Raw genomic sequence first — 41,561 nt, forward strand, 5'->3', positions numbered from 1 at the left:
AACGTCTTAAGTTTAACTCCAATTAGGTAACTTAATGTTTTGTTACATAGATATGTTTTTTCCCGCCTACCTACTTACTGACTAATTTATGATTCATATTTATACAAAAATTGAACAGGGGCAGCGGTGGCTCGATCGCTATCAGGGACAAAAACCGATATTTGCCTGCGTGTTAGGATTTACCGCGACAGGCTTAATTCCGGGGATTTCAGCAGCAGGAGCAACCCCGCACGATCGACAATTTACTTGTTTGGCAGATGCAGAATTTTTGTATAACGGCCCGCAACCGTCGCCCCAATATCCTTTGCCGCCCCTAGAAGCGGGTGCCTCGCCGGTACTAATATCTCGCGCTGTAGTCGAAGCTTTGGAAATTCCGCTTTACCTGTTTAATGCAGGTTTACCCCTCCCGCCTCCGGTACCTGCAATTGATTTGGGCGGCACTGCGGCAAAGTGTCTGATTTCTGGGAATGCTTTAGAACTCGAAACAGTCAAACATTTGCTCGAACAAGGATTAATTTGGGGAGCTAAATTGGCTGCTCAAACTAATGGCAGCTATTTAATTTTAGGGGAGTGCGTAGTTGGGGGAACGACTACTGCTTTGGGTGTGTTAATGGGTTTGGGTATTGCAGCGGCGGGCAAAGTTAATAGTTCTCATCCTCGCTGCAATCACGGTCAAAAATTGGCTGCGGTGACAGCGGGACTCAATAATGCTGAGTGGGAAATTGGCGGAGAAAATAGCACTCCCCTGGATTTGGTAGCGGCGGTGGGCGATCCGATGCAGGTAGCGGTGGCGGGAATGGCGATCGCCGCGAGTCGCACTTGCGGGGTGCTTCTGGCCGGGGGTACGCAAATGCTGGCAGTGTACGCTTTGATGCAAGCCTTAGCCCGTGAATATGCTCTCTTTTGGTGTCCGGAACAAGTCACGGTGGGGACTACGCGCTGGGTGGCTGAAGACCCTACAGGGGACACGGTAGGACTCGCTAAGGATATCGGCGGTGTGCCTTTGTTGGCTGCACAGTTAAGTTTTGCTGGATCTTGCTACGGGCAACTGCAAGCTTACGATCGCGGTTATGTTAAAGAAGGTGTCGGTGCGGGAGCGTGTGCGATCGCCAGTGGCTTGGCTGCAAATTGGACTCCAACTCAACTCCTCCAAGCTGTTGAAGCTTTAGCCTCGCGGTGTGAAATTAAACATTAGAGAGTCCTGGAGGCAAAAAACCTGGTTTTTATTGAAAATATTGGGGTTTTGCAGCGACGAATACTCTCGCAAACCGGGTTTTTAGTTTTCTGTGCGTCCAGGAATGTTAGGAATTAAACATTAAAAATTCAGAGGCGGCGATCGAGCTGCGAACATGGTTGTGCTGCTCACCCAGCTTTGTTTGGGCTGAATAATTATATCACTTTCTGTAGCATTTCTGCTCTCAGATTTACAGAATTTTCTACACAATATCTGACTTTGATGTAGTATTCCCCCTGCTAATTGCGGGAGATAAAAAACTCTATGCAATGAATCTATAAGTAGACGAGCATACATCAACGCAACTTATATTTTTTTTTGATTAGTACCCGATCCCCGCTAGCAATATTTAATTATGCCCGCCTAGATGTTGGGAGTGCATTCTTTTGGAGAGCAACTGTTCTTCCAAGGCGGCAATTCGATTGTAAGCTGCTGTTAGCTGAGCTGTTAAGCGCTGGATTTGAATTTCTGCGCTCAGCTCTTTTTCCAAGCTTTGAGAATTCTTGTCGAAGTAGCTGTCATCTAACAGTATGTCTTTGTGTTCGAGGAGGCCGTCGAGACTGCTGTAGCTTTGATAGGGCGAGGTTTTGTCATTTCCTACCGTTCCAGAGCGATTGTTTCTCTGTTGCTGGGCTAGCTTCGTCTCCTGGGAGGACTCCAATAACTTTTCATTGAGATTTTCTATGAGTTTGTAGATGGCTTCTACTTGTTGCGTCAATACTGTAACTTGCTGGCGGAGCGCTTCCATACAATCATCCTTTGGCTCGTAACTTATATCTTTTCATTTTAGGTAAATCTTTACATAACTTGGATTTATCACTAAATTATTTAATTTTTGACGTAATTGTTGTGTTCCCAATCCTGACGGTAGATTTAGGGAGCCAGCTTGAAGATAATCGATCGGCATTTGTGAGTCGATTGTAGATTTTAGATTTTAGGTTTTACATAGTCTTGGACACAGGAACCGGGTTGGTTAACCCCCATACTTCGTTCAAACCTTCAATCAGAGTTAAAACGTCGGGTTCCTGAGAGTCGGATTGCAGAGCGTCCTATTAGATTGACTTCGCTCTCGCCAGTGCTTTCAGGATTCAAATGAATGGATTTTTAGTTTTTTTTAGTTATTAAGCTGTCGCGGATTTAAAAAGGATTTTTCACTTCGGTTGTGTAAAAAACCTCATCCAGCGGCAGAGGGCAGCGCTCTCGTTGTTTCGTTATATTAAAAAATGTAACACATATCCAGTCGATCGACCCGGCTGGCGAGCAAAACTGGCTCAAAGGAACTTGGGGCAGAGAAATTAGGCGTTAAGTTGACGGAGTTTTCCGCATCGGAAAGCTTGATCGATAAGGTAGAAGGTAAAATCAGGGCAAGAGTCCAACAGACTCTCTTGGCAGCAGAACCGAGTACAATGGCTCTGTGTTTGAAAAAGAAATAAGACAAATCGGCGCCAACTACCGGACTCGACAAACAATTATTTCCCGGGCTGTAGAACACAAAACGATCGCTTAATATTTAGATAAAACGGGTTCACAGGTGAAACGAAGGTCTTTGCTATTGGGTGCAGCCACCCTAACTTTAAGTCAATTGGCGGCAGGGTGCGACTCGAAGCCCATTCTCAAAATTCGATCGCTCAAAAACGGTATTCCGGCCCAACTGGTAAGCAAATTTAGCCGCGATTTACAACCGTCTCCGCTTTTGCAGGTAACGCAAGAAGCACAATTAAAAGAATTATTCGCTTTGTTGCAGCAGTGGAAACGGACACCCGCAGCCAAAAATCAAGCTGACTTGGTGATGTTGGGAGATTACTGGCTGACTTTGGCAATTAGGCAAAAATTGATTCAGCCGATCGATCCTGCTAAGCTTGCTAATTGGTCACAATTGCCCGAAAGATGGCAAAAACTCGTCCGGCGCAACGATGACGGTAAATTAGATCCTCAAGGTAAAGTGTGGGCAGCACCTTACCGCTGGGGAAGTACGGTAATTGCCTATCGAACCGACAAATTTAAGGCTTTGGGGTGGACTCCGACAGATTGGAGTGACTTGTGGAAGCCAGAATTGCGCGATCGAATTTCTCTGCCCGACAGCGCCAGAGAAGTTATCGGTTTAACCTTAAAAAAACTAGGAAAATCTTACAATACGCAGCAATTAGATCGAGTTCCAAACCTCAAAAAAGAACTCACAAATCTGCACGCACAAGTTAAACTTTACAGTTCCGACGCTTACCTGCAACCGCTAGTTTTAGGCGATACTTGGTTAGCTGTCGGTTCCTCTGGAGACTTGCTGCCACTGCTACAAACTCAAAAGGATCTTGCTTTAGTAATTCCGGTTTCTGGAACTGCTCTTTGGACGGATTTGTGGGTAGAACCCGCATCGAAAAAAGCAGTTTCGTTAGCATCAAAATGGATTGATTTTTGCTTGCAGCCTCAAATTGCGCCTCAGTTATCTTTGCTGGCCAAAGCTAGTTCGCCGATAATTATTGGCATGAAACCCGAGGATTTGCCTGCGGATATTCGCGCTAATCCCGTGTTGTTGCCGCCTGCTAAAATTCTGGCTGCTAGCGACTTTATGCTGCCTTTGGGGGAGGCGGGGATTCAGCAATATCGATCGCTCTGGCAAGAAACTAGGCAAGTAGTGAAAAGTTAAAATGTAGAGTGCGTCAGCTCTTGATTTATCGATGATCCAGAAAATAACTCGCTGCTGACGAACCCTACTAAAATCCTTTGATTTTGCCTCGAAGCCCCGGATTTGACAGAGATTCTAAATCTATTTTACAGTTAAGCCGATCGCCCTTGCACGAATAAACCGCCAAAGCCTTCCCTTGACGGTTGCAAACTCGCAGATTGTAACCGTATTCGCTCGAAACCGTGCCGAAGCGGTTGACAAACTGATAGCGTTCGATATAGTCTAGCAAACTCCACAGTTGGCGGTTGACGATGATGATTACCAAAGCGTTATCGCGATCGACAAACCAGCGATCGAGCAATTTGCCGCCAAACAGTTTTTCAGCTAACCACAGACTCGGCACGCTTGGTTCGGCTTGCGAAAGCGGCGGCGGCGGCAAATTCGCAATGTTACCAGTCGGACAAACCTGCTGCTGGGAATACGCCGCAGATTGTCCCCACAGCAAGGCTGTGATGCAGGTAGAACTGGCAATTAGGAACAAAAATAAACTTTTTGTCAAAATGCTATGTCTGCGGGGACAAAATTGATTTTCGGGGCTAAATTTGTGGTAATTCATAATATTTTATTTCTGCAAAATTGTTAAAATTCCGATCGCCTAAACAACGAAGCAGGCAGACAAGCAGTAAAAGTAGAACCGCAATCTAACTCGCTAGTAACTTCAATATCGCCGCCCATCATCTGACAAAAACGCTGACTGATAGTCAGTCCCAAACCAGTACCGCCGTACTTGCGAGTAGTTGAATTGTCGGCTTGAGTAAAAGGTTGGAACAGTCGCTCTTGCTGTTCTTGTGTCATGCCGATGCCCCTGTCCGTCACTCGGAAAATTAAAAATTCTGCATCCAAAATTAACAGTTGAGCAACTCTCGGTTGATATTTATTTTTTAATTCTTCACTGGTAATTCTTTCGACAGTAAGCACGATCGTCCCATTAGCAGAAAATTTAGCAGCATTGCTGAGCAAATTCAGCATTACCTGCCGCACTTTCATCAAATCGCCGTGCATCGCGCCGATATTGTCAGAACTCAATACTTGCAAAGTATTGCCGTTTTTATCCATTAGCGGTTTGATAGTTGTGATCACCTCCTCGATTAAGCCTCCAACATCGAAGCTTTCGAGGTAAATCTCCATCTTGTCAGCTTCAATTTTGGAAATGTCGAGAATGTCGTCAATTAGGCGTAGCAAGTGTTTGCCAGCAGTGCGAATTTTGTCTAAATCCGAGACTACCTGTAAGTTGCCTAACTCTTCGGCATCTTCCGCCAGCATATCGCTGTAGCCGATAATCGCGTTGAGGGGAGTGCGTAACTCGTGGCTCATGTTTGCCAGAAAAGCACTCTTGGCGCGGTTGGCGAGTTCTGCGGCTTCTTTGGCCAACTGCCATGCTTCCTCAGCGTCTTTGCGTTCAGTGATATCTCGCAGTGTCGCCACCACCGCTTCGACGCTGCCGTCTGTCGCACAAAGCGGGCTGAGAATGTACTCGTAGTCGCGGGTTCCCCAGCTTGCCGTGGGGACAATTACTTCGCCTTTCACGGGTTCGGCTGTGGCAAATATGCCGTGGCATTCGTGGTGAACCCGCTGCATAATTGTTGGCGACCAGCCTAATTCCTGCCAGGTTTTGCCAATCATTTCTCTGGGGTTCATGCCAGCAGCTTGAGCGGCGGTGCGGCTGACATAGGTGTATTTTCCCGATCGATCTACTAGAAAAATTAGGTCAAGGGAAGCGCCGAGAATACCGTCAACTGTTCTGGCGTGTCGGGCTACCTGGGCGGTCATTTGTCTGACTGTGATGGCGCCGCGGACTCTGGCGGCGAGTTCAAACTGCAAGAGTTCGTTGGCTTGTTTGAGGAATAGAGTGCGCTGTTCGACTTCTATTTCTAGTTCGGCTTTGGCTTTTTCTAGGGTGAGTTCGGCTTTTTTGCGATCGCTCACATCTGTAGAAATTGTACCGACTGCATAAGCTTTACCTTCAGAGTTGCAGAGGGGAAATTTCAGAGAAATATAAGTGTGCGGGCCGTCGTCTTGAGGGATGATTTCTTCGAGGGTTAGAGGCGAGGAGGATTCGAGAACTTTCAGGTCATTTTCTCGCAAGGCTGCTGCTTTGTCTTGGGGAAAAATATCGCCGTCGGTTTTGCCTGTTATTTGCTCTTTGGCGATGTCGAACAAATTGTCAAAATGGCGGTTGGTGAGTAGGTATTTTCCCTCAACATCTTTGATGTAAATTACTGCTGTTGAGTTGTCTAAAATCGCTTGCAGCAGTGCTTCGCTCTTTCGCAGGGCTTTTTGAGTGTTTTGGCGATCGAGTATTTCTGGCTGCAATTCCCAGTTGAGGCGATTTAAGTCTTGCCAAGCTTGCTGGACTAGATTTAAGGCGATCGTGCTTTTTTCTACTTCTGTATTTGCCGGCCGCGAATGGTTTGAGACGGAGTTGGCGGGCAATTCTAGGGGTTGGAAAGCGAGCGGGATGTGGGGATTTGCGATCCTCTTCGAGGGCTGCGCTAACGGGCGAGCGGCCGCCAATTTTTTATTATATCGAAAATCTACGGCTAATTGACCATCTAAACTCGATTTTTTAGGGAATAAATCGGGGAATTCGCAGAAATTTAAATTGTCATAAATTAGATCAAACTTCCGGGATCGCTGCGGCGTTTCAGCGCTGGAGTTAGAGGGCCAATTCCCGTCTACTGTTGACAAATCTGAGTTAGCGGGTTTGGCAATCCGGCGGGTGACTGCAATTGCCAAGGCGATTGGCACCGCTAGAACTCCTCCACACAGTGCCAACAGCAGCCAATTGTTACCCAGATAGGTTTGGGGGATTCCCCGGACTAAAACTACTGCGGGTTTTCCGGCTAAATTGTTTAGAGATTTTGCTGCTACGGTATAAGTTTGATTGCCTATTTTTATTGGCTGAGCAACTGGTTTTCCACGAGCGGCGAGTGCCGATTTTAGTAGCGATTTGTCGATCGACTGTAAATCTGGCAACAGTTGATTTTTCGTAACGTTTTGTGTACTTACCAAGACATATTTGCCTTGATTAAGTGGTGCATAAATAGCGTAAAATCCCCCTTCGAGTGAATTGACAGTTTCACTGCTAGCAACCATCGGGATTTGGCTCAGATTTTTCCCTAGAAATAAAGTACCAATAACTGTCTGATTTTTGGGATTTTTTACGGGAATTTCAGTGTAACTAACCAGGACACGTTCGCTCAATCCAGACGCCAAAGCGGGCAATTGTTTCTGAATTTTCGATTTAACCAGAGTTTTGCTGGCTGTAATTGGCTCTTTTTTTGCTAATACTGGATAGGCTAGGTTACGAGGATTAAAACTTTGTCCTTCCTGGTTGAGATTAACGCTCAAAATTATCTTCCCATCTTTACCCACTAAAACAGCACTGTGTATTTCCCCTGTTTTGACTTGATTTTCCAGAATTTGCTTGACAGAATTTGGCAAATATGGTAATTTTTTGCCACTGTTATAAGCTATGGCTGTTTGGGCGATCGCAAGTCGATCGGAAGAGTTTTGCAAACGGTCAGCAGCGCGATCGAGTTTGAGATTATAGTTAATTTCACTAACAATTAATTCTGATTTAGCTTGATTTTGCCCTTGGATAATTCGCGCTGTCAATATCATCCAAAGCGCCGCTCCTGCAAGTCCGAGTGGCAAGATTATTGGTACAACTAGGAGTCCAATTAGTTGTTTGCGGGTGAGAGAAAAATTGTAAGTGCAAGGCATGACAACTGCTGCAAATCTGTCGGAACTTACTGCTGTAGTTGGCTGCGGACAATCTGACTGGAGGTTGTTTAAGTGAGTCTGAGCCATAGGAGTAGATGCTAAATCGGTAGTAGATGCGGGCTGCCAATTCATATAAACGATCAGAATGTTACTGTTTGAATTCTGCTGACCCAGATTTGGTTATTTAGTTATTAGTATGCTGTCGGATGTTCTTGAAAGCCTGTTGGCAGTATTGATCCCCAAAAACCGAGGTACTTTTTCGCTCAATTTTAGGTTTTCACCCAGGCTCAAAAACCCGGATTTTTGCTTGCAGTATGTAAATTCACTTAAAAACGAGTTTAACCTAATTGTTGCAGGAGTTAAAGACAAGACTTAGGCAGGGGAAGCCAAAAACCAAGTTTCTGTGCGGTATTTGGTGGCAGGTGCGATCGCCCTTTTCCCTGCTTCAGCTTTTTTTCAATCCCACAACCGCCTGCCTGCTTTGCCGCCCAGTCGCTGGTGAGTATCTTTGAGCAAGTTTGGGATGTCCAACTCTTCGGGACACCGGGGCAAACATTCGCCACAATCGGTGCAGCGGTTGCCTTTGTTGCCGGGGAACCAGTGGCCGGCATTTTCAAACATGGCGTAGCGGTATTTGCCAAAGTCAGTCATGTCGCACCCGACGGCGAGATTGCGGAGTCGCAATACTTCGGGAATGTTGATGTTTTCTGGGCAAGGCAAACAGGCATAGCACTGGCTGCATTTGTCGGTTTTCAAAGTGGCTGCAATCACCGATTCTAGCCGATCGAACGCAGCGATTTCGGCGTTGGTGAGGGGAAAGTCGCGATCGCAATATTTCAGGGGTTGCTCTAATTCTGTCGCATTTGCAGCCCCCACACTCAAAGTCCCAATCCTAGTATCGCTAAGTAAAAACCGATAGTTTAACTCTAAAGGCGAGAAAGGCGAGCACAATTGTGCGAGAGTTTCCGGGGGCGTGTAGAGTTGCCCTCCTTTATCGGCTGGGGAAATGATGAAAACGCCCATATCTTTGTGATTGGCGAGTTCAATTGCCGGGGCGTTGCGCTGAAAAAAATAGTAATAATGCAGATTGACAAATTCAAACAAATCTGTATTAATTGCCGCCAAAATCAGATCCAGAGGCCCGTGAGTCGAAAAGCCGACGTGCCGAATTCTGCCATCAGCGGTGGCTTTTTGTACAGCTTTTATGCAGCCTGTGGGCGATCGCACAATCGCCAAATGTTCCCAAGTATTCAAACCGTGAATTGCCAGACAGTCGATATAGTCTAAATTCAGGCGTTTGAGGGATGCGTCGATGCAGCGTTCCATGGCTGCTGCATCCTCGGTTGGGGAAATTTTTGTAGTGACGTGGAGGCGCGATCGATCGACAGACAAACCGGCCGAAAGGGCCGCGCCAAGATATTCCTCGCTGCAACCGTAACCTGCAGCCGTTTCCAGGTGATTGATTCCCATAGACACCGCCTGTTGTACAGTCTGACAGGCAGTTTCCTCAGAAGCCAAATAGCGCATGGTTCCCAAGGAAAATACAGACAGGTGCAACTCCGTTTTGCCAAACCGTCGATAGCGCATAAATGTTAGGAAGTTTCGCCGGGGCTAAAGCCGCTTCTCTTGATCAAATCCTCTGGGCGGAGGTTTGAGATAAATTCCCGGAAGGCGCGGCGTTCGGCTTCATCAGCATCTCGATCGACAGGTATCGAAGCATCGGCGACGACTTCTTCCATCACCCAGATGGGGCAGTTCGTACGCAGGGCTAGGGCGATCGCGTCGCTAGGTCGGGCATCGATCTCTTTTTTAACTTCTCCCTGACGGACGATCAGCACGGCATAGAACGTGTTATCTTGCAGCGAGTGAATAACTATGCGCTCCAAGGTAAGACTCCATGCCTCTAAGAAATTGACCATCAGATCGTGAGTTAAGGGTCGAGGAGGCTTGTGACCTTCGATCGCGCTAATAATAGCCTTTGCTTGCTCCTGACCGATATAAATAGGCAAAGCCCGTCGCTCAGTAGCGTCTCTCAATAGGACAATAGGACTGCGCGTGGCTGCATCTAAGGCAATTCCAGCGACTTTCATTTCAATCATTCGATCGGCCTCATAGAATTAAGAAACTGTAAGGCAGTAGAGAACTTGGACATAAAGATCACCTAAATCCAGTATGACTTGATCTTCGCCTGAATCTGCAACAGATCTGGGACTGTCGATTTGAGATTTTAGATTGACTCCGGGGGACAGGGGGACGGCAAAACCTCCTGTCTCTGGTTTGTCCCTATGGTTTGATGTAAATAAGCGATCGACTACGGAAAAATACTTATGTTTACAGGACTAATTCAATCTCTCGGAAAGCTGAAGTCGCTAGGCAACGATTATTTCCAAATTTCCTGCACCTCCAACAACTCCTACCAGATTTTACAAGATTTAGCCATTGGGGACAGCGTAGCCGTGGATGGAGTCTGTTTGACGGTAGTGGAAGTTCTGCCGCAAGGTTTTGTCGCCGTCGCTTCCCCAGAAACCCTCCGCCGCACTACTCTGGGTTCATTCCCCGATGCTTCGGTGAACCTAGAAACCTCCCTGCGCGCCGGTAGCAAATTGGGGGGACATTTTGTGACGGGGCACGTAGATGCGATCGGCACTTTAGCAACATCCACCCAAACCGCCAACGCTTGGGAGATGAGGTTTACAGCCCCACCGACAGCAAATTCGGGATGGCAACGTCAAATAGCACCTTACATCGTTTCCAAGGGCAGTATCGCCGTCAACGGCATCAGCTTAACCGTGGCAGATTGCGATGCTGACGGAAATTGGTTTGAAGTTGCGGTAATTCCCCACAGTTTTGGTGAGACAAACCTCAGCTATTTGCAACCAGGAAGTTTAGTTAATTTAGAAGCAGATATTCTCGGCAAATATGTCGCCAAATTTCTCCGCAGTGGCTCAAAATCGCATCCAGAACCTTGGGAAGAAACCCCCGCCATCAACAGTTCGGGAACAATTACACCAGAATTCTTAGCAGAACACGGATTTATTTAATCATCTTGATTTATAAGTTTTTTAGGGAGGTAAGAAAGTTTATGTAGTAGCGGTTTAAACCCCCGACTCTCAAAGCTAATTTAGTGTTACTTATCTGAAAAATTGTTCTTTTCCCAGAACAATCCCGCTGCAATTGCTGCCTGTGACACTAAAAACAATGCTGCAATTAATAGCTTTTTAATACCCGGTGTGTGCGCCAATGGATAAGTGAGCAAATTGAAATAAAAGGATGGATGTTGCAGTCGGGAATTCTCAGCGCTTTTAGAAATATTTTGCTGAAACAAAAAAGCACCTTTACCGTAATTGAATTGCTGTTGCAAAAATTTGTGCAGTGTCATTTTGTGGGCATGATAGACTATAACTTCGGGAGCGTAAACCGCGCCACAGCCGGAATTGAGCCACCGATGGCAAAATTCCCGATCTTCTCCAGCGAAGGAAAAAGTTGTGCCAAAGCCGCCGATTTTTTGGAAGGAGTCAGCGGGAAGGGCAAAATTGTTGGAAGTGAAATATTTTGCGCGATCGGGAATAGCATTATAGTAACTGTAAAGGTAATCGATCAATTGCTGGCTTGCCGTAGAATATATGTTATCAGGAAGTGCGTTAATAATTCGACCTCCAATTAAGCAGTCTGGTGTTTTGGCCAATCTAGTTTCTAGAGTTTGCAGCCAGTCTGTGGCAACAGTACAGTCATCGTCTGTAAATACTAAAAATTTGCCTGTGGCTGCAAAAGAGCCAGTATTTCTTGCTATTGCTGGTCCTGAATTCGGTTGTGTTAAAAGTATGAGATTGAGCTGATTTTGAAAGGGAAAAATTGTAGATTCTAGAGATATTTCGGTGCTGTCGTTGACGACAATGACTTGAAAATTATCGCGCGGATATTCCAGTTCCACAAAAGACTGGAGACACGCCGCTAATTTATCGGGGCGATTGTAAGTCGGAACAATAATTGAAAATAGAATTTTAGCTTGGTTCATGATTAGGGCTTACGCACTCCGAACAAATAAACCAGGTTTTTTAACCGATATTGACGGTTCTAAGCAAGTATTTGGGTGGAAAAACCCGGTTTCTGAACACCCGTTCGTAACTCCTAATTATAACTGATATATTTTAATTTTTCAAGCGATATAAGACCGACTCAGTATTAAAATTTTTACCGAAAACTGGTTGCAGCGGGCCCTGGGCACTTGTCAGCCAAGATAAAGCTTTTCTGGTAGCTGCGTTTGTCTCAGTCAGCGGCCCGAATCCCACAGTCCTAATTTTATTTTGCCGCAGGTTGTCAATCCATGCCGAAAGTCGATCGGCTCTAAACGGCACATATAAAACTTGTCTGTCCAAATTTCTCCCGTAAAACAGGTAGCTGCGCGAACTTAAAAAGAAGCCTATTCTTTCATCTGGTACTGTATTTTTATCAATATACTCGTAAATACCACGATACAGCTCTGTGCGTGCAAAATCTCGCTTTTCCCTCCAATGACCAATTACTATCAATCCTATACACACACCAATTATTACTATATAAATTGATTTTCTTCGGGTGGGAAATAGATTATTCAGCCATCCGAAGCCAGGATTGATTTTCCACAATATCGCAGCCAGCGCTAGTGACACAAGATAAAATATCGTATAGGGTAATATATCTTGCCAAATGGGGCGTAATATTTTTACGATACTATTAATAGCTTCTACTGGATTAGACTTAAAATTGTCAATCAACAAACTCCCCCAAACAATGCTATCTCCGGTGAAAGAAGCATTTTTAATATAATCAAAAATTGTGTTGCTAGTAATTCCGAACAAACCACTAACCAACACCACTGCCAGAACAACTAGATTTGGAGTTTTCAAGAGAGTTGCTGTAGCTGCTGCGGCGATGGCGAGTACGCTTAAAAAGGGAAATCCGTATCTGAGGTTAAAACCGAGTATAGGGCTGAGTTGACCGATCGACTCTCCGGCCGTCCCGGAGGTGTAAGGTGTAATAAAATAGAGAATTCCGGTGCTGGCGAGAACTACGGTTAAGATGATATTATTTTGATTGATTATTCTAGTTTTATGTTTGATCAAGGCTAGAGGTGCTGCTAAGACCTGAAGTGCGATCGCCAGAAAGGGCAGTTGCAATCTAATGATAATTTGTAAGCCGACAGTTTGCCAGTGGGAAATATTGCTGGGATTAAATTGAGCTGCTAAAGTGCTTTGCCAAGCATTGAAAGACGGCGAAGCGGGCGGCTGCTGTACCGGAGGTGTTGGCCCAGGTACGGGAGACGGTAAGGAAAAAGGCTGTAAGGGAATTTTAAGAACGCCGACTTCGCCGACAGGATAATTGATTTGCAGCAAGTTTCTCGTATACCAAAAACCTCCTAAAAGCAAGCAACAAGCTATGCCGCACAGTAACACTGGTTTGAGAAAATGGCGAATTGTAAAATTAGCTGGTGTGGAATTTTTATTAACCGCAAATCTTTTACTTTCTAATATTGCTAATCCTCCTAAAAGTGAGGCTGCATATACTATCCCAGTGATTTTTATTCCGGCTAGCATTCCTGCGGCTGCCAAAAAGAGGGATAGTTCGGATTGCGAGCGGCTGCTATGATAAGATAAACCTAAATACAAACCCGCTGTAAATATTGCAGCTAGCGGTAAATCTGGGTGAATAGTGTTAACTTGGTTGAGCACCATCGGTACTGTCAATACTAAAGATGCTGCTGCCATACCGTGAATTCGGGTGGCTCCAAATTTTACGCTCAATAGATAAACGGCAATTCCCTCAAGTACCCACGCAATTAGCAGGGGAAAAGCTGTGAGAAAATCTTCTCGGAAGGGGAGCAAACACAAAGCAGACAAAACGTGCCAATTGTAGGGATATACTCGTGCTTGCTCGTGATCGAAAATCCAATTTCCGGCGGCATCTAATAATGTCAATGAATTGGTTTGATCCCATCGGGCGATCGCAGGCAGGTGAAACCACAATGAGTCATAATTGGTTGTGGGTTTGCTTGCTAGAGTTTCCAACAGCAAAACTCCTGCAACAGCGGTAGCAACAATAATTAGGGATTCTGATTTACCCAAAGGTTGCTTGAGTTGGGGAATCTGCCACTGCGAGAAGGTAAAAGTTTTGTGGTTTTTTGTATAAATCAGGATGAAACCGATCGCACAAATCAGAATTTCTACTATAATGACCGCAGAAATATTTAGTCGCTCGGCACTTCCTAAAATCAAGCCGATACAAACTTGTACAATGCTCCATCCCGTCAGGAGTACGAGGAGAAAATGGGGAAATGAATAGTTCTTGTTTTCGTTCTGATTCTCGAAGGCCAGAGACAAGCTTAAGGGAATCGGGCAGACTACAATAATCAGAAATAAAATTAATTCCCACAAATGCTGCGCTATTAGCATAAGCTGCAAGTTACCCATTTTTATTGGTTTTTCTTGGTTTTGAGTTTTTTTTTGGTAAAGAGAAATCCATCGGATCTGATATCAACACATCTTGCACCATGCTCAGCCACAGGCTAGGAGTGCCGATTTTACAAAACATCAATTTTCTTGCGGGGTGGGCGAATAGCCCGCCCCTAAAAAAATTAATGTATCCAAGCCGCCATTTTTACCTGTTAGCTTGCTTCTGAGGTTTGGGTTTGACTGCTTCAGTATCTTTGGGCTTCTTAGAAGTGTCAGCTTTTAACAGTTCCGGGAATGGCGGCTGGAGGTTGTGAACTTCGATGTCCATTCCCAGCGGCAGAGGTGGAAGCAGGGGCAGATCGTTTTCCAAATCCTTGAGTCCGTTAGCGGTTTGTATTTCCACCATTTTCGGCATTTGCGGTACTTTGGCGGTTTCCAAAGTGCCGATCATTCTTCCCAGAGCGAATTCTAGCTGAGAACCCGGGTCGATCGCCACCCAACCCTGGTCAGTCATTTGCCGAACCTCGAAGTGAAGGTGAGGCCCTGTAGACATTCCCGTACTCCCGACGCGGCCGATAGTATCTCCCTGTTTCACCACCTCTCCTGGTTTCACAAACAGTTCCGAAAGGTGAGCGTAGAGAGTTTCCTGAGACTGTTTGTTGTGGTTGAGAACCACCGTCAAACCGTAGCCACCCAACCAATCGGCGATCGCCACTTGACCCGCATAGGCTGCCAGGACGGGTGTTCCCATCGGGGCCCCCAAGTCAGTTCCGGTGTGAAACCTGCCGTAGCCCATAACCGGATGAGTCCGCCACCCAAACGGCGAAGTAATTGCCGAAGCAATAGATAGCGGAAACAGCAAGCTTTTGTTGCCATTTCCGGGGAGGCCTGGGGGACGCGGCGTGAGATTGTAGTAAGCAAAACCGGTATTGCTGCCGCTGCTGACACTAACGGCACCGACTTGAACCGGCCCGAGTCCCATGCTGGGCGCTGGAGGGCCGCCACCGTAAGATGCAGATCCGGCATAATACCCAGCGTCTGCGGAGTATCCAGTGTCTGCGGAGTAGCCGACGTTAGCCGAGTATCCAGTGTCTGCGGAGTATCCTGCGTCTGCGGAGTATCCTGCGTCTGCGGAGTAGCGCGGGGGTACGTAAGCAGATTCCGGTTGGTTTGAACCCCTCCAAACCTGGCTGCCTATTTGTTGAACGGCTTGACCGAGTTTACTGACAGGATTTCCGCTACTATTTCCGGCCACAGTTTCCCGAACATTGCCCGGAATGCTTTCTGGCAGATTTCGAGGAGGAGGGGCTGCAATATAGCCGTCGTCTGCGATCGGAGTTTCCTGTCTGTAGTTGGGTTCTCCTGCATCTGCCGTCACTGGCTCGGAAACAGCAGGAGGCGCACAACCGCCAACTCCTTCGCAGCCGGTTGATCGTTCTGCAAACTCTATTCTGGTTGGCGCTGCGTACTCTTCGTACTCGCTGGTAGCGCCAATGCTGTAGTCTGTTTGGTCGATTTCAGCGTGGGCTGGGTTAACTGGCGCTTCAAAAGGCGGCTCCTGGGCCGTCGCTTCTGGTAGGGGAATCAGCGCGGGCTCCGGCAGATAATATTGGGTGGGAGGTGGTTCGCTGGCGTACTCCGGCTCCCAGGCAGGTTCAGGATCGAAAGGCTCGGAGGGCGGAACTTCTGCCTGCGGTTCAGGGTAGGGTTCTGGTTCCACTTGGCTGAATTCGGGTTCCGGGGGCGGGAGAGGAGCTTCAAATAATGGTTGGAGCTCTGCTGCGCCGGGGACGGCTTGTTCTGCTGGCGGAGTTTCGGCTTGAGCCCAAACTAAGCCTTTGCTGAGTAGTCCCAGACTGGCAAGGCAACCCAGTCCCACCAGCAGTGAGCGATCGGACAAAAGGCGCGATCGAGTCCGAGCGCCTGTAGGGTTCTTTTTTTGCTGTTTGGTGTTCAAATGGGCTGTTATTTGCTTGTCTGGAACTGGTTTCACGATTTTTTTTCCCAACTCAACAGGGGGGACAAGGATCTCGAAGTCAGGATCGAATGTATGGCAATCCTTGTATTTATATACAGGCCTAACTGATTTTACCGGGCTTGAGGCAATTTTTTTTGCACATAGAACAAGCTCAAATGCCTTACGCATTCACTCGCGAGCGAGAGCCGGGTTTTGTTGATCCCGATTGCACTTGCTTAGGAACCTGTGACGGCCACACTGATGATAGCGCTTTGGCGTTCGTCTATGTTAATTTGTTGCCTATATTTATCGGGTCATGCAAAATTTCGGCGCAGTCGGTCGTCCTGAGATATTGCACCATTCTCAATAATCTTTTCAGGGCGGGCAGGATGCCCACCCCACAAGAAAATCTACTCTTTGCGGAACAGGCATCTTGCCTGTTCTTGAGAATGCTGCAAGATGTGAGTTGTCCTAAAACCGCCTCCTTCATCGCGATTTTTTCCTTAAAGCTGGCGCTGCCTTTAAACTTCGCGGACAAAATTGTTGATTGTTTAGAATACAAGCTAAATGATTCGCTTGGGGATGGATGGGTTTCATGACTGTAGCTGGCGATCGCTTGACAAATTTTCCTGACTCTGAGTGCGCCGGACAACCTGACGGTATCAGTTGGGACTGGCAGAGCTGGCAAGGCTTGCCTTATCTGACTTGTAGCTTGCTTTCTCGCTGGTCTCACGGCTTTTTTACGCGCGATTTCTCGCCGCAGGGGCCGATCGATCTGACGGAAGTTCTCGAACCTGGAGCTAAGGTTTACCGACTCCAACAGGTACACGGCAATGCGGTACTCAAAACCACTGAGTTGTCCCCGGTTGTGGCTCAGAACCCGGAAACCGCTGCCCCAAGCTATGCTGAGGCTGATGGCTTGGTGGCCGAGCGAGCATTGGAGGCGCTGTGGGTTTGCTCCGCTGACTGCGTGCCGGTGCTGATTGCTGACGATCGCACGGGACTGGTTGCCGCAGTTCACGCGGGTTGGCGCGGGACTGCTGCTAAGATATTACCAGAGGCGATCGCTCAACTTGTGGCACAAGGCAGTAAATTAGAAAATCTGAAGATTGCTATGGGGCCGGCGATCGCTGGAGAGGTTTACCAGGTATCTGTGGAAGTAGCAGCGGAACTGGGAGCCACCATTGCTCCTAAGAGTGCCGTTAGTGCGACAGCCGACGGCATCTGCGAGTTTTTGCACCAACTGCCGGAAACGCCTGTCTTGGCCGATCCAGAACCGGGAAAGGTACGCTTGGATGTTCGCCTCTGCAATGCTCTGCAATTGCAGCAGTTGGGAATCGATGTTTCTCAAGTGGCGATCGCTCCTTTCTGTACTTATTCTGACTCGGCTCGCTTTTTTTCGTACCGCCGCGATCGACTTAAAAAAGTCCAGTGGTCGGGAATTGTGAGCGCCTGCGGGACAAGTCCCTTCTGAGGGCATTTGGCAGAAGGTAAAATTTTAGACGGCCAAGATAAAAATAACAATCTTTGGATTCATTATTTTTTATTTACGAATGCCAAATGCCTTCTAGTTTCTATTTTCGTAAGGTTTGCTGGTTCCTGTTTTAAAGCACCAAAAACTAGCAGCAAAACTTTTGGGAAAGCGGCAGAGCCCCCGCCCCGCTTTCCTCTCTTGTTAAGATTGCTCTATAACGAGAGTCTTCAGCGGGTTATTACCATGAGTGAGCCAACTCCCTATCAACTGCTTGAAGTCGATGAAGATGCTTCCTTTGATGAAGTGCAAGAGGCCCGCACGCGCCTAGGTGAGCAGTACAGCGGTGACAAGAAACGTTTGGAATTGATCGAAGCAGCTTACGACGCGATCCTCATGGATCGCCTGCGGCAGCGACAGGAAGGTAAAATTAAAGTGCCCGAACGCATCCGCTTTCCTGAGCGGCTGACTCCCGCACCCGCAAGCTTTACTCCCTCTCCTCCTAGTGGCAGCCCTGCTTGGTTGAAGCGGCTAATCGATACTCCTAGTCGATCGGACATTTTGTGGCCGGCTGGGGTGTATGTGGGGTTAGGCGGACTGAGTATTTATCCGGCGGCTAATGATGGTTTACTACAGTTGACTCTGGCTCTTGGGGTCGGCTGTTGTCTTTATTTTGTTAATCGCAAGGAACAAAAATTTGGTCGGGCAGTGCTGCTGACTGTGGCTGGCTTGGTTATAGGTTTGTTGCTGGGAGGCTTTTTGGGTTCTTTGGTCAGTCCGGCATTTATAACAACAGAGAAATTTATCGCTTTGTTTACGTTTTTAATTCTGTGGCTGGTCAGCGGTTTTCTGCGATAGTCAGTTGACAGTTGACAGTTGACAGTTGTCAGTTGTCAGTTGTCAACAGTCATCAATCATTAGTCAAGCATCAACAGTCATTAGTTATTGGTAATTGTTGAGTGGTAATTAGTAATTGGTAACAATTAACTAACTACTAACACCTAAAACCTACGAACCAACCAATAACAATTAACCAATAACAATAATTAACCACTGCCAACTGTCAACTGTCAACTGTCAACTGACAACTGACTACTGACTATCTAAGATAATCTCAACTGCTTCGCTCAAATTGTTAGCAATTAAATCCGGTTGGTGCATTTCTAGTTGGGTGCGATCGCGAATTCCGCACAAAACACCAATTACCTTGACACCGTGCGTTTTTGCGGCTATAATATCCGCCTCCGTATCCCCAACCATCCAAAGGTCAGAAGCCGGCGGTAGTTCGGCAAGAGCTTTTGCCATCAACAGGGGCTTATCTTTGACATCCCCGGTTTTAACGTAATCGTTGGGGAGGCAATAGCGGCGGTTTTCTGGGAAAAAGTGCCCTAAATTGCAGCGGTTGAAGGCTTCATCTAGTTCCCTAACGCGGCGCATGGTCATCACCGCTAAGTCTACTCCAGCGCGCTGCACCTTTTCGAGAGTTTCCAGGGCGGTGGGAACTGGTTGATCATAAATCATGTAGGGTAGGGTGTGGACGGTTTGACGGCGTTTCTGGGCAAAATCGCGGGCTTGGGCAGCGTCTAATCCTGAGAGGATGCCAATTTCTGTTTCGGGAACCCGCGCGCGCTTCATGTCCCAAAACTCGGCTTTGGGGAGTTCGCGCACTTCTTGGCCCGAACGCTTAGTCTCGGCGAGACAATACTGGTAAACTCGGTAGTAGCGATCGGACACGTCCATGATCGGGCCGTCAAAGTCGGTAATAAGTCTCAGCATTTAGCAGAGTATTTTTAAGCTTTTATACAAATCCTTCGATACTATATCATTTAAAGGTAACACTTTCTTTACAGAAATTGACACAAATACCTAGGGGAGGTAAGGTCTATAGGAATGGTGCTAATTAAAGCAAACATTTGAATTAAACTGTGCTGTTCCTCAACTTTAGCGGTTGTAAGCCATATCGGGTAATTTAAAATTAAAATGTGTCGCACAAATAGTGTAAACCGCTACATATTGTTCACAAATCTCAACCTCAATCGAGGCTGATTGTGGCTGTGCTTTATCAAAAAAAGTTGGTCAAATTAATATTTGGTCTCATTTTTGAAATCAGCAAAAAAACTGCTTGGAGAATTTAAAGTGTACTGTTTGCATAAATTAGCCAGCGCTAACAGGTGATGACATCCGCCAGTATAAAAATTTTCATGATAAATCGCAGCCAAACAACAACTAACTTTACAGGCTAACCTTTGAGAGAGATGCTCTACAATAACGAGATGCTTCCCACATTTACTGTAGAGAGCAGCCCCAGAAGTATTAATATTCTTCTTTATAAGCTGTTATCCTTACGCAGGATTGAATACCTCACAGTCGATCGGGAACTTAAGATTAAAGAAATATCTTTGAAAGTGCAAGATTTTGCCTACATTCATGAGGAAGTAGGCGAAGGGAAAGACGTGCGCGATAGTTTTCCCGAACTAATCGGAATTGAAGGACTCCTTGAAGATATTATTGAAGAACGACAGCAAGATTGTCAGTTAAAATCAATTAGCCGAGTTCTCAAAGACGGCTCTTATTTGTATCTAAATTTGTACATTTTTGGTTATAAGGGACAAGCCAATGCTGACAGATTGATTATTTTATGCGAAGATGTGACAGATAGCATGGGATCTCAGCCAACCATCGTTCAGGCTGCCAAAAAAACAAGTATTAAAGGCGATAACTTAGCTGCGGCTGGCGATTATATTGACAAAATTATTAATTCCCTAGGGGATGTTTTGTTCGTAACAGGAACATCGGGGCAAATCAAAAAAGTGAATCAAGCTGCACAGCAATTATTTGGATATACCGAATCGGAATTAATCGGCAAATCCATATCCATGATTACGGCTGAGGAGGAATTGTTACGCAAAGTCAGCCAGCTACCTCCTGCACTTAAAAGCGAATATTGGCCTCAAGTAAAAGTAGCTTGCCAAACGAAAATAGGTTTAAAGCTGATTGTTGCGTTTTCATGCTCTAATTTTGAGACAAGCACAGGAAGCCCGGATGCAGATAGGGAGGTTATACAAGATTTTGTTTATATCGGCAAAGACATTACCAAGCAACAACGCATAAAAAAGTGTCAAGAAGCACAGTATGCTGTTACTCATATCCTGTCAGAATCAACTTCTCTAGATAACGCAACTCCGAAAATTTTGCAAGCTATTTGCCAAAGTTTTGGGTGGGATTTTGGCGAACTTTGGACGCCTGCAGAGGCGGAGAAAGAAACTAGATTGGGTGAGGAAATAAAATCTGAAAAAGATCCGCTTTGGTGTCTGCCGCTTTGCTGTCCAATCGAGGAAAGTCCTTGTTGGCGGCGGGTTGTAGTTTGGCAGGCAGCGGAGGAAGTTAGGGAGTTTGCCGAAAACGATCAGCAGATTACTTTCGCTGCGGGTGAGGGTTTGCCGGGAGCGGTTTCCCGAAGCGGTTGTACGCAGTGGATTACTGATCTTGTGGGCGATCGCAATTTCGTGCGATCGCGCTTGGCCGAGGAAGCGGGACTGCGCTCGGGATTCGGTTTCCCCATTCACGCTAAAAGCCAAGTTGTAGGAGTAATGACTTTTTTTTGCCGGGAAGAACTGCCACCGGATCAAGATTTACTTCAGATCATAGCTGTGGTAAGTTCTCAATTAGGGGAATTTGTCAAGCGCAAATATGCAGAGAAAGAATTGCAAGAAGCTGAAGCTTCAATCCGATTTTTGTACGAACAAGAAAAACGGCAAAGTGAAGAATTAGCTCGGCAAAATTTAGCTTTAGAACAAGCCAAATTAGAATTAGAAGCAGCTAACAAGGAATTGCAGCGGCTCGCTTCGGTGGATGGATTGACTCAAATTCCGAACCGCCGCTGTTTTGACAAAAAACTGGAGTTAGAATGGCAGTTGATGGAGCGAGAAAAAGAGTCGCTGTCTTTAATTTTGTGCGATATCGATTTTTTCAAACTTTTCAACGATCATTACGGGCATCAAGGAGGCGACGAATGTTTAAAACAAGTAGCCCAGATTTTAGCTAGCAACGCTCAGCGGGCAGGAGATTTAGCCGCCCGCTACGGCGGCGAAGAATTTGCGGTAATTTTGTCGCGAACTGATGTGCAAGGAGCAATGCGGGTAGCTGAATCAATTCGCAGCGATTTGAAAGCTGCCGCAATTTTTCATGCTGCTTCCAAGGTAAGTAAGTTTATAACTCTCAGTATGGGAATCGCTACTACTGTACCTGCTGCTGGTTTATCGATTGAGGAGTTAATTGGACAGGCCGATAGATCACTATATCGAGCTAAACTAGAAGGGCGCGATCGTATAGTTGGCCTAGACTTTAAAATAGAATTTCAGGGCCCGAAAGGAGTATTTTATGATGATTGTGAGAGAAGCTAAAATCGCTAACGCATCTGCAATCGCACGGGTTAATCTAGATACTTGGCGGACAGCTTACCGAAAAATTGTACCGATAGATTACCTCGCGCAACTGTCCTATGAAAAAGCTGAAAGCCGTTGGCAAGAAATCCTGGCAAACGTCAAAAATACAGGGGTTTTTGTATGCGTTGCTGAGAATGAATCGGGAGAAATTGTGGGTTTTGCTGCCGGTGGTGGCGAGCGCACTGGCAAATATATATATCAAGGAGAATTATTTGCCATCTATATTTTGGAGGAATATCAGCGTCAAGGAATCGGACGGCAACTCGTGAGAACAGTTGCCACAAAATTGGCAGAATTAAGTTTGAACTCGATGCTAGTTTGGGTACTGGGAGACAATTCAGCCTATAGGTTTTATGAATTCTTAGGAGGTGAAAAAGTTGACGAAAAACAAACAAGTAGAGCAGGAGTTGCACTCAAAGAAATTGCCTACGGTTGGAAAGATATCGCAGTGCTGATTAACCCGCCGGTATGACCGAAAAAGTGGAATTTTTGTCAATCATCTCTCAAACTTCCCCTCTTCATTTGTTCCCGTTCAATTGCCTCAAACAAAGCTCGAAAATTCCCCGCCCCAAAACCTCCAGCTTGCACCTGTTTGCCGTTAACTAAACTAACTCGGCGCTCAATCATCTCGAAAAAGAAAGTCGGTTCTGCAAAAATTGGCTGGGTAAAGATTTGCAGCAGCATCGCTGCGGGAGTATCTTCTTGCCAATCTGCCAAAATTTCAGAAGCTGCAATTGCTTGCCAATCTGCGGGCAAATAGTTTTGCCGCTGCTGCAATTCGGAGTAGTATGTTGGAGGAACCGGCAGAAAAGGCAAACCGCACGATCGCAAATCGGTAACAACCCCTACAATATCAGCAGTTTGCAAAGCCATGTGCTGAATTCCCGGCCCCCGATTTGCGCTCAAAAACTCTTGAATTTGAGAATTAGCTGATGCCGGTTCATTAATCGGGAATTGCACCCCGCCTTCAGCGTGCACCATAACTTGACTGCGTAAAGCCGACTTCTCAGTCTGAATATCAAAATTTTGCTGCGGCGCAAAACCTAATACTTTTTGATACCAACTAACAGCACTTGACAAATCGCCCACTTCAACATTTAACACCACATGATCGATCTTCGTGAACAAGGGAAGTTCAGCAGAATTTGGTAGCAGTGGATTCTCACCAATTCCCTCGATTAGCGTATGGCTCAAATCTCCCCAGCCAGCAATTTTTGCCCACTTAAAACAGCCTCTTTGGTTGAGACCTTCTTCAATCGGTTGGAGAACTTTAGCGCCCTCAGCGGCCGCTCTAGCTAGTGTTACTTCAATATTTTTCACCCTAAAACCGACATCGGCAATACCAGGAGGATGCAATTTCAACCAACTAGCGACGGGACTAGCGGATGTCAAGGGGGAAGACAAAACAAAACAGATATTACCACTATTCACAACTTCAGTATGAGTGTGGCTGCTTGGATACTGTGCTGTTGCTCGAAAGCCTAATTTGCTGACAAACCAGTCCCGCGATGCTACTGCATCTTCAGTATAGAATTGAATGCGATCGAATTCCATAATCAATAGTTGAAAATGGAAAGTGAATAATGGAAAATCGGCTGATTTTCAGTAGAAAACTGCAATATAGGGACAGAGGAAGGGATATTTTTCATTTTTTTCTCGTGCGCGCAATTAATAATAACCTCAAGATTGAATATTATAACTCCCTCTCAAGGTATAAATACATCGGCACTTAAAAAAAATCGGAAGCATCTCAGTTTTGCATTTAAGTGCTGTCCCCGCTCGCGAGCTGTCGCAAACTCGCGAGCGGGGACGCTCGCACTGTAAAAAAATGCTTTTTTGCAAAACTGAGATGCTCCCAAAAACTCGGTGTCTGGGGTAACTTGAGTTTGGCTGCGATGCCTTCGCTAAGTAGATTTTAGATGTTAGATTTTAGATGTTAGATTCTTCGACTTCGCCGGCGTACAAGTTTTAGATTTTAGCTTTACTGCACAGATGAATCTGGAAGATTGAAATTTTGTCTAAAATGTTGGAAGAATTTATGAATTAAAGCTGGGCTTGTACCTATTTTGAGATGGATAAATCGGTGAAATAAGAACACCATACTTATTGCAAAAATCCGAAAATACCCTGAAACCATCTGCGTCCATCGGTGTTGCATCTGCCCGATATCTGCGGTTGCTCTATGACTCGAAGATTATTGCAAGAGGTCTACCATACACACTGAATAGGTGCGCCGAGGCGCACTCTACAAACTATTAGAAGAACAAATGACTTTCCGGCTGAATATTAATCTCCAGCGGCACAGCTTGCGGGTCAGACGAAATAGCAAACATAATCGCATTTGCAGCGGTTTCGGTACTCAGCATTTTTGAACGGTCTACTTTCAAACTCACATTATCCCAAAACGGAGAATCCACCCCGCCAAAATAGAATAGCGTAAACTTAACACCGTAGCGACGCAACTCATCTGCCATGCACTTGCTGAAGCCAACTACTCCAAACTTGGAAGCGCAATAAGCAGTTCCCATCGCCATCGAATGCTTGCCCAAAATCCCGATGACATTGCAGATGTGGCCGGATTTCCGCTCTTTCATCACATTCGCGGCGGCTTGAGATGTGTAAAAACTGCCTTTCAAGTTCAAGTCAAGCATTGCATCTAAATCAGCGGGTTCTAACTTGTTCCACTGCTTGAGAATTCCGGCACCAGCGGCGTTTATGAGGGCATCAATTTGTCCGAAATGTTCGACAGTTTTTTGCATCAGCGTCTCGACTTGTGCCAAATCGGTGATGTCTGTAGGTACGCACAGTACCTCTGTTGTCGAAAGTTCGCTTGCTAAAGTGTTTAACTTACTGCTGTCTCTGGCGGCGAGCACTAGCCTCGCACCCGCATCTGCGAGTTTGCGGGCCACTGCTGAACCGACGCCGCCAGTCGCACCCACCACAACCACAACTTTGTCCTGCATATCCCTTTACATTTCTTTACGTCCAGATTGTATGATAACTCAAGTTATTGGGAATGGGGCATGGGGAATGGGGCATGGGGCAATGCCAATAATTAATTTAGGGAAACTTGCCAGCCTTTTTCTGCTTTTTTTAGCTTGAGAGAAGTACATGATTGCAAAAAATTAGGGAATTTTTTACCGAGATTAAACTCTTTAATTGTTTGGGTAATTTGTTTGCCGTATTGTCTTTGAAATTCGCTGCCTACATTGGAAAGAAATACAGAATTTTGAGGAGAGTTGTCGGTTAAGTCGCTAACTATTTTGACTATAGCTTTTTCCAAGTCTTCGAGAGAATTAATATCTGTTAAGCTAGTCTGTGCTGCTTGGGTGTGATTCACATTGTCTTTGTTAAGTATGGGCGGTGGTGGGGGTAATTTAACTTCAAAGATAGTGACATAAGTTTGAGATTTTTCTGAGGGTTTGTGAAGAACAAAATCGGTGGGATATTTGAGAAATATATCTCTGGTTTTAGTTCCTAGGAGATGCTGGGTAACAATTTGATTTAGGACTAAACCGTAATTTTCTGTAAATAAAGCTGAAATTGTGGAAATTTTTATCCACTGAGCGGAGGTGCGTTTTTGCTCTTTTTTGATTAATTCTTTTAGTTGAATAACTAATTGTTCTACGGGTGTAATTTCCGGTATGGTTACAAGGGAATGGGTTTCTACTTGTCCGGTTTGGCTGTTTAAAACTATGATTTTATCTATTTGCTTGCGGACTTGAAATACGGTTAATCCGTGGGCTTGCAGTGTGTTGCTGAGGTGGGTGAGGGCGCGATCGGACGAACAGACAAAAATCTCTTTGGCTGTGGGATAATGTACGAAAATTGATGCGCCTACTGTTGCCATTTTTAAGTCGGCGCTGTCTTTGCCGGGGGGCACGTGAATCAGTTGATAGCCGCGCTGGTGAAATTCGGCATCTTTTTTGCCCATGCTGCGCCAGTTGGCAAAGGCTACTTTGATTTGGATGGGATAGTGCGAGATTTTTTCTAGGAATTTTTCGGTTTCGATGGTGAGTTGCAAGTTTTCGACATCTAGCAGCAAGATGGCAATGCCGATAGGAAGCGAATGTGTTTGATTTGCGGTGGGATTTGGAGGTTTTGGGGAAACTGTGTTTTGCGATGCGGCTGTGGCTAGCTGCTGAATTTTGGCAAATATTTTGCTGAATTGAGATGAATTAATGAATTCTGGAATCAGCAGAATTTGGAGATATTTTTTGGCTGTCTGCAGCAGGGATTTGGTATCGCTGGCTACTTGGAAACTTTTGGTCAATTTTTCAATCAAAACTGACTGAAAATCAGGTTTGGCCCAGGGGGTTTTCCTGTATTTTTCAGCTATCCATTCGGGATGTTGTTCCTGAATGGCAATTAGTGTTTGAGCGATATAGCGACTGATGGCGCTGAATGCGACTGATTCTTGAGTGGCTAGGAAGGAAGTTCGATCGGGCATGGCCCTCTACAATGCGGGATGGTGTCTCAATCTATCATAATGTTAGTTTATTGTCGGTCGCCGGACGATCGCCCGCAAAACCCAACCTGCTGCAATTAACGCCAACCCAGTCAGCCAAATTTCCCTCTCCACCCAAAAAGCCAGAAACAGACACGCAGCCAATCCAACCCAAGCCAGCCACTGCGGGTAAAGCCTTTCGGCGGGGGAAAGTTGCAGCGCTGCGAGGTTGGTGATAGCGTAGTAGATCAAAACGCTAAAGGCACTAAAAGACCAAGTGGTTTTGACATCGCCGACTAAAATTAAAAGTGCGATCGTAATTTCGACAAATATCACAGCCACATAGGGCGTTGTGCCCGCAGGATTCAGCCGCGCCAAGACTCGCGGCACATCCAAGCGCCGCCCCATCGCCAGCCAGACGCGCGACAGCCCTAAAATTAAGTTCAGCAAGACTCCCAGCATGGCAGTAATTGCGCCGACGGCTAGCAGTTGCGAAACTCCCGGAATTCGGAAACTGCGGGCGATGACTTCCAAGGGTGCAGCCGCAGCGCCTGTTTGCAAGGACAATTTATCTCCCCCCGCACCTGCGAAAACTATTGCTACCGCCACGTAAAGCAGCATTGTCAGCACCAAAGTAAAGATTATGGCTTTGGGAATGGTTTTCCTCGGTTCCCGCACTTCTTCGCTCATGGTGGCGATGCGCCCGTAACCGGTGTAGGCGACAAACATTAGGGCGGTGGCGTGGAGGATGGAGCCGATCGAGCTATCATTCTGTAGCGCGGACATTTTTTCCCACCTGACCTCTGGCAAACCTGCAGCGATAAAGACAGCCAGAGATAAGAGTGTAACTGAGACTGTGACTGTATTGGCAATATTTGATCGTCTGATTCCCGTCAAGACAACCAAAGTTAGGACGGCGAGGGCGACTAATGCTGTTAGGATCCGGTAAGTGCGATCGGCAACACCAACTGCATTTAAAAAATACCCCGCAAAACCCAAAGCAGCAGTAGCAGCCGAAGCCGTTTTCGCTACAAGAAACATCCAGCCGGCAGTAAAACCCAGCCAAGGATTCAGATATTTGTAACCATATTCATAAGTACCGCCGCTCACAGGATGATTGGCCGCCAACTGAGCACTGTTAAGGCCATTGCAGACAGCAACTAAAGCCGCAATACCTACAGCCAAAATCACTCCCGGTCCCGCAATTTCCGCCGCAATTCCGATACTCACAAATACTCCCGTGCCCACAATCGAGCCCAGGCCCATGAGAGTTGCGCCAAAAACACCCAATTCTCGCTTTAGCAATGGTGAAGACATATAGCCAGATGTTGAAGGAAGAAGGAAGAAGGAAGAAGAAAATTGCAATTTCCCGCAATAGTTTCAGCAATTAATAATATTAATTCCGCTCTTCATCGGAATTATTCATATCTCTCTCGTCTCCCTCTGTGTTCTCTGTGTTCTCTGCGGTTAAATCATTCCGATGCAACCGGAAACGATATAACGTCCGGTTGAACCTTGGCGGCTTCCATAACTATAGCAGGCAAGATGCCTGCTCCACAAAAATATTTGCCTGTTGTGGAACAGGCATCTTACCTGTTCTGAAAGAGGTTCAAGGTGTAAGCAAGTAAATCCACTTAGTTAAAAGTAAGATACAGATGGCTAAAAAGCTTGCTGTATAAACATTCTTCCTTCTGCCTTCTTCCTTCTACTTATTAACCGAAACGACCTTGAATATAATCTCTCGTACTCGAATTACTTGCAGAAGTAAAAATCCGGCTTGTCGGCCCAAATTCCACCATGCGGCCGATGCGGCTCTCATCAGTATTAAAGAAAGCCGTATAATCAGAAACCCGAGCCGCCTGCTGCATATTGTGCGTTACAATCACCACAGTCAACTGCTGTCGCAGAGTCTGAAACAACTCCTCAATTTTCATAGTAGAAATCGGATCTAAAGCAGAACAAGGCTCATCCATTAGCAGAATTCTTGGCTTTACCGCCAAAGCGCGAGCAATACAAAGCCGTTGCTGCTGTCCGCCCGAAATCCCCTGCGCCGACTTCTTCAAATTATCTTTCACTTCATCCCAAAGCGCCGCACTTTTCAGGGCAGATTCCACAATTTCGTCTAACTCTGCTTTGCTTTTACGACCAAAAATACGCACTCCGTAAGCAATATTATCGTAAATGCTCAGCGGAAAAGGATTCGGTCTTTGAAACACCATGCCCATTTGGCGGCGCAAACTATTAATATTGACTTTAGGACTGTAAATATCCTGTCCAAAAAACTCAACCCTGCCTTTTATTTGTACTTTTCCTTCCAATTCGCCGATGCGATTTAGAGCTTTAAGAAATGTTGATTTGCCACAACCAGAAGGGCCGATAATCGCCGTCACTTGCGGGTGAGGAATATTCATTGACAAATTTTCGAGCACTTTGTGAGTTCCGTAGGAGAAACTCAAGTCCTGAACCCGCAAGGCTGGCATTGCATTGGGGTCGATTTCAGGAGTCGCGTCTTCTAAAAATTGGTCGCTATATTTTTCAGCTTTTAAGTTGCTTTTGGGTTTCATTATTTGCATTCTTTCTAGTGTGGTTGGTAATTTTTTAGATGCAGAATTTTACCCGATGGTCTGATTTAGTTCGTCTTGATAGCTATGCACTGATTTCGGAAATCACAAATACACAGATAGTTGTTTTCTTCCTTCTTCCTTCTTTCTTCTTCCTTCTTCCTTTCCACGCAATTTACCGATTTTGCAAGCGTTTGCGAGTGACGGCGCGGGAGGCTAAACTGGTGAACAAAACCATTCCCAAAAGGACAGAGGCCGCAGTCCACGCTAATTCATTTTGCTCTTTGTAAGGAGAGCTGGCGTAACTGTATATTAATACTGACATAGAAGGAGTTGGAGTCAGCAGTGTCTCGGGAATTTCTTGGATTTTCGAGATAGTTTCTGTGCCGACGGGAGACTGAACTATCTCCCCCAATTTCTCAACTAAAGGAGGCCAAAATTGGCTCGACAAGGCAGTTACAATTAGAGGTGCAGTTTCGCCGGCGGCGCGGGAAGCTGCAAGTAAAATGCCTGTGGTAATAGTCGGAAGTGCTGAGGGAATAATAATCCGAAACATTGTTTGAAAGCGTCCGCCTCCCAAACCCGCAGAAGCGAGGCGATAGGAAGTAGGCACTAATTTTAATGCTTGTTCTGTTGTCAGCGCCACAACCGGCAGCATGATTATACCAAGAGCAACACCGCCGGCCAATCCTGAAAAAGCCTTAGTTGTAACGACAATTAGGGCGTAAGCAAACACGCCGACAACAATAGAGGGAACGCTGCTGAGAATGACGGTGATAAAGCGGATTGTATTCGCTATCGCCTTGTTTTCTCTGCCAAACTCTGACAGAAATATTCCCGTCATCACGCCAATTGGTACGCTAAATAATGTGGCAATTCCCACCATTAAAGCTGTACCAAGAATCGCATTTGCAAAGCCGTTGGGCTGGTCTTCGACTCCGACGGGTGCGGGCAGAGATACTAGCACTTCCCAGCTTAAGTGTGTCAGTCCTTCGCCCAATATTTTGTACAAAATAGCGAACAAAGGCAGCAGGGCAAGACCTGTAAGAGCGAAGGCAATAACTGTCATTCCCTGGCTGAAAAAATTTCGGCTCACTGACAGGGGTTTGTAGATTTCTGTATCCAGAATACTGTTTGAATTTTGTGCTTGAGTCATGGTTAATTCTTAGCTCCCTTGACGCCGATTAGCTGCACCAACAATACTGCTACTGCGTTCACTAATAGGGTAATCACAAATAGAATTAGGGCTAAATACATTAGAGAACCGATGTGCAGTTCTTCTTGAGCTTCCCGAAATTGACTGGCCAAAACAGCGGGAATTGAGTAGCCGGGAGCTAATATAGATTTGTTGATTTGAATCGAGTTGCCAATTACCATTGTGACTGCCATTGTTTCGCCCAAAGCGCGTCCCAATGCTAAGATAGTCGCTCCGATAATTCCCGAACTTGCTGCTGGCAATAACAGCTTAAATATGGTTTCCCAGCGGGTGGCACCGAGGGACATGGAAGCACTTCGCAAATCTACTGGAACCGACAGCAAGACATCGCGGCTGATGGCGGCGACTGTGGGCAAAATCATAATCGATAAAAGTATGCCAGCGGGCAGCATTCCCGGCCCAAAAGGTTCGCTGCTGAATAGGGGAAACCAACTGAAATTGTTGAACAGCGACTGCTGTAAAGGTAGCAGAAAGGGAATTAACACAAAGATTCCCCACAGGCCAACGATGACGCTGGGAATGGCTGATATTAATTCAACCATGAATCCCAAGGGCGATCGCACCCAAGTCGGCAAAAAGTTCTCGCTGGTTACGATCGCGACTGAAAGTCCCAGGGGAATTGCTATAATAATGGCGATCGCAGAACTAACTACTGTACCGTAAATAAACGGCAAAGCCCCAAACTGCAACTCCCCGATATCCCATTTGGGATTCCACAAAAACTCTAGTCCAAACTTGCTAATAGCCGGCCAAGCATCCTTAAAAATTATTCCACTCATCCAGAACAGGATGCCCGCCGTCGCTATAGCAAAAGCCCATACAAATACAGTAAATCCCGACTCCAGCCACAAACCTTCACCCTTCGTATCAGTCAAATCTACGTGGGTGTTGATTGCTGCCGGCTTCCGAGTCAATTTTTTCGGTTTCTTTGAAGAATTGGTCATACCGAGTTATGGCTTCATTCAGTTGACAGTTGACAGTTGACATGGAAGGAAGAGGATTGGAGTAATGAATCGTCTGCTTTTAATTTCTACCGATCAGGGAGAGGCTTTAAACCAATTCTTTCTGGTAAACAGCGAAATCTTTGATTAATGAAATAGATAGCATTGTGCGTGCCTGCACCTTAATAAATGCAATGTATGAGTTTTGAGTCATACATTTAACTCAAAACTCATAACTATTGGAAAAAAATTGAATTAACCTCTAGCAACCACGCTCTGATTCACTGTTTGAATCACCTTTTGAGCTGTACCTTGCGGAATCGAGGTATACTCTAGCTGTTTGTTGATACCTTGACCTGTAGTCATCACCCAATTAACCATCTTTTTAATAGCATCTGCTTTCGCCGCAGGATACTGTTTGTAGATTAACAGCCAAGTCAAACCAACAATCGGATATCCATCATTAGGATTTCCTTCTACCAAGCGGAAGTCTGCCGGGAAGGATTCCCCAGCCAAAGCTTTTTCGGCTTCAGCCAAGCTAGGATCTACAAATCTGCCAGCTTTATTTTGAATAAATGCTGTTTGGAGATTATTTTGCCGAGCATAAGTATCTTGAACGTAGCCAACTGCACCCGCTGTATTTTTCACCAAAGCAGCTACGCCGGGGTTTCCTGGACCGCTGACAACGGTGTCTGGCCACTTCGGCTGAGCGGCAGCTTTGATGCTGCTGCCGGTCGCCTGCAAGTGGTTAGAAAAAATAAAGGTAGTACCGCTGCTGTCTGCCCGCACAGCTACTCGAATTGGAGTATTGGGCAAGTTTTTAGCTTGTCCAGAAATTGCGGCTATTTTCGCATCATTCCAGCGAGTAATCTTCCCTTCAAAGATGCCTTTCATCGCATCATTATTTAGCCTCAGATTTATCACTCCGGGCAAGTTGTAAACAACTGCAACAGCGCCGCCAGCAGTCGGAACCGCCATAACACCCCGCTTTACCTCAGCGATTTGTGCACCACTCATCAGCGCGTCGCTGCCTGCGAAATCAACAGTGCCTGCAATTAATGCTTTGATACCAGCACCGCTGCCAGTTCCTTCGTAGTTTACAGTAATTTGATTTGCACTTCTCATCTGAGAGAAGTAGCGATCGTACAAAGGTTTCGGAAAAGTTGCTCCCGAACCGTTTAGTGTTACCGCAGCTACAGCCGAAGTAATCAACGAGAGCGAAAATGCTGCTACTGCTAGCGTAACTATCAAGCCGCGTCGCCAGCCTTTAGTGAAGAAAACCATAACTCCTCGTCCTTAGTATTAATAGCAGACTTTACAAATCTCTTCCATAGGATAGACTGAAATTCTAAGTAAAAACAGGGAAAATAATAAGCTTGTTTTAAATTATGGTTAACATCAGATTAAGTTTTTAATGATTAAGAAATGGCTGCAAAAACGATAACCTTTCTTTAATATATGGTTAACATTAGCAGGACTGACGTACTCCTGACCAAAGCAACCGGGTTTTTTACTAAATCTGCGGGTCACAATCAAGTTTTTTCCTACACAAACCCGGTTCCCGATCCCCCTGCATAAGTCCTAATTAGATTAAAAAGATGAGCCAGGGGCGATCGCCACTTGATAATCATTACCCTCTTTCTTGACTTTAAATGTTTGACAAGACTGCAAAAAATCTAGAAATTTCTCGCCCAAATCCAGCGATTTCAGCTTTTTAGTAATTGGTTGACCGTATTGCTTGTTAAATTCACCTGCTACTAGGATAGTCGAAATGTAAGCACCTGGAGATTGAGCGGTTAAAGCTATCAAAATTTTTGCTAAAGATGATTCCAGTGTGGCAGATGGAGAAGTGTTTGAATCCGAAGATTTTTGGACTATCCTCACGTGATGTTCGCTCCCGCTCGATGTCAATTGAAATACAGAAGGACGCGATTTCAAAAATTTGACTAAACTGGAATCAACCAAGAAAGTTTTCACTATATGATCGGCCTGAACTTGACATCGGATGAAAAATATTTTTTTAAGCTCAGCTACATTAATAGCATTATTTGGGAAATTATTTATCTCTGATTCAATAATTTCTACAAGTATATTTTCTAAGACTTCCAGTGAATCGATCGTCACGGCATCAGCAGGCACAGTTTCTGGCAATTTTTCGTGCTCAATATTTGCACCAACAACGTCGGAAATTGCCGGTTCTTTTGGTTCGCAGATCATATCTTTTTGGGCTGATGCGAATGCTTCTATATTGGTGGAATTTATTGAAGTTAATTCGATAGCGCGGCGCTCTTGAAAAAGTTGAGTAATACTAGAAAACCAAGCTATGCGCTCCTCGATAGATTGGTGTTCTGCCTTCAGCAACTCGGCAATTTTATTTGCCAGTTCTGCAAAAGTAGGGAGTTCCACTTCCTCTTTGCAAGAATAGTGATTGCTCTCCCCAGTCAGATGATTTTCTATAGACAATACAGCATTTTGACTACGCACCCGAAACACAGTCAATCCCTGATTTTGGAGTTGATTGCAGAGGTGATTTAACAAACCGTCGGAGGAACAAACAAAAACTTCTCGGACATCCCGATAGCGGTATAAAATAGCAGCACCAAAGGCAATCATTTTACCGTCAGCGGTGTTAGCGCCGCCCGGAGCGTGAATTAGTTCGTAACCGCGATCGTACAATTCAGTATCCAGCTTACCGGTGCTGGGGTTTTTCCAGTTAGCAAAAGCAATCTTAACTTGCAGGGGATAGCTGCACAAACTGGCTAAAAACTTTTCCGCATTAATGTCGAGTTTCAAGTTTTCTGCATCTAGCAGCAAAATCGCAATTTCCCGATCGCACTTTACGGCCGTTTCTGGGGAACTCGAACTTTCCGCGCCTTCGCAACTCAACGGATATGGAGGCTGAAAAGCTTGTTGGCTAACAGCTTGGGACTGATAAAACTGCTGGCTGCGGGAACTACGGCTGTGGCGGAATCGATCGGGCGAACGTCGGGGATTTTTCATTAACTGACAATGGTAGCTTAACTTTATGGTGGCCGATGGGCTAATAATAAAATAAATACACTTAACAATTCTTAAAAAAAATGGCTAGAGACTTGCGGGGATTCCTAAAACTGCTAGAAGAACGGGGACAACTGCGCCGGATTAGCGCTTTAGTCGATTCCGACCTCGAAATAGCCGAAATTTCCAACCAAATGCTGGTCAAAGGCGGGCCCGGACTTTTGTTTGAAAACGTCAAAGGGGCAGAATTCCCCGTGGCGATTAACCTGTTGGGCACGGAACAACGGGTTTGCTGGGCGATGAACATGGAAAAGCCGATCGAACTAGAAGAGCTCGGCAAAAAATTGGGAATGCTACAACAGCCAAAACCGCCCAAAAAGATATCCCAAGCCATAGAATTCGGCAAAGTCTTGTTCGACGTAGTGAAAGCCAAACCAGGCCGCGATTTCTTCCCAGCTTGTCAGCAAGTGGTGTTTGAAGGAGAAGGCGTGGATTTGAACAAAATCCCGATGATTCGCCCCTATCCGGGAGATGCGGGCAAAATTATCACCCTCGGTTTAGTAATTACCAAGGATTGCGAAACCGGCACGCCGAATGTGGGCGTTTATCGCTTGCAATTGCAGTCAAAAAACACGATGACTGTACACTGGTTATCTGTCCGGGGCGGCGCGCGGCACTTGCGGAAAGCGGCGCAGGCTGGTAAAAAGTTGGAAGTTGCGATCGCCCTGGGAGTCGATCCTTTAATCATTCTCGCCGCAGCAACCCCAATTCCTGTAGATTTATCGGAATGGTTATTTGCCGGACTTTACGGCGGTTCCGGCGTGCAATTGGCCAAGTGCAAAACCGTAGATTTGGAAGTACCGGCGGACTCGGAAATTGTGTTAGAAGGAACGATTACACCGGGGGAAGTTTTGCCAGACGGGCCTTTTGGCGACCACATGGGTTATTACGGCGGTGTGGAAGATTCGCCGCTAGTTCGCTTCAACTGCATGACGCACCGCAAAGACCCGATTTATCTGACCACATTTAGCGGGCGGCCGCCGAAGGAAGAGGCTATGATGGCGATCGCGCTGAACCGCATTTACACCCCTATTTTGCGGCAGCAAGTATCAGAAATAGTCGATTTCTTCTTACCAATGGAAGCGCTGAGTTATAAAGCCGCAATTATTTCCATTGATAAAGCATATCCCGGTCAAGCGCGCAGGGCTGCTTTAGCATTTTGGAGCGCATTGCCGCAGTTTACTTACACTAAGTTTGTGATTGTTGTCGATAAAAGTATCAACATTCGCGACCCGCGTCAAGTAGTCTGGGCAATTAGTTCTAAAGTCGATCCGGTTCGGGATGTATTTATTCTGCCGAATACGCCTTTTGATAGTTTAGATTTTGCCAGTGAAAAGATTGGTTTGGGCGGCAGAATGGGGATTGATGCTACTACGAAGATGCCGCCGGAAACGGATCACGAATGGGGGGAAGTTTTGGAGTCCGATCCGGATGTGGCGGCGATGGTCGATCGGCGTTGGGCGGAGTACGGTTTGGCGGATTTGAATTTGGGTGAAGTCGATCCGAATTTGTTTGGATATGAGATGAGGTAGGGAGGAGAAAAGGGCGCTCGAAGATAATTTTAGATTTCCAATTTTAGATTTGAAAATCGCAAGTCTCAAATTGGAAATCTAAAATTGTAAGTGACTATACTTAATTAAACTATAGCTCCTCGATTTTTGTTTTTAGTTCTATAAGGTCGTCATGCTGATTAATGTCTAGGTAAGGAATTGCCCAATCAAAAAATGAACTTAGAGAAATAAATGTAGAATCTTGTCTCTGCATTTCCTTTTGAATATCCTTGCCATTAAACCAAATTAAGTATTGCTTCTGTGTCCAAAATTCTTCTCGTGCAAATAGTTGTTCATAGACACCAAGGTTATCTTCAAATTTTTCTGGTCTAACTAATTCAACAGCCTGTCTAAATTGATTGACTAATTCTAACGCTTTAATTTTGCAGTCTTGCAAAATTAATGATTTAGGTAGTTTACCTTTATTCGTCCATGTAGTTTTGAGTTGTTCCCGTGCTACACTCAGGTTCACCAAGTCACCCAAAGCCCATCTTACAGCTTGGTAAGCTTGCAAGTTTCTGGCGCTAGTTTCAATCAGTTTTGAAATCTGAGCGACTCCTGGTGAATTTTTATGCCCCCAGGTAGAAGTTGGATTGTCCTGCTTTTCATTGTACTTTTCTTCCCAATAATTATGAATTAAATTAGCCTCTAAGAGATAATTTTCAACACAAGTTCGATAACTTAAAAAAATAGATTTATTGCCAGATTTATTTGCTCTTTGGAGTAGCTGGCCGTTATCAGTTGGCTTAACATCGAAATCCCTATCTAGAAAAACAATGTATTTCGGGTCTAGTGCTTTACTCGCTGAAAAGTATCCTTCGGCAAATTTTGAAAATGTAAACTTACTCCCAACAGTAACAATTGTGCAGGTATTAGCTGTTATCCTATCAACTAATGTATTAAGTAATTTATAGTCTAAACTGGTGGGCGCTCCTTCACAAAAAAGTATTTTTCCACTACTAACAACACTCATAGTTACTCCTCTAAACGAACAATGTATGCTTCAGGTACTAGCTGCTCTATATAATCAGAGTGAGTTGTAATAATGAATTGATTATTTTTTCCTAACTTGGGCAAAGCTCTCAATAATGCTTGTTGCAGTGGTGGATGTAAGTGCAACTCAATTTCATCAATCAAGATCACAGAATTATGAATATTCCAATTAGCAAAGTCCATCATCATCGGAAATATAGCACGTTCGCCCCCAGACATCTCAGAAATCTCATATTGGTTTCTGCCATCATATAGATAAAACCAGGGTTCGCTCAGAATGTCATCAATCCCTTCTCGTGGAACAGGTCCCTCAAAGCTACGTTCGGGGAAAACAACTTTATAAGCTTGCTCAATTTCAGCATATATGTCCTTTTGTCCGGGTCGGAATTGCTTAATTCTTCCCCTTTCAACATCCTGATGAAATTGTCGCCACTTTGAAAAGCGATCTCGTAGATTATCTTCTGTAATTTCAATTTTTTCATCCTGGTTTTCAGTAGTTAGGCTGGTAGAAGTTCTCTGCTCTGTGTACCAAAGAATTGTCCCAACTCGCTCAAACACCTGAAAGCCTTCAGCTCTAAGGAGTTGCTTAGCATATTCCCGTCCTTTGAATTGAAACAATTCACTTGAAGTGTTTGCCTGAACGCGCTCACCTTGCCATTTAAGGGACACAATATGTTTATCAGCAGGAGGAACTGGTAAATTGCGACCGATATTTTTCAATTTTTGGTGGAACTCCCGAACCGCGTGGATCTCTGGAGACGAAAATTGCATTTTTAGAGTAACGTCTGGTTCAAACTTTCCCCAGTTACTCCCTAGCAATTCATAATTAAATCCTGGCCATTCCAATTCAGAAAGCCTCTGCAATCGACCTGTTGCCTCTCCCAATGTTGCTGCTATTGCCTGTAAAATACTTGTTTTGCCAGTCCCATTCATCCCTATTAAAACTATAAGGTCTCGTGCCAGTCCAGTTTCTGGATCGGTGAAATCTAATTCTCGCTCTCTGAATTTCTTAAAATACTTTAACTTGATAGATTGAACTTTCATAATTTGAATTTAATAAAGGTAAAGTCTGCTTATCAAAAACGTACTCTCAGCCTAATTCGTCCAATTGCATTCTTAGGAAATCAGCCTATTCTTCCAAAATTTCCACTAAATTTTCGATCGCAATATCGAACGCACGGGCCATCTTGTCCAATGCTGTGTAGTCTACAGTTGCCATGCCTGAAGAATTGGCATAGGTGATGATCGTGGTATATGGAATACCTGTTCTTTTGGATACTTCTGTCAGATTCCAACCCTTCTCTTGAGCAAATTCTCGAACTCGCAGCCTAATTCGTCCCATATTCCCAACGATAAATCAGCCTACTCTTCCAAAATCTCAACTAAATCTTCGATCGCAATATCAAACACGCGAGCCATTTTGTTTAAAGCTGTGTAATCTACCGTTGCCAGCTTGGGAGAATGGGCATAGCTTCTAACGGTACTGTAAGGAATGCCCGATCGCTCAGAAACTTCTTTAAGCGTCCAACCCTTCTCCTGGGCTAGTTCTCGAACCCGCAACCTAATTAGCCCCATTTTCTCGCTGATAAATCAGTTTACCGTTCCAAAACCTCAACCAAGTCTTCAACCATCACATCGAAGACTTGAGCAAGCTTCTGCAAAGCCGTGTAGTCCACAGTTGCCAGCTTAGGAGCTTGCGCGTAATTTTTGACCGTGCTGTACGGAATGCCCGTTCTTTCGGAAACTTCTTTCAGCGTCCAACCCTTCTCCTCAGCCATTTCTCGAACTCTTAAGCGAATTAGCCCCATTTTCCCGCTGATAAATCAGTTTACTGTTCCAGAATTTCGACTAAATCCTCGATCGCAATATCGAACGCACGGGCCATCTTATCCAAAGCTGTGTAATCTACGGTTGCCATACCTGGAGAGTTCGCATAGGTAATTATCGTGGTATATGGAATACCTGTTCTTTTGGAGACTTCTGTTAGATTCCAACCCTTTTCTTGAGCAAATTCTCGAACTCGCAGCCTAATTCGTCCCATTCCCTCTTGACAACACACGAGTATTCGTGTTGAATATAAACTATAAACAAGCGATCGCCCTCCGACCTCAGAAATCAAGAGCGATCGCCTTTCCTCAACAATCCATTTTCATGGACAGGATTCTCCTATGATACCAAAAGAATCGACCTATCGCGATCGACTTGTACCTTGGCATCTAATTCGCCACCTCCCCAACTGTCAGCGGTTAACAGTCGCCCGTTTCAGCCGTCGCCGCGATGCGGAATCTTACCTCAATGCACTGCGCCGCTTAATGCCGACAGTCCCGCATACAATTGTTTTCGTGAATGCGGTGTCTGTGTTGGATGAAAACAGCGTGCCAATTGCATCGGAATTGTCGATCGAACGTTAACCGTCAAAAAGTGCGATCGCGCTGACGGCAATTATTCTATTTTGTCAGAAGTGCGATCGGTCTAATTGTTCCAAAAAAGTCTTGTTAAACTGGAAATAGATTTGAGTCAAGGAGTCACATCAATGCCATCTCCCTTCCCCGGTATGGACCCGTATTTAGAGCATCCCGAACTCTGGCCCGCCCTACACCACTTATTAATCAGTGGAATTTTTAGGTTTTTGTCTCCCCAACTGCGTCCTAAATATTTAGTTGCATTAGAGGTGAGAATGTATGAAGCCAGTGAAGACGATCTCTCGATAATTGGCATTCCCGACGTAACAGTAATGCAGCAGCAAACAGCAATAGAACCAATCAGAGCGAACGTAGCCATTGCAGCGCCGCCCGCACAACCCGTAACCGTAACTCTTCCTGTACCTCTAACAATTAGGGAAGGGTATTTAGAAATTAGAGAAAGGGTAACAAAAGAATTGATAACAGTTATTGAAATTTTATCGCCTACCAATAAGCGAACTGGTAAAGGGCGACAAATGTACGAGGAAAAGCGAGAAGAAATTTTAGGTAGCCGCACTCATTTAATTGAAATAGATCTATTGCGGCGCGGTCGAAAAATGCCAGTTATTGGCAATGATGTTGAAAGCGACTATCGAGTTTTGGTGTGTCGGGGAAATCGTCGCCCCAGAGGTGATTTGTACGCTTTTAACGTCCAAAACCCGATGCCTGCCTTTCCTTTGCCACTGCGATCGGGCGATATTGAACCTGTCATCAATTTACAGGAATTATTCACTGAAATTTACGACGTAGGAAGTTATGACCTCAAGATAGATTATCGCAATTGGGAAGTCATACCAGCACTCTCAGAAGCCGATACAATTTGGGCAGATGCTTTGTTGCGCGATCGCCAATTGCGATGAACACCTGTTCGATCGTTCGGACTTCAGTCCTCTTTTTATAAGATATGACTAAAGTCCTTACGACAAACCTCATCAAATAGTTAAACATCCTGACTTTGCATCAACCGCTGCTTCAAACGCGCCGGATCTCCCCGATCGACAACTTGGCCCTTTTCCAACAAAAAAGCCCCATCACAATAATTCAACTCATCCAAACGGTGAGTCACCCACAAAGCCGTAATCCCGCGATTTTTCACCAACCGCTGCACCGCCGCCACCAAATCCAACTGAGAATCAGGATCTAACAAAGCAGTCGGTTCATCCAACAGCAGAATTTCGCAGTGACGGGCGATCGCCCCAGCAAGGGCAATCCGCTGCTTCTGTCCCCCACTCAAAGCATAAATCGGCCGCCGCTGCAAATCCAGCAAATTCACAGCCTCCAAAGCCTCAGCCACCCTCGCCCGCACCTGAACATTAGAAAGCTTTTCCTCCACCAAACCAAAAGCCACATCCGCACCCACCGTCGGCATCACCAATTGGTGATCCGGATTTTGGAACACAAAACCCACCCGCCCACTCAGGTCAATTTCCCCCGACTGGGGGTGCAGCAGCCCAGCCATCAGCCTCAACAGCGTAGACTTGCCGCTGCCGTTAGTGCCCAAAAGCATCCAAAACTCGCCCTTAGGTACATCCAGAGAGCAACCTTGCAAAACTCGATCGCCCGACGGCCAGCAAAAACCCAACTCGCGCACCGCAACCGCTGACTGGCCCATATCGGCACCAACACCCCCAGCCCTCATTCTGCTGTCATCGAGACAAAGCCAGGGGATCTGCCTGTAGATGACGCCCCCGATTTCTGAGAAACCACCACCCCAGAAATCTCGCTGCTGAGTACAGCCACCTTTTTCTCAGGATTTTTCTCGCAGGTGAGTTCCAAAATTTGCGGTTGGGAGTTGCGAATCGCCGCCAGTACCTGCTGGTAAACAGTCTCAGCGTCCTCCTCCAACTTCCGCTGCACCGACAGCGAGACGGGCGTATTTTTCACAATGATGTCAATGCTGAACATATAGTCTTAAAAACCTAAGTTTGGAGCTCTATCCTCAGTATATATATAGGACAGGACTTACGCATCAAGACGCAAAAAACCGGGTTTTTAACCGTGGGGGCGGGCTGTAACGAAGTATTCCTGTAAAAAAAACCGCTTTCTGTAGGGGCGATGCCTGTGAGTTCCTGCCCGGATTCCGGGTTTCTTCGAGGGCTTCGAGAACTTCGAGGACTTCGGGGACAAGTCAAGATCCGGAAGTTCTTTAAGAAATACTTGCCATTGTAAAGAATTACCTCTATAATCTTGAATACGGTAAAGAAAAGTAAACTCTGTTCATAATCCAAATAGTTTTCTGCTAAGCAGAGGCAACCGTTGGGGAATAATGACTAGAGACAAATCCGTTGTAATTATATCTTTTTGGAGATTTGCGTAAATGACAATCGCAGTCGGACGCGCCCAGACCGAAAGAGGCATCTTTGATGTACTCGACGACTGGCTCAAACGCGATC

General features: G+C 45.6%; 37 protein-coding genes. 11 read left to right on the top strand and 26 right to left on the bottom strand.

Annotated elements, in window-relative coordinates; translation table 11 throughout:
* The first annotated feature begins 88 nt into the window (after positions 1 to 88).
* Entirely contained in the window at positions 89 to 1,195 is a 1,107-nt protein-coding gene (cobT, locus tag QUA58_RS23525; protein WP_333252289.1) for a nicotinate mononucleotide-dependent phosphoribosyltransferase CobT, read from the top strand.
* 388 nt (positions 1,196 to 1,583) lie between these two features.
* Here cobT and QUA58_RS23530 read toward each other — a convergent pair whose 3' ends face one another.
* Positions 1,584 to 1,982, bottom strand: a complete 399-nt coding sequence (locus tag QUA58_RS23530; protein WP_333252288.1) for a hypothetical protein — start codon at positions 1,980 to 1,982, stop codon at positions 1,584 to 1,586.
* A gap of 783 nt (positions 1,983 to 2,765) precedes the next feature.
* On the opposite strand from QUA58_RS23530, the gene QUA58_RS23535 reads away from it, so the two are divergent.
* Positions 2,766 to 3,875 carry an extracellular solute-binding protein gene (locus tag QUA58_RS23535; protein WP_333396270.1) on the top strand — a complete coding sequence of 370 codons (1,110 nt, stop codon included), beginning with the start codon at positions 2,766 to 2,768 and terminating at the stop codon, positions 3,873 to 3,875.
* A gap of 67 nt (positions 3,876 to 3,942) precedes the next feature.
* Here the strand turns inward: QUA58_RS23535 and QUA58_RS23540 are convergent, their stop codons facing one another.
* The 4 genes from QUA58_RS23540 to QUA58_RS23555 all read right to left on the bottom strand — a co-directional run bounded on the left by QUA58_RS23540 (position 3,943) and on the right by QUA58_RS23555 (position 9,739).
* Positions 3,943 to 4,470 (bottom strand): hypothetical protein, encoded by a 528-nt coding sequence (locus tag QUA58_RS23540; RefSeq protein ID WP_333396273.1) that lies wholly within the window; start codon positions 4,468 to 4,470, stop codon positions 3,943 to 3,945.
* 23 nt (positions 4,471 to 4,493) lie between these two features.
* The gene (locus QUA58_RS23545) at positions 4,494 to 7,772 is read right to left on the bottom strand and encodes a PAS domain-containing protein (protein ID WP_333396275.1); all 3,279 of its coding nucleotides are present in this window, start codon (positions 7,770 to 7,772) and stop codon (positions 4,494 to 4,496) included.
* 324 nt (positions 7,773 to 8,096) lie between these two features.
* Entirely contained in the window at positions 8,097 to 9,227 is a 1,131-nt protein-coding gene (locus tag QUA58_RS23550) for an aldo/keto reductase (protein WP_333396278.1), read from the bottom strand.
* Between the two features lie 5 nt (positions 9,228 to 9,232).
* Positions 9,233 to 9,739 (bottom strand): bifunctional nuclease family protein, encoded by a 507-nt coding sequence (locus QUA58_RS23555; RefSeq protein ID WP_006635481.1) that lies wholly within the window; start codon positions 9,737 to 9,739, stop codon positions 9,233 to 9,235.
* A gap of 228 nt (positions 9,740 to 9,967) precedes the next feature.
* On the opposite strand from QUA58_RS23555, the gene ribE reads away from it, so the two are divergent.
* Positions 9,968 to 10,681 carry a riboflavin synthase gene (gene ribE / locus QUA58_RS23560; protein ID WP_333252283.1) on the top strand — a complete coding sequence of 238 codons (714 nt, stop codon included), beginning with the start codon at positions 9,968 to 9,970 and terminating at the stop codon, positions 10,679 to 10,681.
* Positions 10,682 to 10,767: 86 nt separating this feature from the next.
* Here ribE and QUA58_RS23565 read toward each other — a convergent pair whose 3' ends face one another.
* The 3 genes from QUA58_RS23565 to QUA58_RS23575 all read right to left on the bottom strand — a co-directional run bounded on the left by QUA58_RS23565 (position 10,768) and on the right by QUA58_RS23575 (position 16,061).
* A complete protein-coding gene (locus QUA58_RS23565) occupies positions 10,768 to 11,655 on the bottom strand; it encodes a glycosyltransferase (RefSeq protein ID WP_333252282.1) in 888 nt (295 codons plus the stop codon).
* 133 nt (positions 11,656 to 11,788) lie between these two features.
* Complete coding sequence (locus tag QUA58_RS23570; protein WP_333252281.1) at positions 11,789 to 14,086, bottom strand: hypothetical protein; 2,298 nt, start codon at positions 14,084 to 14,086, stop codon at positions 11,789 to 11,791.
* A 187-nt stretch (positions 14,087 to 14,273) separates the two neighbouring features.
* Entirely contained in the window at positions 14,274 to 16,061 is a 1,788-nt protein-coding gene (locus QUA58_RS23575) for a peptidoglycan DD-metalloendopeptidase family protein (RefSeq protein ID WP_333252280.1), read from the bottom strand.
* Between the two features lie 140 nt (positions 16,062 to 16,201).
* Here QUA58_RS23575 and QUA58_RS23580 point away from each other — a divergent pair, with 140 nt between their 5' ends.
* The 3 genes from QUA58_RS23580 (at position 16,202) to QUA58_RS23590 (ending at position 18,354) form a co-directional block, all read left to right on the top strand.
* Positions 16,202 to 16,624, top strand: a complete 423-nt coding sequence (locus QUA58_RS23580; RefSeq protein WP_333276599.1) for a hypothetical protein — start codon at positions 16,202 to 16,204, stop codon at positions 16,622 to 16,624.
* Positions 16,621 to 17,499, top strand: a complete 879-nt coding sequence (pgeF, locus tag QUA58_RS23585; protein ID WP_333396279.1) for a peptidoglycan editing factor PgeF — start codon at positions 16,621 to 16,623, stop codon at positions 17,497 to 17,499. Before QUA58_RS23580 ends, pgeF begins: the two co-directional genes overlap by 4 nt.
* 243 nt (positions 17,500 to 17,742) lie before the next feature.
* Positions 17,743 to 18,354, top strand: coding sequence for a CPP1-like family protein (locus QUA58_RS23590; protein ID WP_333252278.1), 612 nt, complete (start codon positions 17,743 to 17,745; stop codon positions 18,352 to 18,354).
* Between the two features lie 234 nt (positions 18,355 to 18,588).
* Here QUA58_RS23590 and QUA58_RS23595 read toward each other — a convergent pair whose 3' ends face one another.
* The gene (locus QUA58_RS23595; RefSeq protein WP_333252277.1) at positions 18,589 to 19,272 is read right to left on the bottom strand and encodes an HAD family hydrolase; all 684 of its coding nucleotides are present in this window, start codon (positions 19,270 to 19,272) and stop codon (positions 18,589 to 18,591) included.
* 479 nt (positions 19,273 to 19,751) lie between these two features.
* Here QUA58_RS23595 and QUA58_RS23600 point away from each other — a divergent pair, with 479 nt between their 5' ends.
* The gene (locus tag QUA58_RS23600) at positions 19,752 to 21,899 is read left to right on the top strand and encodes a diguanylate cyclase domain-containing protein (protein WP_333396281.1); all 2,148 of its coding nucleotides are present in this window, start codon (positions 19,752 to 19,754) and stop codon (positions 21,897 to 21,899) included.
* The gene (locus QUA58_RS23605) at positions 21,877 to 22,413 is read left to right on the top strand and encodes a GNAT family N-acetyltransferase (RefSeq protein WP_333396283.1); all 537 of its coding nucleotides are present in this window, start codon (positions 21,877 to 21,879) and stop codon (positions 22,411 to 22,413) included. Before QUA58_RS23600 ends, QUA58_RS23605 begins: the two co-directional genes overlap by 23 nt.
* A gap of 20 nt (positions 22,414 to 22,433) precedes the next feature.
* On the opposite strand, the gene hppD is transcribed toward QUA58_RS23605, so the two are convergent.
* The 9 genes from hppD to QUA58_RS23650 form a co-directional block, all read right to left on the bottom strand.
* On the bottom strand, positions 22,434 to 23,495 hold the full coding sequence (gene hppD / locus QUA58_RS23610) for a 4-hydroxyphenylpyruvate dioxygenase (RefSeq protein WP_333396285.1): 1,062 nt from the start codon (positions 23,493 to 23,495) through the stop codon (positions 22,434 to 22,436).
* Between the two features lie 701 nt (positions 23,496 to 24,196).
* Complete coding sequence (locus QUA58_RS23615) at positions 24,197 to 24,904, bottom strand: SDR family NAD(P)-dependent oxidoreductase (RefSeq protein ID WP_333396287.1); 708 nt, start codon at positions 24,902 to 24,904, stop codon at positions 24,197 to 24,199.
* Positions 24,905 to 24,996: 92 nt separating this feature from the next.
* On the bottom strand, positions 24,997 to 26,391 hold the full coding sequence (locus QUA58_RS23620) for an NYN domain-containing protein (protein ID WP_333396289.1): 1,395 nt from the start codon (positions 26,389 to 26,391) through the stop codon (positions 24,997 to 24,999).
* A gap of 42 nt (positions 26,392 to 26,433) precedes the next feature.
* Positions 26,434 to 27,705, bottom strand: a complete 1,272-nt coding sequence (locus QUA58_RS23625) for an APC family permease (RefSeq protein ID WP_333396292.1) — start codon at positions 27,703 to 27,705, stop codon at positions 26,434 to 26,436.
* A gap of 395 nt (positions 27,706 to 28,100) precedes the next feature.
* The gene (pstB, locus tag QUA58_RS23630) at positions 28,101 to 28,952 is read right to left on the bottom strand and encodes a phosphate ABC transporter ATP-binding protein PstB (protein WP_333256008.1); all 852 of its coding nucleotides are present in this window, start codon (positions 28,950 to 28,952) and stop codon (positions 28,101 to 28,103) included.
* Between the two features lie 172 nt (positions 28,953 to 29,124).
* The gene (gene pstA, locus QUA58_RS23635) at positions 29,125 to 30,105 is read right to left on the bottom strand and encodes a phosphate ABC transporter permease PstA (protein WP_333396294.1); all 981 of its coding nucleotides are present in this window, start codon (positions 30,103 to 30,105) and stop codon (positions 29,125 to 29,127) included.
* Positions 30,106 to 30,107: 2 nt separating this feature from the next.
* Complete coding sequence (gene pstC, locus QUA58_RS23640; protein ID WP_333256011.1) at positions 30,108 to 31,109, bottom strand: phosphate ABC transporter permease subunit PstC; 1,002 nt, start codon at positions 31,107 to 31,109, stop codon at positions 30,108 to 30,110.
* 252 nt (positions 31,110 to 31,361) lie between these two features.
* A complete protein-coding gene (pstS, locus tag QUA58_RS23645) occupies positions 31,362 to 32,390 on the bottom strand; it encodes a phosphate ABC transporter substrate-binding protein PstS (protein ID WP_333256013.1) in 1,029 nt (342 codons plus the stop codon).
* 306 nt (positions 32,391 to 32,696) lie between these two features.
* Entirely contained in the window at positions 32,697 to 34,106 is a 1,410-nt protein-coding gene (locus QUA58_RS23650; protein ID WP_333396296.1) for an NYN domain-containing protein, read from the bottom strand.
* An 80-nt stretch (positions 34,107 to 34,186) separates the two neighbouring features.
* On the opposite strand from QUA58_RS23650, the gene QUA58_RS23655 reads away from it, so the two are divergent.
* Positions 34,187 to 35,695, top strand: coding sequence for a UbiD family decarboxylase (locus QUA58_RS23655; protein ID WP_333396297.1), 1,509 nt, complete (start codon positions 34,187 to 34,189; stop codon positions 35,693 to 35,695).
* A gap of 109 nt (positions 35,696 to 35,804) precedes the next feature.
* On the opposite strand, the gene QUA58_RS23660 is transcribed toward QUA58_RS23655, so the two are convergent.
* The 6 genes from QUA58_RS23660 to QUA58_RS23685 all read right to left on the bottom strand — a co-directional run bounded on the left by QUA58_RS23660 (position 35,805) and on the right by QUA58_RS23685 (position 38,747).
* A complete protein-coding gene (locus tag QUA58_RS23660) occupies positions 35,805 to 36,686 on the bottom strand; it encodes a DUF4435 domain-containing protein (protein WP_333396301.1) in 882 nt (293 codons plus the stop codon).
* Positions 36,687 to 36,688: 2 nt separating this feature from the next.
* Complete coding sequence (locus QUA58_RS23665) at positions 36,689 to 37,750, bottom strand: AAA family ATPase (RefSeq protein ID WP_333396304.1); 1,062 nt, start codon at positions 37,748 to 37,750, stop codon at positions 36,689 to 36,691.
* An 85-nt stretch (positions 37,751 to 37,835) separates the two neighbouring features.
* Positions 37,836 to 38,048: a helix-turn-helix transcriptional regulator gene (locus QUA58_RS23670; protein ID WP_333396307.1), complete on the bottom strand. Its 213-nt coding sequence runs from the start codon at positions 38,046 to 38,048 to the stop codon at positions 37,836 to 37,838.
* Between the two features lie 20 nt (positions 38,049 to 38,068).
* Entirely contained in the window at positions 38,069 to 38,281 is a 213-nt protein-coding gene (locus QUA58_RS23675; RefSeq protein WP_333102249.1) for a helix-turn-helix domain-containing protein, read from the bottom strand.
* Between the two features lie 20 nt (positions 38,282 to 38,301).
* Positions 38,302 to 38,514, bottom strand: a complete 213-nt coding sequence (locus QUA58_RS23680; protein WP_333396309.1) for a helix-turn-helix transcriptional regulator — start codon at positions 38,512 to 38,514, stop codon at positions 38,302 to 38,304.
* A gap of 20 nt (positions 38,515 to 38,534) precedes the next feature.
* Positions 38,535 to 38,747 (bottom strand): helix-turn-helix domain-containing protein, encoded by a 213-nt coding sequence (locus QUA58_RS23685; RefSeq protein WP_096831645.1) that lies wholly within the window; start codon positions 38,745 to 38,747, stop codon positions 38,535 to 38,537.
* A gap of 127 nt (positions 38,748 to 38,874) precedes the next feature.
* Here QUA58_RS23685 and QUA58_RS23690 point away from each other — a divergent pair, with 127 nt between their 5' ends.
* Complete coding sequence (locus QUA58_RS23690; RefSeq protein ID WP_333396310.1) at positions 38,875 to 39,117, top strand: hypothetical protein; 243 nt, start codon at positions 38,875 to 38,877, stop codon at positions 39,115 to 39,117.
* A gap of 122 nt (positions 39,118 to 39,239) precedes the next feature.
* A complete protein-coding gene (locus tag QUA58_RS23695; protein ID WP_106333439.1) occupies positions 39,240 to 40,028 on the top strand; it encodes a DUF4058 family protein in 789 nt (262 codons plus the stop codon).
* Positions 40,029 to 40,108: 80 nt separating this feature from the next.
* Here QUA58_RS23695 and QUA58_RS23700 read toward each other — a convergent pair whose 3' ends face one another.
* Positions 40,109 to 40,807, bottom strand: coding sequence for an energy-coupling factor ABC transporter ATP-binding protein (locus QUA58_RS23700; RefSeq protein ID WP_445243709.1), 699 nt, complete (start codon positions 40,805 to 40,807; stop codon positions 40,109 to 40,111).
* The gene (locus QUA58_RS23705) at positions 40,804 to 41,073 is read right to left on the bottom strand and encodes a hypothetical protein (protein ID WP_190663726.1); all 270 of its coding nucleotides are present in this window, start codon (positions 41,071 to 41,073) and stop codon (positions 40,804 to 40,806) included. The genes QUA58_RS23700 and QUA58_RS23705 overlap by 4 nt, the downstream gene beginning before the upstream one ends.
* Positions 41,074 to 41,561: the final 488 nt, after the last annotated feature.

The organism is Microcoleus sp. N9_A1 (assembly GCF_036701795.1).
Classification (GTDB): Bacteria; Cyanobacteriota; Cyanobacteriia; order Cyanobacteriales; family Microcoleaceae; genus Microcoleus.

Excerpts from the sequence above, each read along its gene's own strand:
- cobT (WP_333252289.1), top strand. The coding sequence starts at position 89 with ATGATTCATATTTATACAAAAATTGAACAGGGGCAGCGGTGGCTCGAT.
- QUA58_RS23530 (WP_333252288.1), bottom strand. The coding sequence starts at position 1,982 with ATGGAAGCGCTCCGCCAGCAAGTTACAGTATTGACGCAACAAGTAGAA.
- QUA58_RS23540 (WP_333396273.1), bottom strand. The coding sequence starts at position 4,470 with ATGAATTACCACAAATTTAGCCCCGAAAATCAATTTTGTCCCCGCAGA.
- QUA58_RS23545 (WP_333396275.1), bottom strand. The coding sequence starts at position 7,772 with ATGAATTGGCAGCCCGCATCTACTACCGATTTAGCATCTACTCCTATG.
- QUA58_RS23550 (WP_333396278.1), bottom strand. The coding sequence starts at position 9,227 with ATGCGCTATCGACGGTTTGGCAAAACGGAGTTGCACCTGTCTGTATTT.
- QUA58_RS23555 (WP_006635481.1), bottom strand. The coding sequence starts at position 9,739 with ATGATTGAAATGAAAGTCGCTGGAATTGCCTTAGATGCAGCCACGCGC.
- ribE (WP_333252283.1), top strand. The coding sequence starts at position 9,968 with ATGTTTACAGGACTAATTCAATCTCTCGGAAAGCTGAAGTCGCTAGGC.
- QUA58_RS23565 (WP_333252282.1), bottom strand. The coding sequence starts at position 11,655 with ATGAACCAAGCTAAAATTCTATTTTCAATTATTGTTCCGACTTACAAT.
- QUA58_RS23570 (WP_333252281.1), bottom strand. The coding sequence starts at position 14,086 with ATGGGTAACTTGCAGCTTATGCTAATAGCGCAGCATTTGTGGGAATTA.
- QUA58_RS23580 (WP_333276599.1), top strand. The coding sequence starts at position 16,202 with ATGCCTTACGCATTCACTCGCGAGCGAGAGCCGGGTTTTGTTGATCCC.
- pgeF (WP_333396279.1), top strand. The coding sequence starts at position 16,621 with ATGACTGTAGCTGGCGATCGCTTGACAAATTTTCCTGACTCTGAGTGC.
- QUA58_RS23590 (WP_333252278.1), top strand. The coding sequence starts at position 17,743 with ATGAGTGAGCCAACTCCCTATCAACTGCTTGAAGTCGATGAAGATGCT.
- QUA58_RS23595 (WP_333252277.1), bottom strand. The coding sequence starts at position 19,272 with ATGCTGAGACTTATTACCGACTTTGACGGCCCGATCATGGACGTGTCC.
- QUA58_RS23600 (WP_333396281.1), top strand. The coding sequence starts at position 19,752 with ATGCTCTACAATAACGAGATGCTTCCCACATTTACTGTAGAGAGCAGC.
- QUA58_RS23605 (WP_333396283.1), top strand. The coding sequence starts at position 21,877 with ATGATGATTGTGAGAGAAGCTAAAATCGCTAACGCATCTGCAATCGCA.
- hppD (WP_333396285.1), bottom strand. The coding sequence starts at position 23,495 with ATGGAATTCGATCGCATTCAATTCTATACTGAAGATGCAGTAGCATCG.
- QUA58_RS23615 (WP_333396287.1), bottom strand. The coding sequence starts at position 24,904 with ATGCAGGACAAAGTTGTGGTTGTGGTGGGTGCGACTGGCGGCGTCGGT.
- QUA58_RS23620 (WP_333396289.1), bottom strand. The coding sequence starts at position 26,391 with ATGCCCGATCGAACTTCCTTCCTAGCCACTCAAGAATCAGTCGCATTC.
- QUA58_RS23625 (WP_333396292.1), bottom strand. The coding sequence starts at position 27,705 with ATGTCTTCACCATTGCTAAAGCGAGAATTGGGTGTTTTTGGCGCAACT.
- pstB (WP_333256008.1), bottom strand. The coding sequence starts at position 28,952 with ATGAAACCCAAAAGCAACTTAAAAGCTGAAAAATATAGCGACCAATTT.
- pstA (WP_333396294.1), bottom strand. The coding sequence starts at position 30,105 with ATGACTCAAGCACAAAATTCAAACAGTATTCTGGATACAGAAATCTAC.
- pstC (WP_333256011.1), bottom strand. The coding sequence starts at position 31,109 with ATGACCAATTCTTCAAAGAAACCGAAAAAATTGACTCGGAAGCCGGCA.
- pstS (WP_333256013.1), bottom strand. The coding sequence starts at position 32,390 with ATGGTTTTCTTCACTAAAGGCTGGCGACGCGGCTTGATAGTTACGCTA.
- QUA58_RS23650 (WP_333396296.1), bottom strand. The coding sequence starts at position 34,106 with ATGAAAAATCCCCGACGTTCGCCCGATCGATTCCGCCACAGCCGTAGT.
- QUA58_RS23655 (WP_333396297.1), top strand. The coding sequence starts at position 34,187 with ATGGCTAGAGACTTGCGGGGATTCCTAAAACTGCTAGAAGAACGGGGA.
- QUA58_RS23660 (WP_333396301.1), bottom strand. The coding sequence starts at position 36,686 with ATGAGTGTTGTTAGTAGTGGAAAAATACTTTTTTGTGAAGGAGCGCCC.
- QUA58_RS23665 (WP_333396304.1), bottom strand. The coding sequence starts at position 37,750 with ATGAAAGTTCAATCTATCAAGTTAAAGTATTTTAAGAAATTCAGAGAG.
- QUA58_RS23670 (WP_333396307.1), bottom strand. The coding sequence starts at position 38,048 with ATGGGACGAATTAGGCTGCGAGTTCGAGAATTTGCTCAAGAGAAGGGT.
- QUA58_RS23675 (WP_333102249.1), bottom strand. The coding sequence starts at position 38,281 with ATGGGGCTAATTAGGTTGCGGGTTCGAGAACTAGCCCAGGAGAAGGGT.
- QUA58_RS23680 (WP_333396309.1), bottom strand. The coding sequence starts at position 38,514 with ATGGGGCTAATTCGCTTAAGAGTTCGAGAAATGGCTGAGGAGAAGGGT.
- QUA58_RS23685 (WP_096831645.1), bottom strand. The coding sequence starts at position 38,747 with ATGGGACGAATTAGGCTGCGAGTTCGAGAATTTGCTCAAGAAAAGGGT.
- QUA58_RS23690 (WP_333396310.1), top strand. The coding sequence starts at position 38,875 with ATGATACCAAAAGAATCGACCTATCGCGATCGACTTGTACCTTGGCAT.
- QUA58_RS23695 (WP_106333439.1), top strand. The coding sequence starts at position 39,240 with ATGCCATCTCCCTTCCCCGGTATGGACCCGTATTTAGAGCATCCCGAA.
- QUA58_RS23700 (WP_445243709.1), bottom strand. The coding sequence starts at position 40,807 with ATGAGGGCTGGGGGTGTTGGTGCCGATATGGGCCAGTCAGCGGTTGCG.
- QUA58_RS23705 (WP_190663726.1), bottom strand. The coding sequence starts at position 41,073 with ATGTTCAGCATTGACATCATTGTGAAAAATACGCCCGTCTCGCTGTCG.